Source organism: Paenibacillus lacisoli (assembly GCF_030580655.1).
GTDB classification, from domain to species: domain Bacteria; phylum Bacillota; class Bacilli; order Paenibacillales; family Paenibacillaceae; genus Paenibacillus; species Paenibacillus lacisoli.
Window position 1 is genome coordinate 1 of the sequence record NZ_JAUQTB010000022.1, and the last position, 41,325, is coordinate 41,325.

41 protein-coding genes and 2 pseudogenes are annotated in these 41,325 nt (G+C 44.8%); 7 read left to right on the forward strand and 36 right to left on the reverse strand.

What is annotated here, in order from left to right; all coding sequences use genetic code 11:
- Positions 1-201: IS3 family transposase (locus tag Q5741_RS20470; protein ID WP_305023806.1), on the forward strand; the 201-nt coding region annotated here is incomplete at its 5' end.
- A 140-nt stretch (positions 202-341) separates the two neighbouring features.
- On the opposite strand, the gene Q5741_RS20475 is transcribed toward Q5741_RS20470, so the two are convergent.
- From Q5741_RS20475 to Q5741_RS20535, 13 genes and pseudogenes are all read right to left on the reverse strand, one after another.
- The gene (locus Q5741_RS20475; protein ID WP_305025970.1) at positions 342-692 is read right to left on the reverse strand and encodes a DUF2178 domain-containing protein; all 351 of its coding nucleotides are present in this window, start codon (positions 690-692) and stop codon (positions 342-344) included.
- On the reverse strand, positions 682-921 hold the full coding sequence (locus Q5741_RS20480; RefSeq protein ID WP_305025971.1) for a helix-turn-helix transcriptional regulator: 240 nt from the start codon (positions 919-921) through the stop codon (positions 682-684). The genes Q5741_RS20475 and Q5741_RS20480 overlap by 11 nt, the downstream gene beginning before the upstream one ends.
- 712 nt (positions 922-1,633) lie before the next feature.
- Positions 1,634-2,149: a copper amine oxidase N-terminal domain-containing protein gene (locus Q5741_RS20485; RefSeq protein WP_305025972.1), complete on the reverse strand. Its 516-nt coding sequence runs from the start codon at positions 2,147-2,149 to the stop codon at positions 1,634-1,636.
- 463 nt (positions 2,150-2,612) lie between these two features.
- On the reverse strand, positions 2,613-3,215 hold the full coding sequence (locus tag Q5741_RS20490) for a DUF7010 family protein (RefSeq protein ID WP_305025973.1): 603 nt from the start codon (positions 3,213-3,215) through the stop codon (positions 2,613-2,615).
- Between the two features lie 210 nt (positions 3,216-3,425).
- Positions 3,426-4,646: pseudogene (locus tag Q5741_RS20495) on the reverse strand (winged helix-turn-helix domain-containing protein).
- A gap of 64 nt (positions 4,647-4,710) precedes the next feature.
- Positions 4,711-5,421 (reverse strand): hypothetical protein, encoded by a 711-nt coding sequence (locus tag Q5741_RS20500; RefSeq protein WP_305025974.1) that lies wholly within the window; start codon positions 5,419-5,421, stop codon positions 4,711-4,713.
- 202 nt (positions 5,422-5,623) lie between these two features.
- Entirely contained in the window at positions 5,624-6,247 is a 624-nt protein-coding gene (locus tag Q5741_RS20505) for a hypothetical protein (RefSeq protein ID WP_305025975.1), read from the reverse strand.
- 161 nt (positions 6,248-6,408) lie between these two features.
- The gene (locus tag Q5741_RS20510; RefSeq protein ID WP_305025976.1) at positions 6,409-7,392 is read right to left on the reverse strand and encodes a BtrH N-terminal domain-containing protein; all 984 of its coding nucleotides are present in this window, start codon (positions 7,390-7,392) and stop codon (positions 6,409-6,411) included.
- The gene (locus Q5741_RS20515; protein WP_305025977.1) at positions 7,385-7,948 is read right to left on the reverse strand and encodes a PadR family transcriptional regulator; all 564 of its coding nucleotides are present in this window, start codon (positions 7,946-7,948) and stop codon (positions 7,385-7,387) included. Before Q5741_RS20515 ends, Q5741_RS20510 begins: the two co-directional genes overlap by 8 nt.
- Before the next feature lie 285 nt (positions 7,949-8,233).
- Positions 8,234-8,728: pseudogene (locus Q5741_RS20520) on the reverse strand (ketopantoate reductase family protein); the annotation flags it as partial.
- A 340-nt stretch (positions 8,729-9,068) separates the two neighbouring features.
- Entirely contained in the window at positions 9,069-10,016 is a 948-nt protein-coding gene (locus tag Q5741_RS20525; RefSeq protein WP_305025978.1) for a helix-turn-helix transcriptional regulator, read from the reverse strand.
- A gap of 220 nt (positions 10,017-10,236) precedes the next feature.
- Positions 10,237-11,385 carry an alpha/beta hydrolase gene (locus tag Q5741_RS20530; RefSeq protein ID WP_305025979.1) on the reverse strand — a complete coding sequence of 383 codons (1,149 nt, stop codon included), beginning with the start codon at positions 11,383-11,385 and terminating at the stop codon, positions 10,237-10,239.
- Positions 11,386-11,561: 176 nt separating this feature from the next.
- Entirely contained in the window at positions 11,562-11,936 is a 375-nt protein-coding gene (locus Q5741_RS20535) for a hypothetical protein (RefSeq protein ID WP_305025980.1), read from the reverse strand.
- A 195-nt stretch (positions 11,937-12,131) separates the two neighbouring features.
- Here Q5741_RS20535 and Q5741_RS20540 point away from each other — a divergent pair, with 195 nt between their 5' ends.
- The gene (locus tag Q5741_RS20540; protein WP_305025981.1) at positions 12,132-12,713 is read left to right on the forward strand and encodes a TetR/AcrR family transcriptional regulator; all 582 of its coding nucleotides are present in this window, start codon (positions 12,132-12,134) and stop codon (positions 12,711-12,713) included.
- Between the two features lie 7 nt (positions 12,714-12,720).
- Positions 12,721-13,467 (forward strand): type I methionyl aminopeptidase, encoded by a 747-nt coding sequence (gene map, locus Q5741_RS20545; RefSeq protein ID WP_305025982.1) that lies wholly within the window; start codon positions 12,721-12,723, stop codon positions 13,465-13,467.
- Between the two features lie 59 nt (positions 13,468-13,526).
- On the opposite strand, the gene Q5741_RS20550 is transcribed toward map, so the two are convergent.
- Positions 13,527-15,377 (reverse strand): M28 family peptidase, encoded by a 1,851-nt coding sequence (locus tag Q5741_RS20550; protein ID WP_305025983.1) that lies wholly within the window; start codon positions 15,375-15,377, stop codon positions 13,527-13,529.
- 138 nt (positions 15,378-15,515) lie between these two features.
- On the opposite strand from Q5741_RS20550, the gene Q5741_RS20555 reads away from it, so the two are divergent.
- A complete protein-coding gene (locus tag Q5741_RS20555) occupies positions 15,516-16,100 on the forward strand; it encodes a TetR/AcrR family transcriptional regulator (RefSeq protein WP_305025984.1) in 585 nt (194 codons plus the stop codon).
- 146 nt (positions 16,101-16,246) lie between these two features.
- Here Q5741_RS20555 and Q5741_RS20560 read toward each other — a convergent pair whose 3' ends face one another.
- From Q5741_RS20560 to Q5741_RS20570, 3 genes are all read right to left on the reverse strand, one after another.
- Positions 16,247-17,008 (reverse strand): SDR family NAD(P)-dependent oxidoreductase, encoded by a 762-nt coding sequence (locus Q5741_RS20560; RefSeq protein ID WP_305025985.1) that lies wholly within the window; start codon positions 17,006-17,008, stop codon positions 16,247-16,249.
- A complete protein-coding gene (locus Q5741_RS20565) occupies positions 16,998-17,489 on the reverse strand; it encodes a heme-degrading domain-containing protein (RefSeq protein WP_305025986.1) in 492 nt (163 codons plus the stop codon). Before Q5741_RS20565 ends, Q5741_RS20560 begins: the two co-directional genes overlap by 11 nt.
- Before the next feature lie 182 nt (positions 17,490-17,671).
- Positions 17,672-18,367: a TetR/AcrR family transcriptional regulator gene (locus Q5741_RS20570; protein WP_305025987.1), complete on the reverse strand. Its 696-nt coding sequence runs from the start codon at positions 18,365-18,367 to the stop codon at positions 17,672-17,674.
- A gap of 138 nt (positions 18,368-18,505) precedes the next feature.
- Here Q5741_RS20570 and Q5741_RS20575 point away from each other — a divergent pair, with 138 nt between their 5' ends.
- Positions 18,506-19,843: an MATE family efflux transporter gene (locus Q5741_RS20575; RefSeq protein WP_305026005.1), complete on the forward strand. Its 1,338-nt coding sequence runs from the start codon at positions 18,506-18,508 to the stop codon at positions 19,841-19,843.
- Positions 19,844-19,993: 150 nt separating this feature from the next.
- On the opposite strand, the gene Q5741_RS20580 is transcribed toward Q5741_RS20575, so the two are convergent.
- The 4 genes from Q5741_RS20580 to Q5741_RS20590 all read right to left on the reverse strand — a co-directional run bounded on the left by Q5741_RS20580 (position 19,994) and on the right by Q5741_RS20590 (position 23,854).
- On the reverse strand, positions 19,994-20,440 hold the full coding sequence (locus tag Q5741_RS20580) for a carbohydrate-binding protein (RefSeq protein ID WP_305025988.1): 447 nt from the start codon (positions 20,438-20,440) through the stop codon (positions 19,994-19,996).
- 74 nt (positions 20,441-20,514) lie between these two features.
- Positions 20,515-20,679, reverse strand: coding sequence for an alpha/beta hydrolase-fold protein (locus tag Q5741_RS21715; RefSeq protein ID WP_407074397.1), 165 nt, complete (start codon positions 20,677-20,679; stop codon positions 20,515-20,517).
- A 375-nt stretch (positions 20,680-21,054) separates the two neighbouring features.
- Complete coding sequence (locus Q5741_RS20585) at positions 21,055-22,617, reverse strand: glycoside hydrolase family 43 protein (protein WP_305025989.1); 1,563 nt, start codon at positions 22,615-22,617, stop codon at positions 21,055-21,057.
- A 196-nt stretch (positions 22,618-22,813) separates the two neighbouring features.
- Positions 22,814-23,854 carry an NAD(P)-dependent alcohol dehydrogenase gene (locus tag Q5741_RS20590; protein ID WP_305025990.1) on the reverse strand — a complete coding sequence of 347 codons (1,041 nt, stop codon included), beginning with the start codon at positions 23,852-23,854 and terminating at the stop codon, positions 22,814-22,816.
- Between the two features lie 260 nt (positions 23,855-24,114).
- Here Q5741_RS20590 and Q5741_RS20595 point away from each other — a divergent pair, with 260 nt between their 5' ends.
- Entirely contained in the window at positions 24,115-24,537 is a 423-nt protein-coding gene (locus Q5741_RS20595; protein WP_305025991.1) for a MerR family transcriptional regulator, read from the forward strand.
- Between the two features lie 54 nt (positions 24,538-24,591).
- Here Q5741_RS20595 and Q5741_RS20600 read toward each other — a convergent pair whose 3' ends face one another.
- The 8 genes from Q5741_RS20600 to Q5741_RS20635 all read right to left on the reverse strand — a co-directional run bounded on the left by Q5741_RS20600 (position 24,592) and on the right by Q5741_RS20635 (position 35,832).
- On the reverse strand, positions 24,592-26,127 hold the full coding sequence (locus Q5741_RS20600; RefSeq protein ID WP_305025992.1) for a response regulator transcription factor: 1,536 nt from the start codon (positions 26,125-26,127) through the stop codon (positions 24,592-24,594).
- Positions 26,120-27,940: a sensor histidine kinase gene (locus tag Q5741_RS20605; protein WP_305025993.1), complete on the reverse strand. Its 1,821-nt coding sequence runs from the start codon at positions 27,938-27,940 to the stop codon at positions 26,120-26,122. Before Q5741_RS20605 ends, Q5741_RS20600 begins: the two co-directional genes overlap by 8 nt.
- 24 nt (positions 27,941-27,964) lie before the next feature.
- Positions 27,965-29,506, reverse strand: a complete 1,542-nt coding sequence (locus Q5741_RS20610) for a response regulator (protein WP_305026006.1) — start codon at positions 29,504-29,506, stop codon at positions 27,965-27,967.
- A gap of 115 nt (positions 29,507-29,621) precedes the next feature.
- Positions 29,622-30,533, reverse strand: coding sequence for a carbohydrate ABC transporter permease (locus Q5741_RS20615; RefSeq protein ID WP_305025994.1), 912 nt, complete (start codon positions 30,531-30,533; stop codon positions 29,622-29,624).
- Positions 30,534-30,545: 12 nt separating this feature from the next.
- The gene (locus Q5741_RS20620) at positions 30,546-31,538 is read right to left on the reverse strand and encodes an ABC transporter permease (RefSeq protein ID WP_305025995.1); all 993 of its coding nucleotides are present in this window, start codon (positions 31,536-31,538) and stop codon (positions 30,546-30,548) included.
- A gap of 90 nt (positions 31,539-31,628) precedes the next feature.
- Entirely contained in the window at positions 31,629-33,272 is a 1,644-nt protein-coding gene (locus Q5741_RS20625) for an extracellular solute-binding protein (protein WP_305025996.1), read from the reverse strand.
- A 325-nt stretch (positions 33,273-33,597) separates the two neighbouring features.
- Positions 33,598-34,731, reverse strand: coding sequence for a serine hydrolase domain-containing protein (locus tag Q5741_RS20630; protein ID WP_305025997.1), 1,134 nt, complete (start codon positions 34,729-34,731; stop codon positions 33,598-33,600).
- A 180-nt stretch (positions 34,732-34,911) separates the two neighbouring features.
- Positions 34,912-35,832, reverse strand: a complete 921-nt coding sequence (locus tag Q5741_RS20635) for an ArsR/SmtB family transcription factor (protein ID WP_305025998.1) — start codon at positions 35,830-35,832, stop codon at positions 34,912-34,914.
- Positions 35,833-35,995: 163 nt separating this feature from the next.
- On the opposite strand from Q5741_RS20635, the gene Q5741_RS20640 reads away from it, so the two are divergent.
- Positions 35,996-37,495, forward strand: coding sequence for a glycoside hydrolase family 43 protein (locus tag Q5741_RS20640; RefSeq protein ID WP_345784178.1), 1,500 nt, complete (start codon positions 35,996-35,998; stop codon positions 37,493-37,495).
- Between the two features lie 102 nt (positions 37,496-37,597).
- Here Q5741_RS20640 and Q5741_RS20645 read toward each other — a convergent pair whose 3' ends face one another.
- From Q5741_RS20645 to Q5741_RS20670, 7 genes are all read right to left on the reverse strand, one after another.
- A complete protein-coding gene (locus tag Q5741_RS20645; RefSeq protein WP_305025999.1) occupies positions 37,598-38,032 on the reverse strand; it encodes a DUF4279 domain-containing protein in 435 nt (144 codons plus the stop codon).
- A gap of 693 nt (positions 38,033-38,725) precedes the next feature.
- Positions 38,726-38,827: a hypothetical protein gene (locus Q5741_RS21720; protein ID WP_407074398.1), complete on the reverse strand. Its 102-nt coding sequence runs from the start codon at positions 38,825-38,827 to the stop codon at positions 38,726-38,728.
- Positions 38,828-38,847: 20 nt separating this feature from the next.
- Positions 38,848-38,985, reverse strand: a complete 138-nt coding sequence (locus Q5741_RS20650) for an Imm53 family immunity protein (RefSeq protein WP_305026000.1) — start codon at positions 38,983-38,985, stop codon at positions 38,848-38,850.
- A 73-nt stretch (positions 38,986-39,058) separates the two neighbouring features.
- Positions 39,059-39,475, reverse strand: a complete 417-nt coding sequence (locus Q5741_RS20655; RefSeq protein WP_305026001.1) for a DUF4259 domain-containing protein — start codon at positions 39,473-39,475, stop codon at positions 39,059-39,061.
- Positions 39,476-39,566: 91 nt separating this feature from the next.
- On the reverse strand, positions 39,567-39,902 hold the full coding sequence (locus tag Q5741_RS20660; RefSeq protein WP_305026002.1) for an Imm32 family immunity protein: 336 nt from the start codon (positions 39,900-39,902) through the stop codon (positions 39,567-39,569).
- A 15-nt stretch (positions 39,903-39,917) separates the two neighbouring features.
- Positions 39,918-40,580: a polymorphic toxin-type HINT domain-containing protein gene (locus Q5741_RS20665; protein ID WP_305026003.1), complete on the reverse strand. Its 663-nt coding sequence runs from the start codon at positions 40,578-40,580 to the stop codon at positions 39,918-39,920.
- The gene (locus Q5741_RS20670) at positions 40,525-41,199 is read right to left on the reverse strand and encodes an RHS repeat-associated core domain-containing protein (protein ID WP_305026004.1); all 675 of its coding nucleotides are present in this window, start codon (positions 41,197-41,199) and stop codon (positions 40,525-40,527) included. The genes Q5741_RS20665 and Q5741_RS20670 overlap by 56 nt, the downstream gene beginning before the upstream one ends.
- Positions 41,200-41,325: the final 126 nt, after the last annotated feature.

Below are 41,325 nucleotides of genomic sequence, written 5' to 3' on the forward strand. Positions count from 1 at the left end.
AAGGGAAACTGCTGGGATAACGCCTGCATCGAAAGTTTCTTCGGGCATCTCAAGTCGGAATGCCTCCACCTCCACACCTTCTCCTCCGAGGAGCAACTCGTGGGAGCTGTTGAACGCTATATTCATTTTTACAACAACGAACGTTTTCAGGAAAAGCTGAACAACCTTAGCCCGGTGGAATACCGAACTAAGGCTGCTTAGTCACAGAGCTATTTTATATCTGTCTACTTGACGGGGGTAACTTCAGCCAATGGCGGCCAATTTATTATTATTTGGTGAAGGGGGAATGCTGCATCCAGCTCATTCTCAAAAGAATACATATTTTTGTTAAGTCTCGTTCTTTATGAAATATCCTTTTTATACTGGACGGCTAAGTAAATCCCGCCGGCTAAAAAGGCCAGCGTATATTTGTATAAGAAAAAGATGGTCCACATATCGTCTTTGGGTAATATCATGTCACATAGAATAATTGCAAGCAGCATGTAGGAACCGCTTTTCAAAAAGATTTTATTTGTTCGTTCGTCTTGCTGCCCAAATTTCTTAAAAAATACATAGGCAAAAATCACACTGCCCATAACAAGTAAAAAACCAATTCCAACAAGAATATTCCAATTTCCCGTAGACTCTTCTGCCCAGGATTTTAAAGGGGAGAAAATTGCATTCTGAAGATCTGACATAAACTTAGTTATCATTGTGATCATTTCCTTTCACATAAGTAAAAATATCGTTTAGATCAACACTAAAAAATTCGGCAATTCGAAAAGCTAACAGCAAGGTCGGAACATAATTCCCCTTTTCCATAACGAAGATGGTTTGTTTCGAAACCCCTACTTTCTCTGCTAATTCCTGCTGAGACATTCTGGCAAGTACACGATATTCATAAACCTTATTTGATATCGAATCACCGAAGTCTTTCTTCATGATAACCACCTCTTGTATCAGATGATAAACGAAATATATAAAATAGTAAAGTATACTTATACAAAAATAAAAATAATTTTATTTATGTTCATAATAGTTAGATTTGTAATCTGGACAAGAACTTATGCTGATACATGGTTCTTCGTCCTGTGTTGCGTATACGGGTTATAGAGTCCCCCATAAAATGATGATTGTTAGCAGTAATCCAATATAACCTTTCACATTCATTTCAAGTCACCCCATCAAAGTATGTTCCACGAAGTGACTTGAGTTTATGCGGCCGCCGCAGTGTCTTTTCCAGCTAAGATTGCGTTAAAATACCCCATCGCTTAACGACAAAAGGAGCAACAGCGGCGACAAACTGCTCCTGGATCGCAGAACGAACGTCTCCAGTTTAGCGTGAGTGGTGGATACTTTCTCATGACCGAGCACTCCTTGAATGAAATCTAATGGAGCACCATTATCAAGGAGTTGTCATCAAAATGAATCCGATGACCTCGGCTGTTTGGATTCAGCCGTATGCTTTCATAACAAAACCTCCCTTTAGAAGCTACTAAATCTAGCTTGCTTCTGAAGAGAGGTTTTAATCTGTCTTGAAGTATTAAACTAGCGTTTTTTGTTAGTTTAATGATGGTCTACATATTTTAGTCATTGTTTCGAAGCATGTTCACGCTTCCTTATCTTCAAATATTCTGTAATTCCATTATGCTGTTTAATTTTTGAAAATCACGACCATATGCTTGCTTCCCATATATTCAACGGAAGTATTTAACTGCTCCGCCACAAAACGAACAGGAACGAAAGCACTGCCGTTCTTCAGAAGTAAAGGAGCATCTTGCATCAGCATTTGCTGGTTTACTTTTACCTGCCTGTTCCCTACAGCCCAACGAATCGTTTTACCATCCTTCTGAATCGTTACCTCTTTGGTTCTCTGGTTCCAATTCACGGCTGCCCCAAGCTTCTCGGAGATGAAACGGATCGGCACATAGGTACGTCCTGTCTGAATAAATGGCGCTGCGGTAATACGATAAGCATTGTCTCCCACATAAGCTGTCGTGCTGCCGATCACCAAGCGCTGTGTCTTACGCTGACCGCTAGGCAACTCATTTCCTGCCAGTGTCACGAATAATTTATAGGTTTTCGATCCCTTGCTAAAATCTAATGACTTAATCGCTTGTTCTAGATTGAGATCCTCAAAAGCCAAAGGCTGTTGGATAGACGCCTCCATGTAAGCCTGTCCTGGTAAGCCCAAACATAGGACAAAAATAATAAATCCAGCAAGGTATTTCCTCATTCTGACCATTCCTCTCTAATCACTGTATAAACTAGCCAATAGTTGCTTTAATTAAGACGCAATTTGGATAGAATAGTTGTATTAAAGAGTAAATAAGTAAGTATAACTTCTCGACCTCACCTATACGATAAACTGTACAATAAAGAAAAGGTCTTTCACATAAGATCTGACAATTCGTTTAACCGCCTCTTAATGATTCCTAAGTTGACTTATGATAACAATAAAACCTCCTATAAGAGCAATTAATTCTAGTTTGCTTCGAATAAGAGGTTTTAGACTGGTGCTATTTAACTAAAGTTTCCCGTTACTTGAATACTGGCCCTATTACGACTTCTGTACCCTGAAAGAGTCTCATGGACTCCTTGAAAAGAATCGATCCGCAGAGCAAATTCTTTTTCTATCTCTTCAACTGCTTGAACATGGTTATCCAGATCTTGAGACTTGTCACCCAAAGCGTCAAAGCAGAACCGAAGCCGATAAAAGTATACCTCGCAATCAGAGACACATCACCAAAAGTAGTATTCAGTGGTATAAACAAAGAAATGATGCCTAGAATACTGAGTACTATACCTGTACCATAATAAAAATTCTCTCGAAACAATCGAGCTAAAGGGAAAAAATGAATACCAACAATGATAGCCATGATCGGGAAAAAGACTTCAAAGCGATCGAATACGTTACAAAGCACACTTGCAATCATGATTGCCAGACCTTCTAAACCAAAGATCATGCCAAATTTCCGATTCATTTTATTCCTCTTTTCCCTCTCTTTCGGTGTAGTGACATTTTTCACGTTACGTGCTTTCCTAAATAGCGAAATAGCTCCGATTAGTAACGTTAATGTCACAATACCTGAAAGAACAAGCAGCCAGGGAGCACCCACTTTATTTGAACCAATAATACCAATTGCAGACCAAATCGCTCCAAAAAAAGTCATGAACATTACGCCATTTGCAGCTCCAACGACAGCAGCCTTCGGCAGTTTCACTAAATATCCCATACTGTTCTTCTCTCCTACAATTCAAATTTCACCCACCATTAATGTACCATAAATTTCCTTCCAGGAATGCCATGTTAATCCTCCATCAGCGTAATCTTCAGAAACAATCACTTGAAAACAAAAAGGCCCCGAGATTTATCGGGGGTTATGATTATGTATATAGCATCGAATTGACAAAAATATAGAATGAGCTTGCAACCATAGGGGATTTCAGTTTATAGACTCTGTTAAAATTGTTGTACACTCGTTGAATAATGCAAATTTTTGAAAACAACTATGCAGCGCTGTTCGCAATTCCGTTGTTTGCTTCACACCATTCTCATACCAGATGTTTTTTACTACGAGTGTTCCCGTTTTTCGCTCCACGATGATCTCGGCTCTGCCAATGAAGCTATCGCCGTACAATAAAGGAAGTACATAATATCCAAATTTCCGTTTTAGTGCAGGCGTGTAAATTTCCCAGGTGTAATCAAAGCCAAACAACTCATTAATTAGTTTTCTGTCCCATATTAAATTATCCAGAGGGGCAATAAGCTCGCAACGCAATTTCAACTCCTGGTTTTGCAGGACAGCTTCAATGAGCCATAAATCCTCTGTGAGGCAGTACAGCATATCTTTCATGTGCTCCACGGCAACAGCAGCAATTTGACCTTCATGAACCAGCTGGCGAAATACCTCGTTGCGCTGTGCTGCTTTCAGCCCCCATATGTTAAGCCATGCGTCTGATGCACGATTCCACAAGAGACCAACAGAGCTGATCCGGCGCTTTACCCGCTATTTATGATGTTCAAATTCATCCTCCAGCGGATCTTCTGCACTCAACAGATTGGGCTGGATGTACTTTTGGGCTAAATCGTAGTATTTACGCATTCCTTTTTTATGATGGATAATCAACTCACCTGTCGAATACATATGTTCCAGTACAGATCGAGATGAATTGTTTCCACCGCTCCAATGGATGGCCGACTGCCAAGAGAAACTCCCGTCCAGCTTTAAATCATCTGAACTTATCACGCCTTGGTCTTGAATATGAGCCCGTACTTGCTCTGTTAAAGCTTCCATTTCTGGATAGCGTGTAGCATGTTCCCTGGCGGCTTGTCTAAATCGCTCAAAATACGGCCAATCCTCAACAGGGATAATGGACAAATTCTTATCCGGGTAATCAACAAGATTTCTATCCTCATACAGCAGCTCGGCAAGCATTTTTTTGGTAAATCCCTTGATTCGTGACTGCAGCACCAACTCAGCGTTTTTCCCGCACACATCAATAGGATCGTACTGAACACAGCTGACCTGCCGAACAAAGTCCAACACGCCCTGCTTCTCGCTAAATTTATATTCGCCTATAAGTCCATGCTTCAATAATAGAAATAACCGTGCCTGTCGGTTAGTTAATTGGATCATACTTACACCTACCTTCAGATAAGTCATAGAGAGTTCATAAAGAGTACATGAGGTTACACAGCAACGCCTATAATAACAGGAGCAGAACTCATCATTTTTGCCCCGCCGCCTTGGCCACCGTCAAATAAGCCCAATCTTCTCCAAGCCTGATCGGACTGCTTCCATCCGCTTGAAACTTAAAGACTGCCTCTTCATACTGCTTTTTCTGTGCTTCGCTTAGATTGGCAACGTATCGCTGTCTGGCCTGTTCAAATTGAGCCTCTGTACCGTAGCGATAGACAAAATAAGGGCTGAGTATCCATTTTTGCAGCTTTGCATTTTCTTCTATGACAGATTGAGGATCAGATATCAGCTGCTGGATCAGTGGAATATCGTGCTGTGCAATATACTCAGTAATAGACAGAAGGCTATCCTTAAATGCCTCTTTGCCGAATAATTCATACCATTTCAGCTCAGAATGCTGATAGTAGCTTTCCGGTAAACCCGTATGTGCTTTTCGCTTGTTATGTGTGACTTTACAGTGCACCATTACTTCTACACTCGTTCCTGCTGCATTATATCTATTAGCCTGAAGATAGAGGGATATTATAAATTCCTGCGTTTTCATCTCAAGTGATTTGCGGGATTTTACATACTTGAAGTCAGCTAATAACAACAAGTCCCGCAGAGATTTTAATGTAAACTCCATCAACTCATAGGCTGATGACTGCTCCCTACATGGATAATGGCCAAGAAGAGAGTCCATGATTGCCTCTGCCCCTGATTCCGTTCTTACACTTTGACTTGCGTTTTTTTTGTTCATTGTAGTTCTCTCCTTTTAAAAAGAAAGCAACAGTCCATACAGTCAGCCCAAGGTTACTATAAAATGGAATTCATAGTCAATCAAGTTTTAGCGGCAAAAAGATGCGCACTAGCGCATCAGGCTGGATCAGTGAGCTGAACAAAAAGCCGCTGGAACAGCGGCTTTTAATGAGATCCTATTCTTCATTTGGGATATGGATTTTTTACCGTATACCAAGATCTTCTTTTAATTTTTCTGGATTGCGAGGGTCAACATCATCCTGAGCTTTTTTTCCCAGATTGGAACCACCTACAAAAAAACCGTCATAAATAAGCTGTACCTCCTCATCATTATTTTTAACAAAATGCAGTTTGTATGTCTTAGGAGAATATTTTCCTGGTGTAACATAAGTCATCGGTATAATGAGCTCACTGACATTAAGATTGGGATAGTAAACTTCTTTTGCTTCATCCAACAGCAAGCCGAAGCGTGAAGCGTTCAGCTCGAGCTTGTGATCATCGCCGCTTTTTGCCCCTCTCTCTGGATAAATATAAGATCGTTCATGAACAGATATGGTTTCTTTAATTTTAATAGACATTTCATGTAATACCATTTCTTCATCTTTTGCTGAGAAAACACTGCGTCCATGAAATTCAGTAAGTATAGCAATATACTGCTGCGCCATTTTTTTAGCCTGGTCAATGTCCTCGTTATAGAATACAGCTTCCCGTTCTGACTGCTGTACCGGTTGCTGCTCCTTCACATTACTACTCACCCGTGACTGTTCTTTGCCACTGCCTGACAGAACGATCATAAAGGCTGTTATCAGCATGAATATACTCTTCAATCCAATCACTCCTGTCATTGACAATATTAATTTCATACCCTGGCGTATCCGGGACGAAACCAACATTAAAAGCCATTCTATGCTCCACAGAATGGCTCTCTTATCTCAACACTATGATTAACTTAGCTCACCGATCTAGAACATCTTATTGTGAATCGAGCTCAGTTACATAATAATCGCATGGCTGCGCGTTCTTTATCGGCAATCTCCAGCAACAGCTTGGAAACTTGGTTCAACTCCTGATGATTTCCCGTTCTCCCTGCAAGATCGATCATTGAAGAAACGTTTACCCACATGGGAGCGATTATAGTAAACAACAAGTAGGCCTGTTCAATTTGGGAGTCACCCAACAGATCTACGCATTCTTTCAAAAAATCCCGATACAAATTACGAAACAAAGCGCCGCCGGTTCCCGCTCTTTCCATAAGTAATGCAGTCAGACATAGATCGTGCTCTAAGTTTCTGCTGCGGGAAGACCATTTCAAGATCTCCTTGCTCATTTTTTCAATCCCTTTATTCCCCATATTGCTAATGGGCGGGTTCAAGTAGTCCTGTGCATTCTGGGCTAAAGATAATCGTATAGCGGATGCAAGCGGCGGATAGGTGTCGGCCGGCTCGATCGTAAAGGAACGATTTCTGGAACTCATGGGGCCCTTTGCGTTTCTGGCCATAGCCAATTGCTCCAAGCTTGTCTTTACAAGTCCCCCCTGTTGTCTAGTGTCCGCCATGTAGGCGTATTCTTCATCCATGCCATAGATTACAGCATAGTGGGCGGCAAAATGTACTTTGTTCGTGAAGTAATCCAAGTAATAGGAGTCTAGTTTAAGCCCCACCGGAATTCCATGTTCAATCAGGCTCTGTATGTTCTGCCGTGCTTTTTTAGTAGATGAGGTTTCCTGCGCCTTGATGGTGAGGTTAAGCCGGGATGCGATGTGAGCAGTCAATTCATCCGGCTTGATCCTACCTCCAATAAAAGGAAAATCCATCCCCTTGGAATCCCAATAGGTAAACCCCAACCCTTGCCCTATGCCGAACAATTTCGGCTCAGATATTCGGACTCCTGCAAATTGAAGCAAATTGCCTATGGCTGTCGTTTCGCAATGTTCTCCTTCAAAAGGAATGAAATCCTCAATAATTTTAGACATGCTTCCTTGTCTCCTCCATTAATTCACTTATCATTTTCGAAACGAACACCTGCTCACCTTCAATAAGATGGATCGGATGAAGAAAAAGCACTCTTACATGCAGCGGCAACTGGGCGGAGCCTTGCGATTCGTACTTCTGTTTAATACTTTTTGAAGCCTTTTCAAGATAATCAAGCCGCTTCCACAAAGCTTCAATGGCCGCTTCCTTACCGACAAATGGTAAAGCGGCGAGCCCAAGATCGAACCGGTTATCGCGCTCTCGCGCTGAAGACAGGACGAGGATGATTTCATTCCTAAGTGCTGTCATACCGACTTCTGTTATGAAAAATCGAATCGGAGCAGGTCCTTTGCCGGATTTCTCACCTGGAACCTCGGTCTCGATGAACCCCTTATTATTTAATTTCTTCAGTCCAGCGTAAATCGAAGTCGTGCCGATATTCGCCCATTCCCGGTAGCCGCGTTGGTCGATTAACTTATTGATGTCGTAACCTGACGCCGGATTGGTTTCAGCGATAATTTGTAACAGCATAAATTCTACGTTCGAGAGCTGCTTCATTGGAACTCTCCTCACATTCAATACTACACACGTGTAATATAACACTAGTGTAATTAATAAATCAACCGAGATTCTTCTTGAATGATTCAAGAAGAAAATCAGAAAATGATTTCCACCGATACAAGTTCTTGCCTTTACATGGGGACACAAAATTGAACTGCTAAAAGAAAAAAAGCCGCCGTAATGGCGACTTGTAACGAGACCTTGTTATTGTGCCTCGTTATTTAGACTTTACACAGGAAGCTTCCTTCTAACCATGTATGACTATCGTATTCCCTTTTCTTATTAGCTATTCAACAACTTATTAAAAGCTTTTAGATTTGTGTCAAAATCGGGCACGGTTTGAGTTTCTTCCGCAGATTTGACTAGGGCTACAACCAAATCATTAAATGGGGTTGAAACGCCCGTTCCTTCCGCCATTTTTGGAATAACTCCATTAATGTAATCAATTTCAGTTTTACGATTTTTCTCAAGATCCTGAAGCATACTTGCTCTTAGCAGCCTGGACGGTTCCATGACGACCCTAAAGGTTTCGATACGTTCCGGGATGTCATTTTCGCTTCTTAATTCCAAGGATTCGATATCAAATCCACCCATTGCAGCAAATTTGATACCATTTGCATGTCCCGTCTTGATCGTCTCATCTGCGATATGAACTGCACTAACAATACCCGTTTCATTGTCCAGAATGTCGCCATATTCTCCGTTTAAGGCCGCGGATAAACCACTGAATGCATTATTGATCAGTAATTTGGACCACTTTAAAAATAAATTGTTATCTTCTTCAGTAACAAAATTTCGCGATTTTATTATTTCGTTCTATAGAAATAACGATGTAATGTTCAAGATTTAAAAGGTAAAGTCAGGTCAGTGACTTTATCGAAGACGTTCATTAGACGCATGCGAAGAAACCGCTCTATGAAATAGAGCGGTCTCTTATAGCCCAAAACTATTGGGATTGAATGGTTGATAAAACCAATTAGGATCCCCCAAGATAAACCGCTTCTCATCCCTTTAATAGGAATACAATGTTTACGTCTACCCCTTCTTTTAAATGTACTAGTATGGAAGGGCTGCCTGACTCATTTTGGTATCAGCACACATTACGGACATGAGTATGTTAATAGTGTTCTAAAATCTTCTTCGCGACTTCTTGAATCTTGAGGCGTAAAGACGCTGGTTCAATCACCTCGATATCTCCGCCCCACCCAAGAAAATAATGCAACAGCTCTTCCGGATACCGAACACGAAATTGAAAAATCATATCCTCCTTACGCTCTTCAATGGTTTCAATGTAAAAATGAACTGCCTCGATGATCTTATCGGCAATGCTGGGGTTTGCCCTAACTAAAATTCTTTCATCTCGATCGTCGGGTGGTCTATAGCTGCTTAGGTCAAAATCATGGGGGAGAAGAAATCGGTCCTCCAACACCGAAAGGTCGGTCATCCGGGACAAGCGAAAATGACGTACGTCTTGTCTCATATCGCAATGTGCAAGTAAAATCCAATTTCCTTGGACCAGTGTAAGTCCATATGGAGAAACCACACGATTATTTTTCCGATTCCCATCTGATCCCGGCATTTTTTTGATATACATAAAACTGATTTTGCACTGCTTCAAAATTGCGTTACGAATATGATTGATATATGCTTTTACTTTCGATTCCGTTGAAGGTTCAACGACATGAAGCAGTCGCATCGTTTCCCGAACTAGCCTTGACTCGTTACGGACGGATTCTGGTAAAGCAGCCTCGATTTTGCGTTGAGCAGACTCTGCATAAAGATTGTAATCTGCGTCTAATCTTTGTTTGATGAAATCAGCTCCCATGAGCAGGGATACGGCCTCTTCTGCTGTAAAACTAACCGGGGGCAGAAAGTATCCTTCCATTAAGGAATAACCTTGGCCAGGGGCACCAACAATCGGAACTCCAGCCTCACTTAGAGCTTGAATATCCCGATATATCGTGCGCCTGCTTGTCTCAAATTGAGCAGCTAAGTCTTCCGCCCTCATCGTTTTGCTTCGCTGTAATTCAAGCGTGATCGCAAGCTGCCGCTCCGTTTTGTTCATTTTTCCCTCCACTTTCTTCACCCACCAATGCAATAAACCTATAATAGTATAAAGTGGACTCTCTGCCTACAGTTTTATACACGAAAACCAACGTTAGTTACCTGCGGTACATGTACATGAATACAGTCACTGGGACTGCTGTTGAAGTAACCAACCATGTTTTGCTGCATCGGGTTTCTTCTTTCCTTTACATATAGGAACCCATTCATAAAATCAGTGCTTAGGGAATGGCAGAAAAAATACGTACGGTAAGTCCATCCGGGTACCCTTCCAGCACTGCAGTCATATTAGAATGATTAAGAAAATTTAATGCTTTGCTGTCGGTGTTCACCTTTGGCTTCCATTCCCCATTCACATTTTGGTTAACGATGTGCAGTTGGCATTTCTTTCCGTTATAATCCATGCCCTCTAACATATAGTCAGCTCGCATTGTAACTAATTGATCCCCGGCATATTCCTGCACATCATCTGCTCCGTCTATAATCCTGCCCGTGAAATATGGGCTGTCACAATCTCCTGTAAAGAAAATCGCAATCTCTTTTTCAGCTTCAAAGTCCTTGCGCACTTCCGAGCCGGTAATCTGAACATGAATAGTCAGAATTTCTTTGTGGCCAAGTAAAAATTGACGAATGGAAACACTGACCGCAGCCGTTTGTTCTTCTGTGAAGCCATGACCCGCAGCCTGTATCAATTGCAGCTGACATTGTCCCGATTCATAGGATTCTTTGGCCTTTAACGCGTAACGAGGGTGGACTGGTTCATCTGCAGTGCCATGGATCAGCAAAACAGGCCCTTTGAACGGAGTAATTTCGGTATAGGGATTCATATGTACAACGGTCTCATGAAACGTTTTACCAAGCATCATATACCCGGCATCTATGAATTCCGGAACATCAGTAATATCGTAAGATGACATTAACAAGGCACCTCTTCGGGCATCATCAGGGATACAGAATGCCGGATAAATGAGAATCAGGGATTCGACTTCATCTGCCCGTTGTGCTGCTGCAAGCGCCGAAACCAAACCTCCCTGACTGAACCCCATAAGGGTCAGACGATGGGCATCCACATAAGGCAGTTCTTGAACAACATTCATCACAGCATGCAGGTCTTCGCATTCAGTCAGCAACGTCATGTCTGTGGATTCTCCGTCACTTATTCCTTCTCCATTGGCCGAACCACCACAAAAATCAAAACCATAAGCTGCATAACCCCATGATGCAAACATCAAGCAATGATGGACCAGATCTTTCAAACTCCCTCCAAATCCATGACTGATAATAACAGCAGGAAGCTGATCTCCTTGTGGTCTAAACTCCCTTCCCCGAATGGTTAATCCGTCCCGGACACAAGAAAACTCACGTTCCATGATGTCCTTAGGCATGTTCAGCCGCTCCCTTCATTCATTTATACGCTTACATAATAGCAATAGCCCATTGCTCCCTGCTGTGAAGAATCCTTCGTATTGAAATGTTCTAAATCGTTATGGTAAGTTTTGATGTGCGTCTCTATTCGGGATATTCAAATCAGACGTGTGATTCTTTTTTAATCCCTGCCCGTACCCTTCATGTTCATACCCCAGATCTCTTCCCGCCGCCAGGAGGCAGCTTCCTGCAGTGAGCTGAGCCTGGCATCTTCAGGGTAGTGACGCTCCAGATACTGGGCAAATGCCTTCCTTACATTCACCTTCTGATCCAGCTTGTTAAATTCATTCGGATATTTCCCAAGATACGCAAGATAACGCTCCCACAGTTCCAGATCAGCGTCCGTGGATGAATGCTGGACAACCTTCAGCTGCAGTTCCATTAATCCTTCTCGCGTCTCTTTGACCGGGCCAGCCAATTCGTGCCTGTTGTTGGCAAAATAGAGCAGAACAATCAGCACAAGCCCCAGTAAGCAGGCGGCTAAAATATCCATCATAGAAATTCCCTCCAATTTGAGTAGATGTTTTCCTTAAGATCGTCTTATCCGTCTAATCAATGAGATCATAACATGAAATGTATGAGTGTAAAGATTTCGCCATGGATATCAGTTAACCTTTGCATTTGATTACCAGATGCGTTATTGTTTTTGTATTGACAAATTTGCAGGTCAAAACAAGGAGGCTGAGGTGTAATGTGCCCACGTACCAAAGAACAAAACGAGCTCATACGCCTGCAGCGAAGAGAACAGATCCTGGATGTCGCTGCCCGCTCCTACTTTCGCACGGGAGGTATCTTTGATATTCGTGAAGTCGCCCGAGAGGCAGGTCTTGGTTACGGCACAGTGTACCATTATTATCCTAACCGCCATTTATTAATTGAAGATGTGTTAGAAAGCGGCTTTGAGCGATGCGAGCAGGTGACTGCCGAATGGGTAAACTCCAGCAGCTCCATAGATGACCGTCCGTTGTTGTCGTACTGCAAGGAGCTGCTCCGGTTGTGGCAGTCGGACGCCCGTGCATTTCTCGTCTACAAAATGGCAGCGGAGCATTATGCTGGCTTGTCTAAAAGGGATCAGCAGCGAGCCAAAACCAAATTCCGGGAAGAATTGTATATTCCACTTCAATTAATCGCCCGCCGCGAAGACAACAGCATCGACCATATGCTTGCCGTGCTGGTCGGCTGCTGCGGCCTGTACTATTATGCTGGTGATACCGACTTGGACGTCGATCGCGTCGCCCGACTCGCAATGCAAGCAATTACGAAGGAGTTCTGATACGAACATGGTCATTTTAAAAAGCAAACATGAAATTGAGGCTATCCGCAGAGCATGCCAAGTGGTAGCTGAATGCCACAGGACAATAGCCCCGCTTATTCAACCGGGTATTACCACCTACGAGATTGAGCGCATCTTCGAGGACATCATGTTGAAGCACGGTGCAAAGCCATATCAGAAAGGATATAAGGGTTATCCTTATGCGACCTGTGCTTCCCCTAACGATGTCATTGCACATGGCTTTCCCAGCAAGAAGCCGTTAGAGGAAGGCGATATTGTGACGATCGACACGGTCGCTGAGCTTGATGGCTGGCTCGGCGATTCAGCCTGGAGTTACGCCGTCGGGAAGATCTCACCGACGGCCGAGAAGTTGATGCGTGTCACGAAGGAGTGTCTTGACCTGGGCATCGAGCAGGCACAGCCCGGCAATCGACTCGGCGATATAACAAGCACAATTCAGCTGCATGCGGAGTCCAATGGCTTCGGAGTTGTGCGCGATCTGCTTGCCCATGGCATCGGTCGCGACCTCCATGAGGAACCGACTTATGCGCATGTCGGCAAGCCTGGAAAAGGCGCCCGCATCAAAGAGGGTATGGTGTTCACCATTGAGCCTATGATTACCGAAGGCACCTACTTTATGAGTATTGATCCAGACGGCTGGACTGCACGTACGCTGGACAACAAGCTAGCTGCCCAATACGAGCATACGATCGCCATCACGGCGGAAGGTCCGCAAATTTTAACCGCACAATAAAAATAGAGGTCGACCAGCGTACGGGTCGACCTCTATTTTTAATTGAACAAACAGGGTATCTACTTTCTTCTGCCATAAAAGAATGAATATCGATCCCCCCTGCCTAGCTTGTCAGTTTCTATTTCGTCCACAAGCTTTACTGCTTTCAACAAAGATTCGACTTGTTCGCGCATCAGATGGATATCAAATTCGTCCATTTCTCTGTCTTTACTATTAACAGTCAGATAATCGGGCATGGGTATCAATCCGATCACTGGGATCCTCTCCTCGAATAGGGGCTGACTCTCACCAAATTCAAACGTGTTATGTCCGCGCAAAATAACGGAACGGGTGCTGGTCCTGTCTTCAATGGCTTTCTTCCAAATGGCCTCCATCATTTCGTTGCCTGCATAGGTGAATTCTGTGCTGATTTTGCCAGTCGGTCCGTAATGTCCTGAAGTATCGTCCTTCCATTCCAAGCTGCCCAGATGTTCTACAGTGATTCCCGCCACGGCCTTCATATGGCCGTTCTTACCATCCCACAGGTCAGGGTGAGCCTGCAGCCAGGTTGAAGTAGCCTGCGAAGTGCCAGCGAAGTCAGGTAATCTGAAAAGTCCTGTAACAAAGGCAAAGATCAGCGTACGTTCCGGCTTCTCCTGCTGCTGCAAATAACGAATCATGGACAGCATTCCTACGGCACCGTCTTCTTCCACCACATTCACACCATCGGTATGCGTATTTATAATGATGGATTCATTATTGTTTTTTCCTTCAATTTTTACATAAAAAGATTCAGTCGGCGCATTTTTTTGTACTTCTGCCTCTAAAGTTACTGTACCTTCTAGGTGTTCCTTAGCTGCGCTGACCACTTTCTGTCCTTCGGTTTCATTGACCCAAACTGCCGGAATTCCAGCATAATCCGTAGTAAAAGGAAGATACTGCTGTTCTACCTTTTCACTGGATACGCCTTTCCAGACGAGAATGACCGCCTTTAGACCCTTTTCTTTTGCTTTTTCCAGCTTGGCATCCTTTAAGGCTGTGGTCAGTACAAGATCACCTTCACTTGAAGGAATTCCGCCTTGCGCCTGAATTTCTTTCCGCATGTTCATAACCATTCCCATAGGAAAATGTTTGAAGTTCTTAATTTCGATGACAGCAATCTTGTCCTTGGCCTGATCATATTCGCCGGGCTTGGTGTAGACCAGCTCCGCTGATACTCCATGTTCACCGGTCTCCCCCGAATAAGGAAACGCTGAAGACACATGAATTTCCTGGTTATCTATAACCAGAGAGCTTCTCTTTTCTTCCCATCGATCAAAAGTATATTTATCACGGTATACAGTAAGTCCCATCCCCATGACCTGCTGCTCTAACCATGAAATGAACTGATTGTGACCTTCAGAGCCTGTTGTACGGCTGCCAAAGGAATTCATAATCTCAATATTTTTCAGCATATTAGCTGAAGAATCCAGCTGGTCCTTATCGATTTCTGCAGTCCGTTCAGTTGGCAGGTTAACAGACCTTGTAATAGGATGAGCATAAATATTTACGATCCAAAGAGCAGTGACAATGAGAGCAATTAAACTGAATACTACTCTGCGAATCCTTAAAAAAGCCTTCTTGCTCCTGCGCAATCCTTCCGTAAAAAACTCATTCCATACCCCGGCTGCGAAAAGCAGTAGAATTGCAAGCACGAGTATCCAAAACTCTCCTGTCGTATAGAATAAGATTTCAGATACCATGGCACCGGCATATACCCAGAGTAATTTACCTCGTTTCTTTAAGAAAATAGTAAAGATCCCTATCTCTACGAATAAGAACACTATTGCGGCTGCACAGATTACCGTCTCCTGGCCAATAAATACAGAAGAACAAAGTGCTAAAATCAGGAACAACGTCCCTGAAAGTTCTCTATTCAATTTCTCCACCATCTCTTACCTCCACCCTTCCCTTTTATAAACTCTGCGATCTGACATTACATTTGTAATGCCGCGAGGTATAGTATAGGATAGAGCCAATGGAAAAGACAATGAATGGAAGTCATCACGTACAAAAAGGAGGAAAGTGTTATGTCAAATCATGAATTATTCAGTCCGCACAGCTCGAAGCATTATTCCAACCAGGAAACCAACCGCCTGACAAGAGAAGCTATCTGCACGGCCTTGATCCTTCTTATTCAAAAACAGCCCTTTAGCAAAATCACTATAACGGAAATTGTCAAGCTCGCAGGGGTTTCTCGAACAGCCTATTACAGCAACTATTCATCCAAGCAGGACATCCTGATCGATCTAGTGGACTCGCTCATTCATGAAATTAATCAAAACTTGCTTCCCTATACCGATGAGTCTACCGGTAAATCCAAAGATCCCGAGAAATTTATCAGCGTGCTTTTCAAGTCTATTATCCAGAAGCGCGATATTTACACAACACTTCAGGATGCTAATTTTAATTATGTTATTTTAGATTGCTTGAATGAGGTCATGCTCTCCCAATTGCAGGAAAAAACAGATGAAAATATATACCGGACCTATTTTAATGCGGGGGCTCTCTATAACGTTATTGTCAAATGGGTACAATCCGGGTTCTCTAGAACCGTTGAGGAAATGACGCAAATTTGTGTCAGGTACTATCATACGCCGATGTCGGAGGGTTAATCAGGCGGTGAGCATAACGATTGGCGGGAAGAACCGGTTACAAAAACACTTTTACGCGGATTCAAACAAAAAAGCCGCTAAACAGCGGCCTCAAAAGTACTATGTTCTTTGCCTGCAGCAAATCGCCTTGAGCTTCTGATTCTATTCTATATCGCTGGCATGACATTGCCTCCGTTGACCGGAATATACGCCCCTGTCACGAAGCTGGCCAAATCTGAAGCCACAAAAGCTACCGCGTTCGCAATGTCTTGATCGGTTCCGCGTCTCTTCAGCGGTACTTGCTTGATATAACCTTCACTTTCGGCCATCCCATTCGTGCGTTCTTGTTCACTGATCGTCCAGCCTGGAGCGATCTGGTTAACCGTAATTTGATGCTCTCCAACTTCTTTGGCAAGAACTCGATAGACACCGTCCATACCTCTTTTTCCAGCCACATAGGCCGATTGAGTCGGGAAATTCTGCATCGAACATTCTGTATTAATGCCGATAAAACGGCCTCCCTTCTTCTCGATCATTCCAGGGATGAAGGCTTTGGCTAGATAGACGCTCTGCATGACGCAGGAATCAAACTGGCTGACATAGTCCTCGGACGGCTGCTCCAGGACAGAAGTCCAATTGTACTGCACGACCGCATTCGCCACTACGATGTCTACGCGGCCCAGACTTGCCTCGACCGTTTGCTTTAGCTGTTCAATGGAGTCCTGCTTCGTTACATCGGCTTTGACGGCAATAGCACGTCTTCCTATCGATTCAATTTCGTCTTTCAGCTCAGCCGCTTTGGCCGCGTTGCTGTGGTAATGAACGACGATATCTGCTCCGCATTCCGCAAGCATTCGTGCAATGACTCGGCCGAGTTCTCCTGTTGCACCCGTTATTAATGCCAATTTCCCGGTAAGATCAAGTCTCATTGAACGTATCCGCCTCCTTCAGCAGCTTTTCAAGGGAAGCCACCACCATCTCATGATCTTCATGACCCTCGAGACCTGACACAGTAATCGTGCCGATCATACCCGCACCTTTAACAAAAATCGGGAAGCATCCTCCTTCGGCCGCATACTCCATAGGATCCACAAAAGCGTTATCTTGGACGGTCGTATTCCAGGATTTCATAAGAACATGTATGTAGTAAGAGCTATGTTCAAAATGATGGGCGACATTCATCTTGCGTGTGATCCACCGGTCATGACCTAAACCGTTTTCGTTCATTTTCGCGTGAAACAAGCTCATTCCGTTTTTACGAATATCTACGGTAATTTGCTTTCCCACATCAAAGGCTTTCGACAAAATCATTTGGCCTAGCTTGATGGCTGTATTATTGCTGAAATTCGTGAATTGCAGCTCCCGTTCCTGACGGAGAAGCTCTGCTAACCGTTCTGAATAGTCTTCCATGCCTGCACTTCCTTTACTGTAATATGTTGAAGCAGGATGCGAGTGGATCTACTTCAGTATACTGTGCCTTTCCTATTAAGGGAACTGTCGTTTTAACAACCTTTTATTGATTTTCTCCTCGCTTATCATCAAACCCAAACACGCAAAAACGCCCGTCCGCTAACCGGATGAGCGTTTTGAGATTATTTCTCCTCCTTCTGGATTTCGTGCTCCCTGATCACCTGCTCAATCCCGAGCAGGATCAGCTTCAAACCAAATTCAAAAGCTTTATCCGTGCCCATCAGTTCAAACAGATCGTTCTTAAACATTCTGCGAAACAGCCCTGCATCAGATTCACTCATAGAGTCCATAACACGAGTCAGCTCTTCACCCGGCAGTGAACCTTGATTTTTAAGGATCGCGGTGACATTTCGTTGATGCTGATAATCGTCCAGTACGAAGAAATAAACATAATTTACAAGCGTGATCACTACTTGCATTTTCTGCTCCTGCTCAAGCGGTGTAGTTTCCACACAAAGCAGCAAACGGTTCGTGTACCGGATGATATCCGGCTCATGAGGCAGGGTCATCATCATGAGCTGTGTGGAGCAGGGATACCGGCTGAGCACACTGCGCATCGTTGCAGCAAGCTCCGTCAGCTGCTCCTTCCAGTTCCCTTCTGAGTGGAATTCACCCAGAATAATTTTGGATATTTGATTTGCGAGACGCTGGTAGAGACTCTGCTTACTTTTGAAATACCAGTACAGAGATGGGGCTTGAATTCCCAGACGGTCGGCCAGTCGTCTCATACTGAATTTTTCAATGCCTTCCTCATCAAGAATTTGCCATGAGGCTTCAAGAATCCTATCCTCTGAAATCTGAATTTGCTGCTTTTTCATCGATAACCGTCCTTTTACCTAACAGTGTAAGATTATGCTTTACAGGTTTATAACTCCATGATATCATCTAACACTGTAAGGTTCAATCTAACAGCGTTAGATACTGACCGAAAAATGATAATGAAAGCAGGGATTTACATGGACGCAGAACACCTCCATTATTTTGAAAAGGCATCGATTCCAAAAGCAGTTGCTCATTTTGCTGTACCTATGATGCTGGGAACCTCAATGAGCGTCATTTACTCCATTCTGAATGCTTATTTCCTTGGCACGCTCCACCATACCGCCATGTTAACCGCACTCGCATTAACACTGCCGCTGTTCGCAATAATCATGGCTTTAGGTAATTTGATTGGCATGGGCAGTGGTACATTCATCTCCCGTCTGCTGGGAGGGGGTAAAGAGGCGGACGTCAAACATGTATCTTCATTTGCCTTTTACACCAGTTTAGTTCTCGGTATGATTACAATGGCTATCGGCCTCCCTTTCATCGATGCCATTGTACACAGCCTGGGGGCGACACCTGAGTCCTTCGGTTATACCAAAGAGTATGTAACAATCATGCTAATCGGCTCGCCATTTGTTGTATTATTCTTCACGCTCGAGAATATTGTTCGATCAGAGGGGGCTGCAATAACATCCATGATCGGCATGATTCTCAGTGTTGTTGTAAATATCATTCTCGATGCACTGGTTATTTTCGTGCTCCATTGGGACGTGATTGGCGTCGCATCTGCTACCGTTATCTCCAACCTGGCTGCGAGTTTATTTTATGTCTTCCACATCGGGTACAAAAGCCAATTCTTAACCATCTCCATCAAATACTTCAAAGTTACCAGGGATATACTTGGCAATGTATTCAAAATCGGCACGCCCGTCTTAATTATGAGCATCTTCTTAGGTGCCATGTCGCTCATTCTTAACCGTTATTTGGTTGAATATGGGGATCAAGCTGTCGCAGCTTATGGAATTTCTTCGCGTTTACTGCAATTTCCTGAGTTTATTCTGATGGGCTTATGCGAGGGAGTCGTACCGCTGATTGCTTTCACTTTTACAGCGAATAAATCACGCATGAAGCATACCATTGGATTTACAATTAAATCCATTCTTATATTGGCAGTCATCTTCGGTATCATTGTCTATCTGGTATCTGATCACTTAATTGGTTTATTTACGAATGACCCTCTATTAATAGAAATGGGCAGCTATATTCTGCGTGTCATTTTCCTATCGTTATTCATTTCAGGAATGACCACGTTGTTTACAGGGATCTTCCAAGCAACGGCGCAAGGAACCGCTGCATTCATTATGTCCGTTATTCAAGGGCTGACTCTGATTCCGGTGTTGTATATCGCTAATCAGATGAACGGCTTCCACGGGGTGGTCTGGTCACTTGTCATTGCGGATGCCGCAGCGTTCCTTGTTGGAGCGGTTATGCTGTATCTGCTGCGGAATAAGCTGCAGCCTGCTTTATAGGTCACAACCCATATATCCCATGATTATTATCTTGTCTGCTCGAACCAAAGCCCGTCACGAACAAAAGCAAGCCTTCACGGAAGAAGACTTGCTCGACAATACAGAATTCTGGTTGTAGAGAACCTTTGTGATTATTTATAGATGAAAGGACTATTCTTTCAATTTTATTTGAACTGAGTCGGAAGTTCCGCTAACAACCAAGTACACATCATGTTCATCCTGAGCTCCAGTGACGCTGGTCTTAAGTTCCGTCCATTTCCCTGACTTATTAGACTCAGGGAAATCGAGCTGACCGATCCGCTGTCCGTCAGGACGATCCAGTCGCAGCTCCAACGTACCACTCTTACTGCTGCCTGAGAGAACGGCCGTAAAGTCGGCTGCCCCTGGGTCACCAAAATCTGCATTCGCTATCCCGATCCATCCTCCATTTGTAATTACGGATACGACTGAAGGATCTTGAGGATCACCGGAAGTCATCTCGTGGGTCCAACGTTCCGTTTTCACTCCCGCACACCATGCCATTGTTGCACCTGCAGCACGTTCATATGGATTGAAAGGAACGGCCTGCTCGTTGCCTTCGGCTCTGTCGTTGGTCATCGCCCTACCATTCGGGAGAACAACAACCATAGGAATTATTTGGTGATCTGCATGCAAGTTATCTAGCAGGATGTCTACATCACCCTCATTTTTCCATTCGTCTTCATCTTGCCTATTCCATGCAGTAGAAAAAGTACAGGGTACCGCTGCTGTGCGGAATACCCCGGTGGGGTGTAAACATTCGTTTTGCGATAGCACCCGACCGACCGGCGACAGACGATCCTGGAGATTCCAGTCATTCAGGAACACGCTGAACAGCAGGATTACTGCCGGTTGATTGGGGCTTTTCAGCGCCTTAGCACAAGACTTTCGTAACAGCTGCCCTTAATCTTTGGTTATTCCCTCGATGGAGAAGTGACCTGGCAATCATGTCTCGATACGCTTGTGATTGGTCATCGACCACCAACTTGGCTGGAGACTCGGATGCCTCATAACCCTTGTTTAAGTAAAGAAAATGATACTAGCTGAAGCCAATGCACCAGCCTGTTCAAACTGAATAGCGAATTTGCCTGGAACATCGTCGTCCTGTGACCATTCATAGTCCTCCAGCGTGAGGAACGATTCCGAAGGTATTTCCGTTCGATCCCATGATGCTCAGATTTCATCGTGTCTGTTTACGGTCCAGCATTGGGGAAATCAATCTGATGATATTGAAAATTAGAGAAATCCGCTGTTCCCCCGGTCTCCCGGGTCGAGTACAGAAACAGACCGAACCTGCAGCCCATGAAGTGGTCCAGCTTATAGAACATCTGGTGGGTAATTCCGAGCGGCTTCCACACTTCATCATTCTGTCTGCTTTTATAGTAAAACTGGCATATATCAATGTTATTGGTGAAATCTGCCGCTGCTTTGAGTGTTATTGTTTCATCATATACCGGAATTCTAGCAAATTCAGTTCCTGGTTCCTGATCGATCAGGCTGCCAAATAGAGATGAATCCTCAGTCTCTCGCGCTATCATAACAAGATAGATCTGGCCGGACTCCTTGGTCAGTGCAATAAAACCATACGTACCGATCAGAAGACATAAACCTGCATAGTCGCCGTCATTCAACCCGCTGCCGTCCAGTGTCACGACTGCCTCACATGCTGGCCCGATGGTGCGCTGTGTAAGGGTATTGACTGCAAAAGTCAGATTTGGACTGATTCTGCCTGATCGGATCCGATAGGTGCCTGGCTTATCCGTTACAGACCACATGGTATCGTCAGGCGTATGGTTCCACTGCCACCATTCCATCAGCCGCACCTCGCCTTGTTCATCCGGCGTGTAGTGGAAGCTATCGCTTCCGACCAGGGGGCGGTATGCATAATTTGGTCTTGTACTGGGCAGCTCGATCATAGCCGGTGCCTGCTTGGCGAATACTGGGAACCCGTTCTCAAAAATGAGCGGAACCAGCACCGGAATACGGCCGACGGCACCGTGATCCTGAAACAGCATAGCCAGCCAAGTTCCATCGGGCGTATCGACAATCCCACCTTGCGCTACGCCCGAGTTAAAATAGCCCATATCGTCATTAAAAACGTCTCCTCCCTCAAAGTCGCCCTCTAGGGAATCAGCCGCGAAGCAGGCCTGTGTCCGTCGTCCTGCTGCATGAGAAATATGAATAAAGAAAGCGTAGTACCTGCCGTCAATCTTGTACATATGAGCACCCTCATACCCCAGGTGATACGGCTGCTGTTCTTGCACTATAATTCGGTGCAACCCGCCGGGTTTGGGACCGGAAAGGTCCTCTTTCAGCTCAGTCAGATGAATCTCGGCATTGCCGTAGATCATATAGACCCGGTCGTCATCATCGAATAACAGAGAGCCGTCATGATAAAAGCCTTCTATGTAGTGTTTCTCCCAGGGCCCTGCTATGTTAACGGAGGTGTAGAGATAAGTACGGCGGGTATCATTGGCCGCGAACATCACATAAAATGTCCCATTATGATATCGCAGAGAAGCTGCCCACATGCCTTTTCCGTATATATGCTGCCCGTCTTCAAGGCGCTGTGCTGGCGTATGATCCAATACATCAAATACATGAACAGCCACTTCCCATTGAATCAGGTCGTAGGAGCGCAGGATGACACAGCCCGGCATCATGTGCATCGTTGTGCTAACCATATAATAGGTGTCTTCTACCCGGATGACGTCAAGATCCGGGTAATCTGCCCAAATCACCGGATTTCGAAACATTTTTCTCAGCTCCTTTACAAGTTGGTTTAATGCATTCTCTATAAAATTATAAAATAGAACATCCAGCCTTGAAATGATGTATGCTGACTTATATTTGATCTATTCCAAGATTGACCTATTCAAATGGAACAACAAAAAAGGTATTCCGGAAGTCTGGCTTCCGGAATACCTTCAAATCATTGGACTGAACTTCTGCTTACATCGTGCTGGTGTCGATGACAAATCGATATTTCACATCTGAAGCTAGGACACGCTTGTAAGCTTCGTCAATCTCATCGGCTGAAATCACTTCAATTTGAGGAGCAATGCCGTGTTCTGCACAGAAGTCCAGCATTTCCTGAGTTTCACGGATGCCTCCGATCATAGAACCTGCAAAGGAGCGGCGATGACCAATAAGAGACATGACATTCAGGGAGAGCGGTTCTCCTGGGGCGCCTACGTTCACTAGGGTTCCATCAAGCGTAAGGAGTGAGAAATAAGCATCCAGATTAATGCTCGCACTGACAGTATTAATGATCAGATCGAAATGCCCCGCAAGTTTGCCGAAGGTATCCGGGTCACTAGTAGCATAATAATGAGTGGCACCAAATTGCAGACCGTCCTCTTTTTTGCTCAGAGATTGGGAGAGCACGGTGACTTCAGCACCCATCGCATGTGCGATTTTAACAGCCATATGGCCAAGACCGCCCATACCTACGACAGCTACTTTCTTGCCTGGACCTGCGCCCCAATGACGCAGCGGTGAATAAGTCGTAATCCCCGCGCACAGCAACGGAGCCGCAGCATCAAGCCCGATATTGTCTGGAATCCGGACGACAAAGCCTTCGGTTACGACGATATGAGTGGAATACCCGCCTTGCGTCGGTTCGCCGTATTTGTCAACTCCCGCGTACGTAGGAATATTTCCTTTTAGGCAGTACTGTTCCTCACCCTTACGGCAGTTCTCGCATTCACCGCAGGAATCAACCATGCAGCCGACGCCGACACGGTCGCCAACTTTATATTTGGTAACTTCAGAGCCAACTTCTGTGACAATCCCTGCAATCTCATGTCCAGGTACGAGCGGATAGTTAACCGCACCCCATTCACCGTGAGCGGTATGGATATCTGAATGACATATGCCCGCATATTTAATTTCAATCAGAACGTCATGTGTATCAAGATCCCGACGTTTGATCTCTGCTGCTCGAAACGGCTGATCCGGACCATCGACAGCTCTTGCTTTTGCTGTAATCATATTGAACCTCCCACAATAATCGGATTAAGAGAACAAATGGTTCATGTGATAGAGAACCTGTTGGAAACCTTTTTCAAGCCCCCCGCCGGTTCCCTACCGATACTTGTTCCTCTTTGCAGACTCATAGTAATCCTTATAGTTAACTCTAAGTCAAGTGAATGTTTTTTTTTGCGTACTTTGACTTTCATTAAAGCGCATGATATTGTACCCCATAGTCATTAAAGTTAACTCGAAGTCTAAAACAGGAGGAACAAGAACCAATGACAAAAGAATACTCAATCAGTGAGGCTGCCAAGGAGCTGGACCTTACACCGTATACCCTTCGTTATTACGATAAAGAAGGGCTTTTACCTTTTGTAGAACGGACATCCAGCGGCATCCGGCGGTTTAAAAAATCCGATATTGATGCTTTGAAAATTATAGAGTGTCTGAAATCAACAGGAATGCCGATTAAAGAAATTAAACATTTTATTGATTGGTGCTCGGCTGGAGATTCCACGCTGCAGCAGAGATATGATATGTTTATCGAGCGGAAAGCAGCTGTGGAGGCGCAGATGCGAGAACTGCAAAAAACGATGGAAGTGATCGAGCATAAATGCTTCTACTACAAGAGTGCATTGGAGGCTGGAACCGAAGATATTCATAAAGAAGTTCAGATCGGACGGGCCTTTACCAGCCCGTGAATCACATAATTCTTACTAAATATAAAAAGCCGCTGTTCAGCGGCTTATCCAATATCATTCTTCCAGCAATGCATTTAATTTCTGCTGGCGCTTTCTGTATTCAACCGGTTTTACACCTGTACGCTTCTCGAACTCCCGCAGAAAATGGTGATAATGCATATATCCGACATTCTCGGCAATCAGACGTACAGCATCCTTCGAATCGGTCAATCTTTGCCTTGCCTCGGCAATTCTTAAATCATGAACAAATTCCAGAATGGTAACTCCGTACTTCTTGATGAACGAATGGCCCAGATATACCGGATTGATGAAAAATTGTTCTGCAATATCTTTTACAGTAATTGGACGGTGATAGTTCTCCCGCAAGAAGTGTTCAACGTTGGCGATTGGATGCTCTGATTCCTTGTTCTTTCTTGACCTGATATATTCCATGCACAAACCCAGATAAGACTGAAGGGAGTTCTGAAGGTCGCTGATCGAACGGGGTTCATGTTTCATAAAATTTTCCGTCTCTTCTTGGATGTCAATGGATTCGTCGATTTCCTTGATCAATTTATTGGTCTCCATGACAATGTGCAAGGCTGTCAGGCGGATCATATCAGGAGACGCCTGTTGATGATGCAGCTCCTGAAAAAGAATGCTCAATCTGCTATTCACTTGTTTGTCCTGCAGTCTCTCTACAGCGGTCAGGAGTTTATGAATCAATTGACTACAAGGAAGCTTATACTGACGGGGGGTGGCACCGATTGTCTGGCAGTCTACCAGCCCCAGGCTTGGCTCGCCGGTCAGACAAGGGTACGCCGCATCAGCAGCCTGCTGATAAGATATTCGCAATTCCCTAACCGACCTTACCCTTGGACCTACAGAAATGACCATTTCGTGCGGTTCAGGCTGCTGCAGCTGGGAATAAAATAACTGGGCTACCTTCATGGCTGATCTTGAGCCGTTCACAGCAATTCCAGCTTGATGGTCATCCAATTCAACATAAATCAGGTTTTCATCGGTGGACAGTTTCCGGCATTTTTCCCTGTCTTCGAGTTGAAGTCCTTTAAGATGAACGTACTGCCACCCATGAACAGCAGCGTCCAGCTGCAAAGCCTGCTGCATCAAGAAAGGATCCTGCTCGCTCCATTCTCCTTTCAGCAATTTCATCAACGTCAAAGACAATGCCTGGCTTGACAGCTGCGATTGGCGAAGCTCCTTCTGTGCCTCTGTCTTCAAATGCCTGTGAACACCATGAAGCATCTCCTCCCAATCGGAGTCGAGAACCGGCTTGAGCAGATAATGTTTGACGTCGTACCCAAGAGCTGTTCTGGCATATTCGAAATCGGCATAACCACTCAAAATAATAAATACAGGCTGCCTGATATTCAGGCTGCGTACATTCCTTATCAGCTCCAATCCATCCATTCCGGGCATCCGAATGTCTGTGACGACCAGTTCCGGTCGGCTAGAGATAATGTGCGCCATTGCGTCTTCCCCGTTATCACAAGCTCCGCACACCTGGAACCCTAACTGGTCCCAATCTGTAAGCGTTCTCAAACCATCGAGTGAAATCGCTTCGTCATCAGCCAAAACAACCTTATACACAGTTCCCCCTCCATTCTTCCTGGATCATTATCGTCGGAATCGTGATGGTGATTGATGTAAGGACGTGTTCCTCGCTCTGGATCTGCAGATCAGCCTGACCTGCATAATACAGCTTTAATCGTTTATATACGTTGCGCAGTCCGACATGCTTACCCGGCTTCTCAGATTGCAGATGATGCTCAATCTCTGTCATCTTGTCTTGCGGAATGCCAATACCGTTATCTTGTACAATGACGGTCAGCAGGCCTTCTTTTACAAAAACATCTACGGAGATCATCCGTGCGCCTTTCCGCCATTGAAGTCCGTGCTTGCAGGAGTTTTCGACCAGGGCCTGTATGCTCATTTTGGGAATCTTGAATTCAGCTACCTCAGGATCAATGTTCAGTTCGTAAGCAAACCGGTCTTGAAATCTGAATTTTTCAATCTGCAGATACATTTCGGTAAATGTAATTTCTTCCCGGATCGTTACCAGGTCCTCCCTTTGACTGAGCAGCCTGCGGAGGATTTGAGCAAGATTGCGGATAATATCTATCACTTGTTCATATTTATGTTTTTTGCATATAACCAATATGGCATTTAGAGTGTTGAATAGAAAATGAGGGTCGACCTGACTCTGCAGGAAACTAAGCTCGGCACGAACCTGCTCAAGTTCAAGGTCTTTTTTCTGGATTTCCAGTTTGTATACGTCATTAATCAGGTTCTTGATCTTCTCGGACATCCGGTTAAAGCTGCGAATGAGTCCTCCAATCTCATCTTTGCCCTCATACATTCGTATAGGCTCAAATTGCTCATCCTTAACCTGCTTCATATGCTTATACAGAAGTCTCATTCTAAGATTATATGACCGGAAAATAACGACCATGAATATCGTGGGAATAATGGTCGTAATCAGAGCCACAATGAGAATAAGCCGGAGTATTCCATTCATTTCCGTGCTTTTTGCCTTTCGTTGGGGAGTACCTTCCAAATGCCAGCCTTGAGCATATTCAGGCGTTCCGAGCGGTCTTACAATTTTCCCGGCCGCTCCGCGATCAGACTTATCGGTTAATGGATCTTGATTGTTATGCAGCAGACCGTTGCCATAGGCATAATAGGGGCGCCCTGTTTCCAGGACAACCCGGTTCTGTTCATCCAGAAACTTGAACGCCAGATAATCCTGTTCTCTCTCGAATAGATCCTGCAGACTGTCCAGCCTCAGATCGATCCGCAGAAATTTGCTGTACTGAGTCAAACCTGGGTAATTATCCAGCTTGCGGATGATGCTGACATATACCATTTGCTGCTGCGGGTTTTTGGGATTGGTATCCAGGTAGGAGGTCAAGATCATTTTTTTGTTGGTATTCAACATTTTCCTGTACCACTCGCTGCTTTTGTCGCTGTCCCGGAGCTGAAAATAACTGTTGCCGCTCTGAATGGTCGGGTTGGTCGTATACACGCCCAGCCATAGAATATAAGAGTGAAGATTACTGTACTGACGCAGCCTGTCACGCAAATAGCTGTCATAATTGTCGTAGTAGCTGTCAAAGTCACTGTACTCATTATCAAGCAGCTCATACAGTGTGCGGTCAGCAGCCACATTGTTGCCAATGGCAACACATTCATTGACCATTTGGATAAAATCATACCCTGCCCGGTCAACGGAAATCTGCAGGTTCTCCTGCTCACGCGCTTCGGCATTCCGATTGATTTGCGCATAAAATAATGCATTGATACTGAGGATGGGGATAAGCACACATAACAAATAAATAAATAAAAACTTATAGCGGATGGGCATGTCATTCATGAAGGATAAGTATTTTCTGATCATTTTCATGTCTGCTCTCCCTGTATTTGGGTTTCAGCCCTTCTTGTATACGGATGGGGACATCCCGTTATAGGCTTTGAATTTCTCGGTAAAATACTCCGCATCCGAGTAACCTACCCGCTGTGCAACATCACAAATATTCAAATCTGTGCGCCTTAACAGCTTTTTGGCTTCTTCGATACGCAGCGAATGCAGAAATTCGTGAAAAGACATGCCCAGCTGGCTCTTTAGTCGCTGTCCCAGATAGGCAGGGTTCACATGCAGGGAGCCTGCTACGTCCTGAAGCTTAAGTTTGCCGCGATAATGCTTGCGTATATAGTCCATAGCTTCCATGACGATGCTGTCTTTCATGCACTCACGCCTGTTAGCAAACCAAGCGGCGGCCTCCTCCAGTTCCTGGATGGTCTGAGCCTTCAGTTCGTCCAGCGAAACCGATGCTCTAGCTGTACACCATTTCTTTTCCCAATCACCGGGGTTTCCCCCCATACGTGAAATAGGGGCAAGCAGCTCCAGCTTGAGATTTGCCAGAAAAGCCTCGATCCAGACCGTTGTGCCGATCCTCGAACAGAAAAATATAAATAAACGATGAATGCTGGGGCTGATGGACTCAATTTGACCTGACTCAACGGATTGAAGCAGGGTTCTTCTCAACGGATCAGGGACCAGATCGACATGCCTTCGATGATCATCTTCAAAATAGCGGATACGATTACACGCGGATACGGGATCATCCAGCCAAGCCGCAAGCGCTTCCATATAGGCGGATTGAAGCTGCCGGATACCGGTATGCGTCCGGCTTACCGCCAGGGACAACGGCTGTGCGAAATGGCTGCCGCTCTGCTCCGCAAAGGCTTCCAGACTTTCAGTCAAAATTCGGAAGCTGTCTGTTCTTGAGGTTAGGATAAATCCGTAACAGAACCGGGCGATCGAGAAAGGGTAAATTCTACAGACAGAAGCATACCCGAATAGTGCTGCTGTGCATGCATCGTAATAATCCACCGACTCTTCGCTAATTTCCACGAACGGATCGTCCACCCGATTGACGATTACACAGTGGAACATGGTCTCTTCATCGAGTTCAAGCAGCTGTTCCTGTAATCCTGACGCAACCTCATCAGACCGCGTCAGTAAAAGCCGGGACATCATTTCCATCTTCACATATTTGAATTTGTTATTCTGGTCCTTCTGTGTAGTCAGCTCGTTCCGAATCCGCCGGGCCGCCAGTTCAATCTCACGCTCCAGCTCAGGCTCTTCCAATGGTTTGGTCAGATAACTGGATACCCCGTATTGAATGGCTCTCTTCGCATACTCGAAATCGCTGTAACCGCTTACGACAATAAATTTGGTCCAGAATCCGATGCTGGACACGCGCTGTATCAGCTCCAGCCCGTCAATGACCGGCATCCGGATATCCGTAATCACCAGGTGAGGCTGCAATTGATGGATCAATTCCAGGGCATCCTCTCCGTCCCGGGCTGTGCCGCAGACTTCAAATCCAAGTCTGTTCCAGTCCACCATAAAGCGCAGGCCTTCCAGCATAATTGGTTCGTCGTCGACCAGCAGTACTTTTAGCATGAGTGTCACCAGCTTTTGTGAAAGGTATTGGGAATCGCCGGCTTCTTAAACAGAACAACCCGTTTCGGCTGTGCCGAAACGGTATGATCGTTCTTGTATAAGTACGCAGCTGCTGCTATTCTTTTACGCTTCCCAGATTCAATCCTACCACAAAGTACCGCTGCAAAAAAGGATAAACGAGCAGAATCGGAAGTGCAGTAACGATGGTAATTGCAGCCCGGATGGAAGCGGGGGTCACCATGGCGCGGGTCTGGTTTGTATTGGCGCCTGCCAGCATCGAAGGATCATTGTTCGTAGACATGGTCGAGCCCATCAGCTTCATCATTTCATACTGCAAGGTGCTCAATTTGATATCCGACGATGCATAGAGAAAGGTATCAAACCAGGAGTTCCATGCCCCAACCGCAATAAACAGAGCAATCGTAGCCAGAACAGGCACACATAATGGAAAGATGATATTCCAGAAAATTCTGAATTCTCCAGCCCCATCAATCTTGGCCGATTCCACCAGCCCTGCTGGCAGCGAACGGATATAGGTGCGGATGATGATCAGGTTAAAGGCGCTGACCAGACCAGGTAAGATATAAACCCAGAAGGAATTCAGCAGCCCCAGATCTTTAATCAGAAAGTAGTTGGGAATCAGGCCTGCGTTAAAATACATCGTCAATATAAAAATGATGCTGATCCATTTCCGGAAAATGTACTGTGGCTGTGCCAGTGTATATGCAAGCATCGTCGTTAGGAATACACCAAGGATTGTAGACAGCACCGTCCTTGAAACGGATATAAAGGCTGCATGATAGATGGTGCCTGATACAAAGACAGCTTTATAGTTTTGCAGGGTCCATTCATGCGGCCAGACGTAGATCCCGCCTTTAAGTGAATCGCCGCCATCATTAAATGAGATTGCCATGGTATGAAGAAACGGATATAAGGTAACCGTGACGACCAGCAGCATAAATAAAGTATTTAGTGTGTGGAACACCACCGGCTCCATTTGGAGCGGTTTTCTCAACACGCTTTTCATCAGGTACCCTCCTTATACGAGACGTTCCTCGCCAAGGCGTTTGGCGATATAGTTGGCGTTGAAGACAAGCGCGATACTCACAATCGTTTTGAAGATCCCTGCCGATGTTGCAAGCGAATAGTTCCCCATGGAGATCCCGTATTTAATGACAAAAATATCAATGGTCTGAGACCAGTCCATGACAAGACCGTTGCCAAGCAAGTACTGAACCTCAAAGCCTGCATCCAGAATATGTCCGATATTCATGATCAGCAGAATAATAAAGGTCGCCTTGATGCCCGGGAGCGTAATGTAACGCATTTTTTGCAAACGGCTTGCACCGTCGATAGATGCTGCTTCGTACCTGGCAGGGTCAATCGACGTGATCGCCGCCAGATAAATGATGGTGTTCCAGCCAACTTCCTTCCAGACGTTCGAGGCGCCTACAATGCCCCAGAAATACTTGCCTTCACTCAGCCACATAATGGGCTGGTCGATCAAATGCAGCTTCATAAGGACGGTGTTCACGATTCCGTCCTCGATGGACAGGGAGTTCGCAACAATCCCGGCTGCAATGACCCATGACAGGAAGTGAGGAAGATAGGAAATCGTCTGTACGGTACTCTTGAATACTCTGACCTTAATCTCGTTCAGCAGCAGAGCCAGTACAATGGCTGTAACGAAGCCGAGGACAAGATTGATAAAGCTCATGGCAACCGTATTGCGGAGCACATTGAGAAAGGCATCATCCTGGAACAGGAATCGGAACTGTTGAAGTCCCACCCACTCCTGTTTGAAAATGGATAAAGCAGGCCGGTAATTCTGAAAAGCCATCAGCCAGCCCCAGATGGGGACATAAGCAAACAGGATGATGTAAAGTGTGATGGGAACCGACATCAAAATGAGCTGTTTCTGTGCTTTTATTGTTTTCCAGCTTATGGATACGCCGATCTCTGGATCGACCTTCCGTTTCTTTTTAACTTTTGCAGGTTTGACTTCTTCTTTGGCCAGTATTGTATCTGACATCCAATCCCCTCCCCAAGCAATGATTACTGTAGAACTGCAAGCATGTGGCTGAGGAATTCCTCCAAGCCACATGCTCACAGCCGCTAAACTTTATTTATTACTCCAGTTATCAATCCGCCACTGAATCTGTTCATTAATAAAATCTTCATAAGCCTTAATGTCCAGCTTGTGGATCTGGCTCACGTATTCGTCCCACTCGGAATCAAAGCTTGATGGGTTGGCCATGATGACCTTTGGCAAGTATTTTACCTGCAGGTCATTCAGCTTGGTACTCGTCAGCTGTGCAGCTGACCCGTCAGGAAGGGTAATGGTGTAGACCGGGAAATAGACCGGATTTGGCGGCGGCTCTTTGAAGAACTCGGACCAGGTTTTACGGTTATACGCTTTCAAAATTTCCTGGTCATAAGGCTTCAGGCTGTCGAAAAATTCCTGAGGCTGTGTACCAGGATCAGCTGCATTGCCATCGCTGTAAGTGCCTTGTATTTTAGGCATATAACCAAAGAAGGTTTCCGCTTTATTGGATAATCTCCAGGTTGTGCTGTCTGCATTTTGGCGCTGTTCAGGTGTCCGGTAGAATTTCCCATCCTCTTTGACCTTGTAATCTTCATCCTTAATGCCCCATTGCAGTGTCTTTTGCCAATCTTCGGTGATCATGGTATCCAGAAATTTGATAATGCGCTCCGGATCTTTGGCATTAATGGAAATTCCCAGACCACGGTTCAGGTTGAGTGCTCCTTTATCCCGGTAATATTCCTCCACGCCATCATAGACGAGCGGAAATCCGATATACGTATTCTCAATTTTGCCTTGTGAAATCAACGAAGTCTCTGCATCCTGGAAGTTCCAGTGCTGGTCAAACATGCCGATGACTTTACCGCTGGCGATCTTGGCGAGGTACTGGTCGTAGTTCTGCACGAATGCTTCTTTATCCAGTAGACCTTGCGCATTCACTTCATTAAGCTTCTTGAAATACATCTTGCTGATATCCTTATCAGCGAAGATCTGTGCTTTATTGTTATCTACGATGACACCGCCATCATTGGGATGACCGGAGAGATGTTCTGGAGGGTTCTGCAGCGGGAACACCCGCCAGTCAAAGTTCAGCGTCTCGAAGCCGATCATATCGGGATGTTTGGCTTTGTACTGGGCAATGATGTCAAAGTATTCATCCAATGTTTTGGGAGTTGGATAACCCATTTCTTTGAGCACAGCCTTTTGAAGGTAGAAGCCTGGACCTTGGTATGTCGGCTCACTGACTTTGTTGTGGTAGACGCCATAACTTGGCAGGACATAAATATGGCCCGTTTTCGGATCCTTCATCTGGTTCCACACTTCAGCATAGTGTTTCTTCAGGTTTGGAGCATATTTTTCGACTAGATCTTCCAAAGGGATAAAAGCACCTGCATTGATCAATTTGTCATTGCCTGAAATGATATCGGGATAGTCGCTGCCTGCGATCATGACACCAAGTTTCTGCTGTAGATCGCCTACCAGATACTCCATATTGAAGCTCACGCCGGTCTTTTCTTTGATCAGCTTATAGATCTTGTTATCGGCGGGCGCTTGCTGGCCCGGACCATCCATAAACACAGAGAAAGTAACCGTGCCGTCTCCCGTGTCCTCCGAACTGTTCTCAGCGGCTTTGTTGTCACCGCTGCAGCCCGAAAGAAGAAGTGAGAATGCAAATAAGCAGGTTAATACAGTTGATGCAGCATGCTTTACCTTTTTATGCATTTCCAATTTCCTCCCTTTTTGAGCTTGATCCATGTCTCTCTTTACCTGATGTTAGGTAAATTATATAAGCAAAGAATGCGCTTACAAATTCACAAAATAAAGGGATCTCCCCCCCAAATTATTAAATCGTCCGGTATCGCCTTATTTTAGATTATCAGCACACATGACGAAAAGACCCACAACTATACCGATAGATCCTCGGTCCGTTGTAGGCCTTACCTTCAATCTGAACAGAAGGATGATTGCAGAAAAGGCTAGGAAAGACGGAGTATGGAATAAGCCATGTTCCTGCCCTCGTTTAAGGACAAAAACATGGCATTTGACATTATATACAGGAGTAGACGATGTTTCGCAGCCGCCGCTGAACATAATTTTCCTGGCTGTTCAGCAGATGCTGAGCATACATAACGGTCAGCTCGGAGTCTGGATCGATGATGGCCATGCAGCCCGCAGCACCGTTCCATCCGAACTCTCCAAGTGGACTTAACGAACCGCTTAATGACTTGGATATATGAGTCCGCACACCAAGCCCATAACCATATCCTTCCATGTGATCCCATGAATAGTCTTTGCTAGTCTGCTCGTTCAGATGGTTCGTGCGCATCAGTTCTACTGAAGCTCTGGACAGAATTTTGACGCCATCCGGGCTCGTGCCATGCCCAGTAAGCGCATTCAGGAACAAGGCATAATCATTGACGGTAGATAACAGTCCGGCGCCGCCGCTTTCCAGTTCCGTACCTACCCGGAACCCGTTTCCGTCCATACGTACAGCTTTATCGAGATCATCATTAAATATATACTGCGGGATAAGACGAGCCTGCTGCTCTTCATTCAGATCAAAAGTGGTATCCTTCATACCGAGCGGCCCGGTGATCTCGTCACGCAGATAATCACCAAAGCGTCTGCCGCTCACAACCTCTACCAGGGCTCCGAGCACATCATGGCACATACTATAGTTCCAGTGCGTACCTGGCTCGAACAGAAGAGGTTCCTTGGCGATGGCTTTCGCCAGTTCCCGGGTGGATAAGGTTCCGTTGGTGCTTTTCACGGCTTCCTGAATGCTTGGTGAACTAATATCATAGGTGAAGCCGGCTGTCATCGTAAACAAGTCGCGAACGGTGATCGGTCTTGCTGCTTTCTCCAGACTGATATCTCCATTAATCAGTGTTTTCTTTACCGTCATCTCTTTATATTCCGGCAGGTAGTTAGACAACGGATCTCGTAGCAGTATGTCTCCTTTCTCTACAAGTTGAAGTCCTGCTGTACAGGTCATGATTTTCGTCATGGAGTAAAGGTTAAAGATCGCTCCTTCGCTGATCGGTGTTTTCTCCTCCAGATTGGCAAATCCGTTCCGGTATCGGAAAACGGTATTATTTTTGTGCATGACGAGCACCTCTGCCCAGGGAATACGCCAGGAAGTGATGCGGTCAATAAAAGAAGCAAGCGGTTTAAAATCCATCATGATCCTTCTCTCTATGTAGATTTGTGCTCATGTGATTATGTGATCCATGGAAGATCACACCTATTAATATAGTACCATTTGATTACATTGACCACTCTCTAACGAATAATACCATACCGAATCATTAAAAAACGCACTGGATTCAAAGATCCGATATTCCAGAAATCATTCTCCCGCCTACCGCCGTTCTGATTCATCATGATAGACACGGATCACGATATCCTGATCATGATTGCCAAACCCGGAACCATACAGAGTTAATCCACCTACATTGTTGGCGTCAGCCTCAACGGAAAATCGAAGTGTCCAGAACGGTTCAGTCAGCTTAAGATCTGTGATGGTCACCTCGGACATCTTATTGCCGTCGATATAGGTACCTGAATGATCCATGCGTATGGTCTTCAACAATCCATACTGATTGACGTTGCGATGCCACCATTCCGGTGTATATTTGCCGCGGGCGGCTCTGCCAAAATCTGCAGGGCTGGTCCAGGTTCCGAGTCGAACATCATTGAACCTGAATGTAATGTCTGAGGGCCAGTGATCTTTTAGGCCAGGTGCTTCAGAGGCGAGCTCCGCCGATATTTCGACAGCCACTGCAGTCTGGTCCGGAGACAAATAATTAGGCACTTTATATTCTACATATCCTTGACCGAACCACAGAATCGAAGCATGAACCCGCTCCGGGTCCCAAAAATAACGGGGATCGTCCCACACCCCTATTTCCTTCTCACGGCTGCCAAGTCCGCAGGTTGGTTGAACATCAAAAGCGGTATAATGACCAACAGAAATCGGCTGTTCGATGACCTTCATGTTAGCACTGCTTGAGGGAAGTTCAATTTCAATCCTTTTCTGCTGGAGAAAGCACAGCTTGTGAGTACCGCCATCACGTCTGACCCTTCGGCTCCCGATAAGCTCGGCCTGTTCCAGTTTTCTGACATGCATGGTGATGATCGAAGGACTGAGTTCTAGCTCGGCTGCAATTTCTTTTACACTTAATTCATTATTACTGAGCAGCTTCATAATCTTCCATCTGACTTTACTTGCCAGCGCCTCATATAAAACCATATATTTGGGTTCACCATTTGCTTTGATCATATTCATTAATCTCCTAGTTCAGCTAGTTAAATTCATAATTATATTAATTCAATCTCGAATAAATGGATACATAACTGATTTCAATTGAACTCAGAGAAGCATTGTTGTTTAATTCTATTAGTACCCGATGAATGGGACTCGTTAGATTGAACTTATGAATGAGGTGGACCAATTGCAATATAACAACCCGGTAATTAAAGGCTTCTATCCAGACCCGAGTGTCTGCAAAGTAGACGATACCTATTATCTGATCTGCAGTTCTTTTCAGTATTTTCCCGGTGTACCGATCTTTGAGAGCAAAGATTTACTGAACTGGCAGCAGATCGGCCATTGTCTGACGAAGACAAGCCAGGTGCAGCTGGAGAAGGTGAACAGCTCTGGCGGCGTGTTCGCTCCTACCCTCCGCCATCACAGCGGGCGTTTCTACATGACAACCACCAATGACACGACTCGCCAGAACTTCTATGTATGGACCGATGATATTTATGGGGAATGGTCCGAACCGATCTATGTCGATCAAGGTGGAATTGATCCGGATTTGTATTTTGAAGAGGGTAAAACGTACTTTATGAGCAACGGTTTGGATGATTTCGGCGTCCCGGGGATTGTTCAATGTGAGATCGATATTGCAACCGGCAGCAAAAAAACGCCAAGCCGTACCATCTGGCAGGGCACCGGAGGCCGATATCTGGAAAGCCCACATATGTACAAAATTAACGGACTTTATTATCTGCTGGCTGCGGAAGGCGGAACGGAATACGGTCATATGGAGACTTATGCGCGTGGTCCCTCGGTAACCGGCCCATTCGAGGCCTACCCCCATAACCCTGTCTTGACGAACCGGAATCTAGGAGGCTATCAGCTGCAAGGCGTCGGGCACGGCGACCTCGTTCAGGATCATCAGGGACACTGGTGGCTGTTTCACCTGGGATTCCGGCAGATCGGGCAGTGGCAGACGTATCACCATCTTGGACGCGAGGTTTTCCTGACCCCTGTCACATTCGGTGAGGATGGCTGGTTTACAGCAGGACATAACGGAACCACATTACTCACGTTTGAAACCGATCGGATTGCAGATACAGCTGCTCAAGTCGAGAAAAAGATATTTACGTTCGAAAATACAGAGTGGGACAAGGACTGGTGTTATCTGCGGCATCCGCATACCGAGAATTATCGGTTAGAACCGGATAAGCTGAGCCTTCAGGGAACTGATGTTACGCTGGATCAGGCAGAATCGCCGACGTTTATCGGCATCCGCCAAAAAGACTTCGAAGCGGTCATTTCTTGTGACATTCATCCTGCTGACGGAGAAGCGGGGATTACCCTGTATATGGATGAACATCACCATTATGATCTGGCTGTTCGCCGAGATGGAGAAGGTTATCGCGTCGTGGAACGGCTTAATATCGGGGACGTCAAATCAATTCAAAATGAAGTGGATCTGAGAGGTATTCAACGGGCCACACTGGTAATTCAGGCAGCGCATGACCATTACACCTTTCTCATTCGGGAGGATGGTCAGGAAACACAATTAGGTACAGCACAGACGCGATACCTCTCCTCCGAGGTGGCCGGCGGGTTTACGGGTGTGCTTATCGGTCTGTATGCTGTAGGTCAAGGCGCTTCAGCCGAGTTTTCGAATTTTAGCATTGAGTATGTTTGATCGTATATTGGATGACAAAAAGACTCCTTATAGAAGGAGTTTCTTTTTGTGTACTATGAGTTTTGTAGATAACGAGGGCTGCGTATAAGGTATCACTTTCATTTATTCGTCATCCTTATAGGGATTTGCGTAAAGATCCACATCGATTTCCGCCCCAATGGAGTGTACATAACGAATTAACGGTTCATGAAAATATAACGCAGGGGTTATACCTTCTTCGATAATGATTGCAATATTAATTCGAAAGATTAATGAATACTCTTTTTTGATACTATGTAGAACATGCTCTTTTCCTTTGGTTAAATACAAAATTTCATGAAGCTGCTCGTTCACATCCAGGCTTTCTTGATATTCATGGCTATATGACCAGACCGTCTCTTCTCTATACCTTATAAGCTCGTCTGATCCTGAATACACTGGCTCGCCCTTGCTATAGCTGTATGACGGCGACATTTCCATTCTTAGTGAGACCATATCCAAAGGAAACTGGTCACCATATATGTTAAAAGATACTTTAACTCGAGTTGAATGATTCACGTCAATCCCCCATCCATGTCTAGCTTATTCATTTCAAGCATAGGACATTACAAACCCTTCTTCCCTATGGTCTTGATCTATTTCATATTCATCCACAAAAAAAAGCATTCGAATGATCTTCAAATCCAGGCAGTACACTGTATTTAATTATGATGGATTCGGCTTTCTCCCTCGTGGAGTAAATGCCAATTATTTAAGTTTCTTCCACTTCATCGATCTCATAACTATGCTGTAAAAAAACTTTCGTCATATTAGGTCGTACCTTTCCGATCAGTCTTCACGTTGTCCCTTATGGAAGTAATAAGCCTTGCCGCTGTCGTCCTGGCGGTTGATCAGCTGCGCACCACGCACATAGCGGGCTTTAAAGTTAACTTGGCCGTTTTTTACCGTGCCTTCCGCGATGATTTTTTCACCATCGTAATAGTAGCGGCTTGTGGTGGCTACGCCGCCCGCGGTTTCGGTGCTACGCTTAGCTGGTCTCTCCGTCGCTGCGGCTGGTGATAACTGTCATCAGCTTGCCGCCTGCCAATTGGCTAATTAAATAAGTTACTTCAAAAGCATAATATAGAGAATTATATATTAATAAACTAGATTTGTTATAAATTCAAAAAGCAAGTAGTCGACTTAGAGTTGCCGAAATCTATAAAAAAGACTTTAGAGGCATGAAAGCCGATATCAAGGTCAGTATAGAACTCAATTAATTGTGGCCCACTGATAAAAAGATTTTAATATCTCCTCAAGATTTCCTGGACCTCCAGCACCAATAAAACACCCATCTTTTATTTCACAATAAATCCAATCTTCATCAGTTCGATCTAATTATTCCCATCAATATTTATTTCAACATACCACCCGGGATTGTCAATCGAGGTAATTTTAATCCCATTGCTATGTTCCCAATCCCCATCACACTGTGAGGCATACCATTCTTGTAACCACTTTAAAATCTCCATTCCTTACACTCCTTAAGGCTTCCCTGGAATTTCCCAAGGATTTGGTTTTCTTACTCCTCCTGGTGTCTTCGGGTCATTGACTTGACAGTTTTAGGCGATTTACCAGATCCTCAACTTTCTCGACCCCTCTTGATATAGGTCGGTTTACCCATTCCTCTCCGAATTCAAAGGATCGCTTAATGTTCCTTACTGCATCCCCTGCCATCTTGGCTAAGAATGATGCTGGTCCAGTGTATTTTTGTAGCCATTTTTGTAAATCTTCGACTTCATTCGTTCCTATTTTCATTTCATCACCTGGCTGACCTTGTAGGGCAGCCACAATTTCTGCAGCGCCCATCGCTTGCGAAGCTTCTTCCAAATCCAGATGGTCGTGTCGAATTGCATAGTTAATTGTAGATTCAACTAGGGATAGGTCACTATGCTCCACTAATTCATTGATCCAATCCAACACCTCGTCGTTTTGAAAAATTCCTATTCCCCAAGATCCCAAATATTTCTCTCCTTAGTGATTATGTTTGCCGCGTTTACCTCACTCAATTGCTCTCCGCATGCATATGTTTAATTACAATCCCATAAAAATTTTAATCTTTAGTATATTCATCAATAACTTTTTCATTACCACAGCCCACAATAAATTCACAGCTATCTGGTGTAAGAAAAATCCCTAACGTTTGAACAGTCATCTCTTTGCTCGCTGGCTCAATGTGATAATGTCTTCCTTCTTTATAATTATGTGCCAACCTAATCAGCTCAGTTCCTAAACCAATAAGGGCATTTCTACTTAGAAATAAAGTTACTTTAGATGAATCAGTTATTTCTTTTCCATTTACGTCATAAACTTGTAAAACACCTACATTATCTGCAAATCTTTCAAATCCATCGTTTTCATCATTTTCAATATCAATTAAATATTTCACAACATCCTCCCCTTTCTAAAATCTATCAATAATATTCCCATTACTATCCACAATAATATGGTATGAATCTCTAGATTTCCACTTGCCAGCAGAGGTCTTAGTTTGTATTTCCACATTATAATGTTCTACTGCATTAGGATACTTCGGCTTTATTGGATGTGCTTTTATACCTGTATCCTTTCTAAATATTACCTGAGTATTATCGTCAATCTTGCTTATAATATTATTGCCTTTTATTTTTCCATTTTTTATTAATGACTTTAACTTATCTAGAACAGATGCGGCCTTACCCTTACCTCGATATCTAGCCCAGCTTCTGATGTCACTAGCAGTCGGAGGGGTTGAAAGTTTGTACTTATAACTACTGCTGCCGGTGCTAAATCTAGATTGTCCTGACTTTACCGTAAATCTGTTCCCACCCGGCATAGCACGAAGAGAACCATTAATCCCACCACCGCTTCTGCCTCTTGGACCACCTAAATTGCCACCTGTACAGTTATGCGTCCACAGACGCAGCGAAGACACAAAATAGTTATGTGTATCCTTCACGCGGAAGTTATAGACCATCACGTTCTCTTTTTTAATTTCAATCTTTTGAATCTCATACGTTTTCTTCTCGTTATCAACCAGGGTATCTCCAACGTTGAGATTCCGGCTCTCTACTCTTCTCGTTATCAACCAGGGTATCTCCAACGTTGAGATTCCGGCTCTCTACCCAGCCCTTACCAATAACCCAGAATGGGTGCTCGGCCGTTGTTACTATTTCCGTATCACCAACCTGAATATGATAGGTCTCGCTTGTCTCACGTTGGAACGTTTCTTCAACAGGCTGGTAGGCGAGCTTACCCGTCTCTTCATCTTGGGCTAATACCTTGTCTCCAACTTGAATCTCTTCAATGGGCTTGGAGCCATGGTCCGTTTCGACCAGCGTACCGGCCACGAAACAGTTCAGCGCACAATACTGCGTGGCTTCGCCGGTTGGATCAACGTAAGTTGTTGGATTATTCTCCACATACACATACGGATTCAAGCTTGACGGACGGTTCATAAACCCTTCAAACGTATCCTTCTGGATAAAGCGGCCCAGATCCGGGTCATACCAGCGGGTGCGCAAATACTGCAGACCTGTCACCGCATCCCAGTATTCACCGGAGTAGCTAAACAAGTTCTCGACCTTCTCTTCACTCACCACCGGGTTACCCCAGATGTCGTAGCTGTAAGTGTTCAGCACGGTCCCGTCTGCCTGCAGCAGCGCGGTTACGTCACCATGCCCGTTATGGAAGTAACACGCCTTCAAACATGGTGGTGTCTGACCATAATCAATCTGTTCAATGTAACGGATAGCGTGGAGTTGTCAACAAAAGTGCAGTTTGAAAACACCCCTCATACAGAAATCCCGTGATTAAGCTGCTTGTGACAGCAT

Coding starts and splice junctions, on each gene's coding strand:
- Q5741_RS20475 (WP_305025970.1), bottom strand. CDS start 692: ATGATAACTAAGTTTATGTCAGATCTTCAGAATGCAATTTTCTCCCCT.
- Q5741_RS20585 (WP_305025989.1), bottom strand. CDS start 22,617: ATGTTTCGAAATCCGGTGATTTGGGCAGATTACCCGGATCTTGACGTC.
- map (WP_305025982.1), top strand. CDS start 12,721: ATGGTCATTTTAAAAAGCAAACATGAAATTGAGGCTATCCGCAGAGCA.
- Q5741_RS20595 (WP_305025991.1), top strand. CDS start 24,115: ATGACAAAAGAATACTCAATCAGTGAGGCTGCCAAGGAGCTGGACCTT.
- Q5741_RS20515 (WP_305025977.1), bottom strand. CDS start 7,948: ATGAAGCAGCTCTCGAACGTAGAATTTATGCTGTTACAAATTATCGCT.
- Q5741_RS20580 (WP_305025988.1), bottom strand. CDS start 20,440: ATGACCAACGACAGAGCCGAAGGCAACGAGCAGGCCGTTCCTTTCAAT.
- Q5741_RS20630 (WP_305025997.1), bottom strand. CDS start 34,731: ATGGATTTTAAACCGCTTGCTTCTTTTATTGACCGCATCACTTCCTGG.
- Q5741_RS20555 (WP_305025984.1), top strand. CDS start 15,516: ATGTCAAATCATGAATTATTCAGTCCGCACAGCTCGAAGCATTATTCC.
- Q5741_RS20560 (WP_305025985.1), bottom strand. CDS start 17,008: ATGAGACTTGATCTTACCGGGAAATTGGCATTAATAACGGGTGCAACA.
- Q5741_RS20485 (WP_305025972.1), bottom strand. CDS start 2,149: ATGGAGGCGTCTATCCAACAGCCTTTGGCTTTTGAGGATCTCAATCTA.
- Q5741_RS20565 (WP_305025986.1), bottom strand. CDS start 17,489: ATGGAAGACTATTCAGAACGGTTAGCAGAGCTTCTCCGTCAGGAACGG.
- Q5741_RS20635 (WP_305025998.1), bottom strand. CDS start 35,832: ATGATCAAAGCAAATGGTGAACCCAAATATATGGTTTTATATGAGGCG.
- Q5741_RS20590 (WP_305025990.1), bottom strand. CDS start 23,854: ATGATTACAGCAAAAGCAAGAGCTGTCGATGGTCCGGATCAGCCGTTT.
- Q5741_RS20650 (WP_305026000.1), bottom strand. CDS start 38,985: ATGGAGATTTTAAAGTGGTTACAAGAATGGTATGCCTCACAGTGTGAT.
- Q5741_RS20625 (WP_305025996.1), bottom strand. CDS start 33,272: ATGCATAAAAAGGTAAAGCATGCTGCATCAACTGTATTAACCTGCTTA.
- Q5741_RS20610 (WP_305026006.1), bottom strand. CDS start 29,506: ATGCTAAAAGTACTGCTGGTCGACGACGAACCAATTATGCTGGAAGGC.
- Q5741_RS21715 (WP_407074397.1), bottom strand. CDS start 20,679: ATGACTGGAATCTCCAGGATCGTCTGTCGCCGGTCGGTCGGGTGCTAT.
- Q5741_RS20605 (WP_305025993.1), bottom strand. CDS start 27,940: ATGAAAATGATCAGAAAATACTTATCCTTCATGAATGACATGCCCATC.
- Q5741_RS20540 (WP_305025981.1), top strand. CDS start 12,132: ATGTGCCCACGTACCAAAGAACAAAACGAGCTCATACGCCTGCAGCGA.
- Q5741_RS20525 (WP_305025978.1), bottom strand. CDS start 10,016: ATGAACAAAACGGAGCGGCAGCTTGCGATCACGCTTGAATTACAGCGA.
- Q5741_RS20620 (WP_305025995.1), bottom strand. CDS start 31,538: ATGTCAGATACAATACTGGCCAAAGAAGAAGTCAAACCTGCAAAAGTT.
- Q5741_RS20530 (WP_305025979.1), bottom strand. CDS start 11,385: ATGGAACGTGAGTTTTCTTGTGTCCGGGACGGATTAACCATTCGGGGA.
- Q5741_RS20575 (WP_305026005.1), top strand. CDS start 18,506: ATGGACGCAGAACACCTCCATTATTTTGAAAAGGCATCGATTCCAAAA.
- Q5741_RS20500 (WP_305025974.1), bottom strand. CDS start 5,421: ATGAACAAAAAAAACGCAAGTCAAAGTGTAAGAACGGAATCAGGGGCA.
- Q5741_RS20510 (WP_305025976.1), bottom strand. CDS start 7,392: ATGTCTAAAATTATTGAGGATTTCATTCCTTTTGAAGGAGAACATTGC.
- Q5741_RS20570 (WP_305025987.1), bottom strand. CDS start 18,367: ATGAAAAAGCAGCAAATTCAGATTTCAGAGGATAGGATTCTTGAAGCC.
- Q5741_RS20535 (WP_305025980.1), bottom strand. CDS start 11,936: ATGATGGATATTTTAGCCGCCTGCTTACTGGGGCTTGTGCTGATTGTT.
- Q5741_RS20550 (WP_305025983.1), bottom strand. CDS start 15,377: ATGGTGGAGAAATTGAATAGAGAACTTTCAGGGACGTTGTTCCTGATT.
- Q5741_RS20480 (WP_305025971.1), bottom strand. CDS start 921: ATGAAGAAAGACTTCGGTGATTCGATATCAAATAAGGTTTATGAATAT.
- Q5741_RS20490 (WP_305025973.1), bottom strand. CDS start 3,215: ATGGGATATTTAGTGAAACTGCCGAAGGCTGCTGTCGTTGGAGCTGCA.
- Q5741_RS20615 (WP_305025994.1), bottom strand. CDS start 30,533: ATGAAAAGCGTGTTGAGAAAACCGCTCCAAATGGAGCCGGTGGTGTTC.